The sequence below is a fragment of the Mongoliitalea lutea genome, assembly GCF_014652135.1.
GTDB lineage: Bacteria > Bacteroidota > Bacteroidia > Cytophagales > Cyclobacteriaceae > Mongoliitalea > Mongoliitalea lutea.
Genome location: NZ_BMYF01000008.1, coordinates 115,343 through 173,013 on the forward strand (window position 1 = coordinate 115,343; position 57,671 = coordinate 173,013).

At 39.8% G+C, this 57,671-nt stretch carries 55 protein-coding genes (2 of these 55 running past the window's edge); 21 read left to right on the plus strand and 34 right to left on the minus strand.

Going from position 1 to position 57,671, the window contains the following annotated elements; all coding sequences use genetic code 11:
- Both IE080_RS08100 and IE080_RS08105 read left to right on the plus strand, forming a co-directional pair.
- Positions 1-458 carry the 3' portion of a LytR/AlgR family response regulator transcription factor gene (locus IE080_RS08100; RefSeq protein ID WP_189580444.1) on the plus strand. It extends 250 nt beyond the left edge of the window, so 458 of the gene's 708 nt are visible here — the last part of the coding sequence; the start codon falls outside the window, past its left edge; the stop codon is at positions 456-458.
- 1 nt (position 459) lies between these two features.
- Positions 460-858: a response regulator gene (locus IE080_RS08105; RefSeq protein WP_189580447.1), complete on the plus strand. Its 399-nt coding sequence runs from the start codon at positions 460-462 to the stop codon at positions 856-858.
- 36 nt (positions 859-894) lie between these two features.
- Here the strand turns inward: IE080_RS08105 and IE080_RS08110 are convergent, their stop codons facing one another.
- The 7 genes from IE080_RS08110 to IE080_RS08140 form a co-directional block, all read right to left on the minus strand.
- Positions 895-1,125, minus strand: a complete 231-nt coding sequence (locus IE080_RS08110; RefSeq protein ID WP_189580450.1) for a response regulator — start codon at positions 1,123-1,125, stop codon at positions 895-897.
- A 95-nt stretch (positions 1,126-1,220) separates the two neighbouring features.
- On the minus strand, positions 1,221-2,612 hold the full coding sequence (locus IE080_RS08115; RefSeq protein WP_189580453.1) for a PAS domain-containing sensor histidine kinase: 1,392 nt from the start codon (positions 2,610-2,612) through the stop codon (positions 1,221-1,223).
- Positions 2,551-2,868, minus strand: a complete 318-nt coding sequence (locus IE080_RS08120; protein ID WP_189580455.1) for a PAS domain-containing protein — start codon at positions 2,866-2,868, stop codon at positions 2,551-2,553. The genes IE080_RS08115 and IE080_RS08120 overlap by 62 nt, the downstream gene beginning before the upstream one ends.
- The gene (locus IE080_RS08125; RefSeq protein ID WP_189580457.1) at positions 2,865-5,225 is read right to left on the minus strand and encodes a CheR family methyltransferase; all 2,361 of its coding nucleotides are present in this window, start codon (positions 5,223-5,225) and stop codon (positions 2,865-2,867) included. Before IE080_RS08125 ends, IE080_RS08120 begins: the two co-directional genes overlap by 4 nt.
- Positions 5,226-5,454: 229 nt before the next feature.
- Complete coding sequence (locus tag IE080_RS08130) at positions 5,455-5,790, minus strand: thioredoxin family protein (protein ID WP_189580460.1); 336 nt, start codon at positions 5,788-5,790, stop codon at positions 5,455-5,457.
- A complete protein-coding gene (locus tag IE080_RS08135) occupies positions 5,781-7,151 on the minus strand; it encodes a hypothetical protein (RefSeq protein WP_189580463.1) in 1,371 nt (456 codons plus the stop codon). Before IE080_RS08135 ends, IE080_RS08130 begins: the two co-directional genes overlap by 10 nt.
- Complete coding sequence (locus tag IE080_RS08140; protein WP_189580466.1) at positions 7,148-8,215, minus strand: c-type cytochrome; 1,068 nt, start codon at positions 8,213-8,215, stop codon at positions 7,148-7,150. Before IE080_RS08140 ends, IE080_RS08135 begins: the two co-directional genes overlap by 4 nt.
- A 256-nt stretch (positions 8,216-8,471) precedes the next feature.
- Here IE080_RS08140 and IE080_RS08145 point away from each other — a divergent pair, with 256 nt between their 5' ends.
- Complete coding sequence (locus tag IE080_RS08145) at positions 8,472-9,002, plus strand: hypothetical protein (RefSeq protein WP_189580469.1); 531 nt, start codon at positions 8,472-8,474, stop codon at positions 9,000-9,002.
- On the opposite strand, the gene IE080_RS08150 is transcribed toward IE080_RS08145, so the two are convergent.
- On the minus strand, positions 8,945-9,664 hold the full coding sequence (locus IE080_RS08150; protein ID WP_189580472.1) for an acyl-[acyl-carrier-protein] thioesterase: 720 nt from the start codon (positions 9,662-9,664) through the stop codon (positions 8,945-8,947). The genes IE080_RS08145 and IE080_RS08150 overlap by 58 nt on opposite strands.
- Before the next feature lie 110 nt (positions 9,665-9,774).
- Here IE080_RS08150 and IE080_RS08155 point away from each other — a divergent pair, with 110 nt between their 5' ends.
- Together IE080_RS08155 and IE080_RS08160 are read left to right on the plus strand one after the other, a co-directional pair.
- Complete coding sequence (locus IE080_RS08155; protein ID WP_189580684.1) at positions 9,775-10,503, plus strand: lysophospholipid acyltransferase family protein; 729 nt, start codon at positions 9,775-9,777, stop codon at positions 10,501-10,503.
- 82 nt (positions 10,504-10,585) lie between these two features.
- A complete protein-coding gene (locus IE080_RS08160) occupies positions 10,586-11,008 on the plus strand; it encodes a rhodanese-like domain-containing protein (RefSeq protein WP_189580475.1) in 423 nt (140 codons plus the stop codon).
- 153 nt (positions 11,009-11,161) lie between these two features.
- Here IE080_RS08160 and IE080_RS08165 read toward each other — a convergent pair whose 3' ends face one another.
- From IE080_RS08165 to IE080_RS08180, 4 genes are all read right to left on the minus strand, one after another.
- Positions 11,162-11,893 (minus strand): 3-keto-disaccharide hydrolase, encoded by a 732-nt coding sequence (locus tag IE080_RS08165; protein ID WP_189580478.1) that lies wholly within the window; start codon positions 11,891-11,893, stop codon positions 11,162-11,164.
- A gap of 1 nt (position 11,894) precedes the next feature.
- Positions 11,895-12,311 (minus strand): c-type cytochrome, encoded by a 417-nt coding sequence (locus IE080_RS08170; RefSeq protein ID WP_189580481.1) that lies wholly within the window; start codon positions 12,309-12,311, stop codon positions 11,895-11,897.
- Positions 12,312-12,335: 24 nt separating this feature from the next.
- Positions 12,336-13,388, minus strand: coding sequence for a sugar phosphate isomerase/epimerase family protein (locus IE080_RS08175; RefSeq protein ID WP_189580484.1), 1,053 nt, complete (start codon positions 13,386-13,388; stop codon positions 12,336-12,338).
- Between the two features lie 91 nt (positions 13,389-13,479).
- Positions 13,480-14,649 carry a Gfo/Idh/MocA family protein gene (locus tag IE080_RS08180; protein WP_189580687.1) on the minus strand — a complete coding sequence of 390 codons (1,170 nt, stop codon included), beginning with the start codon at positions 14,647-14,649 and terminating at the stop codon, positions 13,480-13,482.
- Positions 14,650-15,061: 412 nt separating this feature from the next.
- On the opposite strand from IE080_RS08180, the gene IE080_RS08185 reads away from it, so the two are divergent.
- Genes IE080_RS08185 through IE080_RS08200 form a run of 4 tightly spaced genes read left to right on the plus strand, consistent with a single transcriptional unit; the run spans position 15,062 to position 19,472 of the window.
- Positions 15,062-16,294: a nucleoside permease gene (locus IE080_RS08185; RefSeq protein ID WP_189580487.1), complete on the plus strand. Its 1,233-nt coding sequence runs from the start codon at positions 15,062-15,064 to the stop codon at positions 16,292-16,294.
- A 6-nt stretch (positions 16,295-16,300) separates the two neighbouring features.
- Positions 16,301-17,176 (plus strand): hydroxypyruvate isomerase family protein, encoded by an 876-nt coding sequence (locus IE080_RS08190; RefSeq protein WP_189580490.1) that lies wholly within the window; start codon positions 16,301-16,303, stop codon positions 17,174-17,176.
- A 28-nt stretch (positions 17,177-17,204) separates the two neighbouring features.
- Positions 17,205-18,884: a GMC oxidoreductase gene (locus IE080_RS08195; protein ID WP_189580492.1), complete on the plus strand. Its 1,680-nt coding sequence runs from the start codon at positions 17,205-17,207 to the stop codon at positions 18,882-18,884.
- Between the two features lie 18 nt (positions 18,885-18,902).
- Positions 18,903-19,472, plus strand: coding sequence for a gluconate 2-dehydrogenase subunit 3 family protein (locus tag IE080_RS08200; RefSeq protein ID WP_189580495.1), 570 nt, complete (start codon positions 18,903-18,905; stop codon positions 19,470-19,472).
- Between the two features lie 78 nt (positions 19,473-19,550).
- Here the strand turns inward: IE080_RS08200 and IE080_RS08205 are convergent, their stop codons facing one another.
- The 4 genes from IE080_RS08205 to IE080_RS08220 form a co-directional block, all read right to left on the minus strand.
- Positions 19,551-20,204: an MCP four helix bundle domain-containing protein gene (locus IE080_RS08205; RefSeq protein ID WP_189580498.1), complete on the minus strand. Its 654-nt coding sequence runs from the start codon at positions 20,202-20,204 to the stop codon at positions 19,551-19,553.
- Positions 20,205-20,665: 461 nt separating this feature from the next.
- Positions 20,666-21,733 carry a M20/M25/M40 family metallo-hydrolase gene (locus IE080_RS08210; RefSeq protein WP_189580501.1) on the minus strand — a complete coding sequence of 356 codons (1,068 nt, stop codon included), beginning with the start codon at positions 21,731-21,733 and terminating at the stop codon, positions 20,666-20,668.
- Between the two features lie 106 nt (positions 21,734-21,839).
- On the minus strand, positions 21,840-22,193 hold the full coding sequence (locus IE080_RS08215) for a four helix bundle protein (RefSeq protein WP_189580504.1): 354 nt from the start codon (positions 22,191-22,193) through the stop codon (positions 21,840-21,842).
- A gap of 131 nt (positions 22,194-22,324) precedes the next feature.
- Positions 22,325-23,908: an acyl-CoA carboxylase subunit beta gene (locus IE080_RS08220; protein ID WP_189580507.1), complete on the minus strand. Its 1,584-nt coding sequence runs from the start codon at positions 23,906-23,908 to the stop codon at positions 22,325-22,327.
- A 280-nt stretch (positions 23,909-24,188) separates the two neighbouring features.
- On the opposite strand from IE080_RS08220, the gene IE080_RS08225 reads away from it, so the two are divergent.
- The 3 genes from IE080_RS08225 to IE080_RS08235 are packed head-to-tail and all read left to right on the plus strand — an operon-like array spanning position 24,189 to position 27,656.
- Positions 24,189-25,142: a Ppx/GppA phosphatase family protein gene (locus IE080_RS08225; protein ID WP_189580510.1), complete on the plus strand. Its 954-nt coding sequence runs from the start codon at positions 24,189-24,191 to the stop codon at positions 25,140-25,142.
- Positions 25,143-25,156: 14 nt separating this feature from the next.
- Entirely contained in the window at positions 25,157-26,230 is a 1,074-nt protein-coding gene (locus IE080_RS08230; RefSeq protein WP_189580513.1) for an Ldh family oxidoreductase, read from the plus strand.
- A 55-nt stretch (positions 26,231-26,285) separates the two neighbouring features.
- Complete coding sequence (locus tag IE080_RS08235) at positions 26,286-27,656, plus strand: Gfo/Idh/MocA family protein (protein WP_189580515.1); 1,371 nt, start codon at positions 26,286-26,288, stop codon at positions 27,654-27,656.
- A gap of 45 nt (positions 27,657-27,701) precedes the next feature.
- On the opposite strand, the gene cysM is transcribed toward IE080_RS08235, so the two are convergent.
- Genes cysM through IE080_RS08255 form a run of 4 tightly spaced genes read right to left on the minus strand, consistent with a single transcriptional unit; the run spans position 27,702 to position 30,242 of the window.
- The gene (gene cysM, locus IE080_RS08240) at positions 27,702-28,580 is read right to left on the minus strand and encodes a cysteine synthase CysM (protein ID WP_189580518.1); all 879 of its coding nucleotides are present in this window, start codon (positions 28,578-28,580) and stop codon (positions 27,702-27,704) included.
- Positions 28,580-29,407, minus strand: coding sequence for a serine O-acetyltransferase (locus IE080_RS08245; protein ID WP_189580521.1), 828 nt, complete (start codon positions 29,405-29,407; stop codon positions 28,580-28,582). Before IE080_RS08245 ends, cysM begins: the two co-directional genes overlap by 1 nt.
- A gap of 21 nt (positions 29,408-29,428) precedes the next feature.
- Positions 29,429-29,974 carry a hypothetical protein gene (locus IE080_RS08250; protein WP_189580524.1) on the minus strand — a complete coding sequence of 182 codons (546 nt, stop codon included), beginning with the start codon at positions 29,972-29,974 and terminating at the stop codon, positions 29,429-29,431.
- Positions 29,955-30,242, minus strand: coding sequence for an FtsB family cell division protein (locus tag IE080_RS08255; protein ID WP_189580527.1), 288 nt, complete (start codon positions 30,240-30,242; stop codon positions 29,955-29,957). Before IE080_RS08255 ends, IE080_RS08250 begins: the two co-directional genes overlap by 20 nt.
- Positions 30,243-30,478: 236 nt before the next feature.
- Between IE080_RS08255 and IE080_RS08260 the strand changes: the two genes are divergently transcribed.
- Positions 30,479-33,175, plus strand: coding sequence for a TonB-dependent receptor (locus IE080_RS08260; RefSeq protein ID WP_189580530.1), 2,697 nt, complete (start codon positions 30,479-30,481; stop codon positions 33,173-33,175).
- A 304-nt stretch (positions 33,176-33,479) separates the two neighbouring features.
- Here the strand turns inward: IE080_RS08260 and IE080_RS08265 are convergent, their stop codons facing one another.
- From IE080_RS08265 to IE080_RS08275, 3 genes are read right to left on the minus strand one after another with little or no spacing between them, the layout of a single operon-like run.
- Entirely contained in the window at positions 33,480-33,953 is a 474-nt protein-coding gene (locus IE080_RS08265) for a DUF4843 domain-containing protein (RefSeq protein ID WP_189580533.1), read from the minus strand.
- Between the two features lie 13 nt (positions 33,954-33,966).
- Positions 33,967-35,376, minus strand: a complete 1,410-nt coding sequence (locus tag IE080_RS08270) for a RagB/SusD family nutrient uptake outer membrane protein (RefSeq protein WP_189580536.1) — start codon at positions 35,374-35,376, stop codon at positions 33,967-33,969.
- A 9-nt stretch (positions 35,377-35,385) separates the two neighbouring features.
- Positions 35,386-38,568, minus strand: a complete 3,183-nt coding sequence (locus IE080_RS08275; protein WP_189580539.1) for a SusC/RagA family TonB-linked outer membrane protein — start codon at positions 38,566-38,568, stop codon at positions 35,386-35,388.
- A 228-nt stretch (positions 38,569-38,796) separates the two neighbouring features.
- On the opposite strand from IE080_RS08275, the gene IE080_RS08280 reads away from it, so the two are divergent.
- Positions 38,797-41,577, plus strand: coding sequence for a VPS10 domain-containing protein (locus IE080_RS08280; protein ID WP_189580542.1), 2,781 nt, complete (start codon positions 38,797-38,799; stop codon positions 41,575-41,577).
- Positions 41,578-41,760: 183 nt separating this feature from the next.
- Here IE080_RS08280 and IE080_RS08285 read toward each other — a convergent pair whose 3' ends face one another.
- The 9 genes from IE080_RS08285 to IE080_RS08325 form a co-directional block, all read right to left on the minus strand.
- Complete coding sequence (locus IE080_RS08285) at positions 41,761-42,351, minus strand: porin family protein (protein ID WP_189580545.1); 591 nt, start codon at positions 42,349-42,351, stop codon at positions 41,761-41,763.
- A 131-nt stretch (positions 42,352-42,482) separates the two neighbouring features.
- Positions 42,483-43,871: a sodium-dependent transporter gene (locus IE080_RS08290; RefSeq protein ID WP_189580548.1), complete on the minus strand. Its 1,389-nt coding sequence runs from the start codon at positions 43,869-43,871 to the stop codon at positions 42,483-42,485.
- A 39-nt stretch (positions 43,872-43,910) separates the two neighbouring features.
- Positions 43,911-44,849, minus strand: coding sequence for an SDR family oxidoreductase (locus tag IE080_RS08295; RefSeq protein WP_189580551.1), 939 nt, complete (start codon positions 44,847-44,849; stop codon positions 43,911-43,913).
- Positions 44,833-45,663, minus strand: coding sequence for a peptidylprolyl isomerase (locus IE080_RS08300; protein WP_189580554.1), 831 nt, complete (start codon positions 45,661-45,663; stop codon positions 44,833-44,835). Before IE080_RS08300 ends, IE080_RS08295 begins: the two co-directional genes overlap by 17 nt.
- The gene (hemC, locus tag IE080_RS08305; protein ID WP_189580557.1) at positions 45,660-46,598 is read right to left on the minus strand and encodes a hydroxymethylbilane synthase; all 939 of its coding nucleotides are present in this window, start codon (positions 46,596-46,598) and stop codon (positions 45,660-45,662) included. Before hemC ends, IE080_RS08300 begins: the two co-directional genes overlap by 4 nt.
- Positions 46,570-47,502, minus strand: a complete 933-nt coding sequence (rimK, locus tag IE080_RS08310) for a 30S ribosomal protein S6--L-glutamate ligase (protein ID WP_189580560.1) — start codon at positions 47,500-47,502, stop codon at positions 46,570-46,572. The genes hemC and rimK overlap by 29 nt, the downstream gene beginning before the upstream one ends.
- Positions 47,503-47,519: 17 nt before the next feature.
- Entirely contained in the window at positions 47,520-47,975 is a 456-nt protein-coding gene (locus IE080_RS08315) for an ATP-dependent zinc protease family protein (RefSeq protein ID WP_189580563.1), read from the minus strand.
- Complete coding sequence (locus IE080_RS08320) at positions 47,972-49,120, minus strand: DNA polymerase III subunit (protein WP_189580566.1); 1,149 nt, start codon at positions 49,118-49,120, stop codon at positions 47,972-47,974. Before IE080_RS08320 ends, IE080_RS08315 begins: the two co-directional genes overlap by 4 nt.
- Positions 49,121-49,125: 5 nt before the next feature.
- The gene (locus tag IE080_RS08325; protein WP_189580569.1) at positions 49,126-50,325 is read right to left on the minus strand and encodes a GlmU family protein; all 1,200 of its coding nucleotides are present in this window, start codon (positions 50,323-50,325) and stop codon (positions 49,126-49,128) included.
- Between the two features lie 131 nt (positions 50,326-50,456).
- Here IE080_RS08325 and IE080_RS08330 point away from each other — a divergent pair, with 131 nt between their 5' ends.
- A complete protein-coding gene (locus IE080_RS08330) occupies positions 50,457-51,068 on the plus strand; it encodes a Uma2 family endonuclease (protein ID WP_189580571.1) in 612 nt (203 codons plus the stop codon).
- Positions 51,069-51,121: 53 nt separating this feature from the next.
- Here the strand turns inward: IE080_RS08330 and IE080_RS08335 are convergent, their stop codons facing one another.
- Positions 51,122-51,367, minus strand: coding sequence for a type B 50S ribosomal protein L31 (locus IE080_RS08335; RefSeq protein WP_189580574.1), 246 nt, complete (start codon positions 51,365-51,367; stop codon positions 51,122-51,124).
- 115 nt (positions 51,368-51,482) lie between these two features.
- The gene (locus IE080_RS08340) at positions 51,483-52,349 is read right to left on the minus strand and encodes a hypothetical protein (RefSeq protein WP_189580590.1); all 867 of its coding nucleotides are present in this window, start codon (positions 52,347-52,349) and stop codon (positions 51,483-51,485) included.
- A 155-nt stretch (positions 52,350-52,504) separates the two neighbouring features.
- Here IE080_RS08340 and IE080_RS08345 point away from each other — a divergent pair, with 155 nt between their 5' ends.
- From IE080_RS08345 to IE080_RS08365, 6 genes are all read left to right on the plus strand, one after another.
- A complete protein-coding gene (locus IE080_RS08345) occupies positions 52,505-53,113 on the plus strand; it encodes a hypothetical protein (protein WP_189580592.1) in 609 nt (202 codons plus the stop codon).
- Positions 53,114-53,123: 10 nt separating this feature from the next.
- Entirely contained in the window at positions 53,124-53,408 is a 285-nt protein-coding gene (locus IE080_RS08350; protein WP_229800556.1) for a winged helix-turn-helix domain-containing protein, read from the plus strand.
- 192 nt (positions 53,409-53,600) lie between these two features.
- Positions 53,601-54,842 carry a hypothetical protein gene (locus tag IE080_RS08355; protein WP_189580599.1) on the plus strand — a complete coding sequence of 414 codons (1,242 nt, stop codon included), beginning with the start codon at positions 53,601-53,603 and terminating at the stop codon, positions 54,840-54,842.
- Positions 54,843-54,855: 13 nt separating this feature from the next.
- Positions 54,856-55,200 (plus strand): hypothetical protein, encoded by a 345-nt coding sequence (locus IE080_RS19445; RefSeq protein ID WP_229800557.1) that lies wholly within the window; start codon positions 54,856-54,858, stop codon positions 55,198-55,200.
- The gene (locus tag IE080_RS19450; RefSeq protein ID WP_229800558.1) at positions 55,184-55,519 is read left to right on the plus strand and encodes a hypothetical protein; all 336 of its coding nucleotides are present in this window, start codon (positions 55,184-55,186) and stop codon (positions 55,517-55,519) included. Before IE080_RS19445 ends, IE080_RS19450 begins: the two co-directional genes overlap by 17 nt.
- 221 nt (positions 55,520-55,740) lie before the next feature.
- Positions 55,741-57,671: the 5' portion of a S41 family peptidase gene (locus IE080_RS08365; RefSeq protein ID WP_189580602.1), read on the plus strand. 289 nt of this gene lie beyond the right edge of the window; the window shows 1,931 of its 2,220 coding nt (coding positions 1-1,931); its start codon is at positions 55,741-55,743; its stop codon lies off the right edge, out of view.

Here is a 57,671-nt window from a genome sequence, read left to right on the forward strand (position 1 = left end):
CAGATCAGGGAGTTCTTGAGCGTATATCCAAAGGGAAGTATGAAGGTTACCTACTTAAACCTTTTAGTCTCCAAGCATTAAAATCAGCCGTTTTTCTTGCGCTCAACAAGCATGCTATTCTTGAAAAAGACTTGGAAGGAGCATCTAAAAACTCACTAAAAATCAGAGATAAAGGATATGTTGTACCAGTATCACAGGACGACATCCTATTTGTGGAAGCAGATGGCCTTTACAGTAAAATTGTAACCATTCAGAAAACCTATGTACTTCGCGGTATTTTGAAAGAGATCAGTAAAAACCTTGACCCTAAAAAGTTTGTACGTGTACACAAATCATTTACAATCAACATAAACCAGGTCACATCGCTGAATGCCAAAGAGCTTGTCATTGGTGAGCATATTATTCCGATAAGAAGAGGCTTCTACAAATCATTACTGGGACTTATCAAATTAAATTAACATGTTATTACATATTATTGAGAACAATCTGGCCGATATTACGCTCTACAGAGAATTATTGGAGGAAATAGACCCTTCCATCCAATTACTCGTCAGCGAAAATGGGCATCAGGCCTTGGAATCACTCACAAACTCTTCTACAGAATCACTTCCTAATGGGGTCTTGCTAGACCTTAATATGCCAGTAATGAACGGGATTGAGTTTTTAAAAGTCTTCCGAGAATGGAATGCTAACCTTGAAATCCCCGTCATCATACTTACCTCGAGTGAAGCACCCATTGACATAAAAAAATCTTACGAAAACAACTGTACTGCTTTTTTCACCAAACCTTTTGAAGCTGAAGAAACAAAAGAACTTATGGAATTAATCATTGATTTTCTAAAAATCAGATCACGTTAAAAATCTTTAGTTTTAAACGTAATATCTCGGATAATTTCATCTAATCATTACAGGTTTTCCCTCTAAATCAGGCAACCCAATATCCAATAATATGATATCAAAACTTTTATCTCTAGCCAAGATCTCCTGTGCATGCCTTAAGGTCTTCACATGTGTTACCTCTGCCTGAAGAAATTTTTCATCTAAATAATCACTCATCAGTAAATAATCCCATGGATTATCCTCTACGATCAAACAGGATATTTTGGACTTATCTTTAAAAATCATTAATTAGTTCATTTAGTAGTTTTAACAACATGCTAGCTGAGTGATTTTGCCACTTATCAGCAAACAGATGTATCATAAGAAACTATTTCAAGTTACTATTTGGGTAATGAAAAGTAAAAGGTAGATCCTTCACCTTTTGTAGATTCCACCCATATAGTACCTCCCATAAGTTCAATTAATTTTTTCACGATAGCTAAACCTATACCCTGCCCTTCGAATTCATCTTTCTTATGCAAGCGCTGAAATAAACTAAATATTTTTTCAAAATAGACGGAATCTATCCCTATGCCATTGTCTTGCACAGAAAACTCATGTTCTTTCGCTTTTTCCTGATAACCAATATGAAGGATTGGTACCTCTCCTGGCTTCCGATACTTCATTGCATTGTTAATCAAATTTGTAAATATCTGGAATACAGGAATTTTTATAGTTTTTATAACAGGCAGCTTATCGAATGTAATCTTGGCCTCCGTTTCCTCGATTAACTTCTTTTGCAGAAGTAAAACTTCCTCTATAACCTCTTGTAAATCTACCAATTCAGGTTCTTCAAAATTTTTCCCAACCCTTGAAAACCCCAACAAATCCATGATGATTTTTTTCATCCGCTTGGAACCATCCACTGCATAATGAATATATTCCCTTGCCTTATCATCCAATTGATCTTTGTACTTTCTCTCCAATTGGGTTAAAAAGCTGCTCACCATACGCAGGGGTTCCTGCAAATCATGGGATGCCACATAGGCAAATTTCTCCAATTCCTCATTGGAAAGTTGAAGTATCTTTGTTTGTTCCAATAATTGTTGATTCAATTGTTCCAAGGCTTGCTTCTGTAGCCTTTTCTCGGTTATATCCTGAATAAATCCAAATATCCTGTAGGGTTTTCCATCTATCAAATCAACCTTTCCCTGTACGCGAACAAATTTCTCTTTTTTTCGATGGGTGAGAAATGGGGACTCAAAATCAAAAGAAGAGCCTGATGTAGAAGCAATTTCAATCACTTTTTTCACATGTTCACGTGCTTCCCCTTCCGGATAAAAGGTTAGTGCCTCCTCATATAACATGACCTCATGGTCTAGAAACTCATGAATTTCTTTAGCTATCTTCGTTTGGAGTACTTCTTGAGTAACTAAATTTAATTCCCAACCTCCCAAAACTGCCATTTTTTGGATATCATCTAATAATTGCTTCGTCCGCTCTTCTTCGGTCACATCCCTGATTGAGGTAACTAATACTTTCTCCTTATCTGATAGGTGTAAAATCTTAAACTTCGCCGCAATTAAAATATACGTTCCATCTTTTCTTTTTGAACTATACAGTGTTTCTGGAACATACTCTCCATTCATAATTCGAGCATTTAACTCTTGAATGAGGGGAAGTTGGTTTTCAGGAACAAGGATAGAAAATGGCTGCCCTATTAACTCCTTTTTAGTGAAGCCATATATTTGAGCATAAGTATCGTTGAGATCTATAAAAAAACCCTGTCGCATCCGTTACACAGACCCCGGTAGTAACAACATCAAATACAGTTCGGAGCATTTGCTCTGATTTATTTGCTTTGACAGCTGCACTAATTTCCTGAGTATTTTCTAGAATGGCTAAGGTAATGGCTATAACTTCCCCTCCATGGGTTCTTACAGGGTTAAGATTCAATAGGAAGAAGCGGGTGCCTTTTTCAAAACTTTTTATCTCTGTCTCAAACCTTACCGACTCCCCTCTCCATACTTTTTCTAAGGCCCTTTTCAAAGAAATTTTACCTCTAAGATTTTCTCATCTTTTCTTAAGTTATTTCCTGAAATTTCAGTAACCAAGCTATTTGCAGGCTGATTAAAGTTCATGATAACTCCTTCTCTGTCAATTAAAAAAATTGCTTGTAAATCATTATCAAGCAAAGCATTTAATTCTCCTTTATTTCTTTCAAGTAAAAGCTCTTTTTCCCGGAGTATATCGGTAGTAGACTTTAATTCAGCATAAGCTATTTGAATTTCTTCATTCGTTGACTGAAGTTCTTCATTACTCGTCTCTAACTCCTCATTGGTTGATTGCAGTTCCTCATTGGTAGACTGTAACTCTTTATTCAGAGACTGCATCTCTTCATTACTCGTCTCCAACTCTTCAATATAGGTCTGAAGCTGCTCCTTCACTGCCTCGAGTTCGCGTTCTAACGTTAGTAGTTGCTCATTTTCTGGCGAACCTTTTACTGGGGTAAAACTTTTTGTTTTGAAAACAGCTGCATCGATTGCTTCAAATACGAGCATACAATAGCGCTCTTGCGTATCATCTATGTAAAAAGGTGAAGCATGAAGTCTGACAAAATATTCCTTGTCAAATAATACAAACTTTTTAATTTCAGCACTTCGTTTTTTTTGGTTTTTTAATACCTCTGAAATCAAGCAACGCGCGACAATTTGAAGCTCAGGGTTCAGTAATTTTATTAAATTCAGTTGTGCATCTCCTGGTATCAAACTCAGGTAAAGCCTTACATCTCCTCCAATATTCACAATATCAAACGTATCGCTGATGACCACATAAGGATAATCAAACAACGATGCTAGCGTTTCTTTTGCTGCTACATTCAGTGATTTCTTCTCGGTTGAAGGTTTGGCCACCACCGGAGCACTTGTTCTAAATTTTGAGATAGCAAAATGAAGGCGTGGATTTTTGGACTTCAGGGATTCTCTTTTTTGAAAAATCCTATATTTTTCATGTAAGGGTTTAAATAGCTCCTCATTTTTTTGAATATTCTCAGATTTTCCCAAAAACAGTAATCCATCAGGATTTAAGGCATAATGAAAAATTGGAATCACGTGATTCTGCAAGGTTGTGTTAAAATAAATCAATAGATTCCTACAGGATATCAAATCTAATTTCAAAAATGGAGGCTGATTGATCAAATCGTGTTTAGAAAATAAGATCATGGAACGGATATTCTTCACGACTTCATAATCCCCTTTATCAGACTTGACAAAGTACTTCGATACCAATTCTTGAGGCAACTCCTGAATGCTATTTTCAGTAAAAACAGCACTTCTGGCAAATTGAATAGCCATATCATCTATATCCGTTGCAAAAATCTGAATGTTGAGTGGCTTTTGTTTTGCATCCAAGATATCTTGTAATAAAAAGGCCAAACTAAGAGGCTCCTCACCTGTAGAACAACCGGGAACCCAAATACGGATAGTGTCGTTTGGTTTCTTGTGATTCACCAGCTCTTCCAAGTATTCCTTCAAAGTCTCAAAAGCTTCCTGATCTCTAAAGAACTTGGTTACGCCGATGAGGATTTTATTGAACATAATGTCCTGTTCATCTGAATCTTTTTCTAAAATAGGCAAGTAATTTTCAATACGTGAAATCGCTAATTCATTCATCCGCTTGAGAAGTCTCCGTTGGATCGTGGCCTTTTTATAGTTGGAAAAATCTGTACCGGTACGTTTGCTCAAAATCCGGAACAATTGGTCCATGTAATCAATTTGCGTGATTTCATAATCATCTTCCTCCTCATCTTCTAACTCTCCACTAAGATATTTTTTAATGAACTTCCCCATGCTTTTAGGATCGAGAATTTCATCAATCACACCAGTTTGAATGGCTGCTTGAGGCATACCGTCATATTTAGCAGTAGCGGGGGATTGGGCAAGTGCAAGACATGGCCTGTTTTTGAGCAACTTTAAACCTACAGACCCATCTTTACCTGTACCAGATAAAATAACTGCCACGATTTTATTGAAATCAGATTGATACAGGCTGGACAATAACTCATCTACAGATGGTTTTGGACCGATGGCATTGGATGGTTTTGATAATCGTATGCGTTTATTTTCCAAAAAAATATTTCTATCGGGAGGAGTTACATAGATATGGTCGACTTCAAGAAAGGTGCCATCTACAGCTTCCCGAATTGTCATAGAAGTAGACTTAGCCAATAATTGCACCAGCATGCTTTTATGAGAGGGACTCAAATGTTGAGCGATAATCAGACACGTATCATCTACGTAAGGAAAATTGGCCAAGAATTCCTGAATCGCTTCTAGTCCACCGGCAGAAGCACCTATCACTACAATATTTACTATTTTCTTTGGATTATTCAAAGATTCTTGAGCCATATAACCACGTATTATTTATACAAATACTAGTTGCTTCTTTCCATTCAAATTAGGAAAAAAACTATACAATCGCTAGCAAAATGTAAATGAAGTGAATATATGCTAAACAATTAATCTAGTCTTAATAAAATAAAAATGGAGACCGTCAGATAAAAATCCAATTACTTTACAGCAATTGGATTTCAACTACCTTCATTACTGAAGTGATTCTATTGATAATACAAAGATTTTATCCAAACATCAAATTATAATACCGTCCTATTTTTTGTTCTAATTCCCCTAATGCAACCAATCCATTACTTCGCATATACTCTTTCCCATCCAACATCAATAAAATTCCGGGAATAGCTAACATCCGCAACTGACCTGCCAACTCCCTGTTTTTTTCCGCCTCTATACGAATGATTTCCAGCTGGGGGAATTTTTCATAGACCATAGCCTGGAGTTTGGGAAATAGCATGGCACAGACTCCACAGGTATCCTGATAAAAGTAGATTAATGTTGCGGGATGCTGTTGTACCAGCTGCCCAAATTCATCTTGACTGATGGTATGGTTTAACTCCATGGCAAGGTATAATTAGTGATAAAATTGACGTGAAATAAATTAACTTTATTATAGATCCATTGAGGTCTCACTTCTCCTTGCAATAAATTGATTTTACTCATCAAGATCAAGTGAAAATTGAGTCCATTACCCCAATTCTGTGGCGTATAACGTGACCCAATATTCCACTGTGCATAAGACGGGAAAGCAAATTTATTGATAGAGATATTGGAAGGATCAGGTAAGAAATGTAATCCAGCAAAACTGTATACCTGAAGCCCTTGTTCATTGAAATTCCGCTGATAAAATAGTGTCATGGCATTGACTTGGTTAAAGCCCTCATTTCTTTCCCGTGGTATAAAGGTAAAGAAAGGGTCTTTCCCCCACTCTCTAGGACTCAAAAACCTGCCCCTCCCATCAATTCTCGTATAGGAAGCAAAAAACTGCATCTGAGGATTTTTTACTCCCAATCTAGCCGAAAGTACAATATTCAAATCATCTGGATTTTTAAAGCGCTTTAAAGTATCAGCATTTCCTCCATTTCCAACCCCATTTTGAACAATCACTTGCAAGCCACTAACCAAGATATTTTTGCTTCCTTCCAAACGCCAATCTTTCATCACTTGTGAAAAAAGGGTGTTTGAAACATTATCCACAAATGTATTATTCACTTCAATTGCCACATCTTTCGTGGGCTGATGCCTCCAATCCAAAATTGTCACAAATTCACTTTGAGTGTTTCCTCGGTATCCCGAAGGCTTTCCAAACTCTGACTGACCCACGGGATATAAACCAAAGGATTCACCTACCCCAAACCATTGAGAAGTAGAGCGTGGACTGAATCGATGGATATAGTAAGCATAAAATTTATTTTTGGAATCCAATTGATAATTCAGCTGCAATCCTTGGATGAATGTAGGCGATAAGCGCCCATCTTGGGGATTGATAAAGGGAGTGTTGATATCCATCCTACCCAATATGGCTTGGAATTTTTTCGAGTCATAGCGTAGTTGCAACTCCTCCAGTTTACCAAAAAAGGTCTTTTCAGGATTGACTACATCAAATAACCCCACCTCATAGCGGTTAAAATTACCTGTGATAGGATCTCTATCCAATAAATCAGAACTCCATAGATTGGCAAAAACAGTGTACCGAGTTGCTAGAGAAAACCCTTTGTAGCTTTGCGTATTTAATCGTATGAAGGCACTTTGTCCCAAGGCAAAATCACCTTTGAAGTCCTCCCAATAACTGGTAGACATCCAATAATTTCTGAGACCCAGCGTTCCTTGGATAGGACTTGCTGGGCGTGAGGATTCTTCTTGTGCTGGTAGCTGGGTAAGTAATAGAAAGTTAAAAAAAAGTAAAAGGCTTAATTTTTTCATTTTGATGCAATCACTTCCCTAGCGGCTTTGATTGGTTTAAAAGGTCCGAATTTATGTTGCTCTTCACTAAACTCATCAGAGAAAGGTCCGAAGGGATGGTCAATAGGTTTCTTGGATATATCTGGCCAATCTTTAGAAATATCTTTTTTAGGCCTCTCCATACTATTAATGTAAGCAGCAACATCCCATGCCTCTTCATCGCTTAATAAAGGTCGTTCAAATGTTGCTCCTAAAGGCATGTTGGTTTTGACATATCCTGCAAAACGTGACATTCGGAACAAGCCTGCACCGTCATTATAGCTATGTTCGCCCCATAAGGGAGGATAGACGTAAGCCGTCTTATCAGGCTTCATCATTCCTTGACCATCTTCCATGTGACAGGATTGGCACTGTTGCGCATATACTACCTTACCTCTGACAGGGTCTGCTGCCCTATCCAGAAAAGGAACTTCATAAATTCCAGCTCCTTTGGGAGTTTCCCCTTTGGGCACATCTTTACCCAACCATTCCATATAGGCAACCATAGCAATCATTTCTTTGCTATTCACGTCCAATGCTTTCCCATTTAGAGAGCGCTCAAAGCAATCATTGATTCGCTTGGGAATATCTTCAGACTGCCCTGACCTAGCTCTTACTTTCGGATAGGTAGATGCGACAGCTGCGTAATTATTCCCCAAAGGTGCCGTGCCGGCATTCAAATGGCAGTTTTGGCAATTCATCCCATTGGACAATTTCTTCACCTTACCGTTTGGCCCCAAGTACTCTGACGTATTGGCAATCAGTTCTCTACCGTACTTGATCGCATCTGCATTGGGTTCTTCGTCCACCTTAGACCAGTCAGGTGCTTTCCACATCCCTTCCTTGGGTACTACCCCCCTGTAAACCTCTGCTACAGCCTGAACGACTGCTGGCATCTCTTTGCCCGATTGTAACTCAGGCAGTGTTCCTCCAGTAAATAAGAATACTACCAAAGCTAACAAGAGCCCTGTTAAGGCGGTTACTCCCACAAGTAAGCCAACTAATAGCGATAGAATCTTAATGAATGGTTCGAAGATATTTTTCATGGGTTAACTGTTAATCCTATTTACAAAAATGATAAATAAAATAAAAGTTTTGCTGTGACGGATGTCACACGATAGGAAATTTGGTGGCTTAATACTTGAATATAAAACAGATTTGTAGTAGTAAGTATGGAACTAATTCTCTTGTAATTTTGAATGAAAATATAGCAGTGATTAGTTTAATTACTAAATCAAACAGATGGTTTACTATTAGTTTGCATGAAAGTTTTTTATAAGTAAGATTAATGAAAAAAGTGTCATGTTAAAACTCATTTATTGTTCAATCTATTTTAGTTTTATTGCCTTTTTGTTTATCTATTTACCTTACCCTCAGGAAGTAATTGATGCTTCACAATTCGACTTCCAGCAAAATATGTTTGCTAATGAAATGATAAAACCCATTAGAGCTGGATTTCCTTTAAAAATTGATGAACTAAAAATTAACTTATTTTCATTCCAAGAATCTGGGAAGATGTTTCATGTAATTTTCATAAGTTCATTCCCGCAATTTTCACCAATTCTAATTTATGTTGTCGTAGGTGTTTTGATTGGTTCATTGTTAACACTTTTGCTAGGCTATAGAGTCATGTTAGATATGAAAGAATTGAAAGGAAATAAAGAGTTATTGGAATATGATTTATGGAAGGTGAAAAATGAGGCTCTAAAAAAGGAAAGAGTATTGAAAAGAAAGATCATTGATCTTGAATTAAAAATTGAACAAAATTTACACAATCAAGGAGGAGAGAGTATAGCGCTAAAGACGCAAGTACCAACATCTGAAAATCCATAAATCCGATAATGTTTTTCATCTGAAAAAAATCTAATATATACCTTTTGGCCAATGGATGCCTCTGCTTGATAATTAATCAATAATGAGGAAAAGTTTAAGCCTTGCTCTAGCATAAAGTCCTCAATCCATCTGATATAACTCACATTATTGGCATGATTATTCATATCCAAATCTGAGTGCCGTACTTGAAAAACTGTTCCATCGACAGCATCTGTTAATAAATCCACCTTCACAGGGGTTAATCCACTATCGGTTACTACTGCAAACAATTCTGAAGGTAAAACTTTATCAGGCCTTTGTGGACGCTTGCTTTGAATATCCAATAATAACCAAGCGGACATTGCAGTCGCTAAGATGGCTCCTGATTCATTACACACTTCAAATGCTCGGAGAGCAAATAATTTATCTATGCCTCTCCCTGCTGTTTTGACGATGATTTTTTGTCCCCATGAGGGCAAGGAATTTACATGAATCTCAAAGCGGGACATCACCCACATGTATCCTGAGTCAAACAAATTCTGCCCAAAATCACGGCTATCAGCGTGTCTCCATGCCACCTCTTGCATCATATCTGCCAAGCAAGACCAGCGCAATTTCCCTTGAGGATCGATCTGAAATGATAAAACCTCAAAATCCTTCTCAAATTGAAATGATTGATTCATAGTATCTAACAGAAATGAAAAACCCCTGACTCACGCATCAGGGGCTATTTGCAAGCAAAGAGTTAAGAAATTGTTTAAACTTGCGTAAAAATACCAAGACCTACGAAGAAATGAAAGTTATTCAGTGGATTTACACGATTTATGCTGCAATTATCTTTATAGCACTCATGCTTGCTTTGGGCCTTTTTATTTTGATCCCATTGCTGATTCATCCAAAGGGTGGGAAAATTTCCTTCTTTTTTATCCGTGTATGGGCTAAAACTTGGTCCTTTTGCTCGGGCATCCGCTACAAAGTTGAAGGAAGAGAGCATATTCAAGCCAACACACCTTATATATACATCTTCAATCACCGTTCCTTTATTGATGCCCCTGTCATACCCATAGCCATACCCCAAGAAATCCGGGCCATAGGCAAAAAAGAATTGTCCAAAGTTCCTTTCTTTGGTCTGTTTCTATCTCGAGTGGCTGTTTGGGTAGACAGAAAAAGCCCGGAATCCCGAAAAAAATCCGTTCAGAAACTCTTGGAAATTCTACAAAAGGATATCTCCATAGTTGTAGCACCAGAGGGAACAAGAAATAATAGTGATCAAACCCTCCTCCCTTTCCAACGGGGAGCATTCCGCATTTCCGTGGACACAGGGGTTCCAATTTTACCAATGGCAGTCATTGGAGCGGATAAAATTATGAAACGGGGTTCTATTTTATTAAAACCTGGCCTAGTTCGTATTTACTTCTCAGCACCTATTGACCCCAAGCCTTACCAACCCACCAATGACTACAATGGATTGATAGAGAAAAGTTATAATAGACTGGATGCTATGATTTTAACCCATGAATAACAATCTCAATCCAAGCGAGAAGTGACAGCTGTTACATTTATTTGGAACAAAAACATTTATTTTTCGCCATAAATTGATTCCCATGCACAAGCTAATCACAACACTCGCTCTTCTGCTAGCTCTTTTTGCTGTTGCTTCTTGCCAACCCAAAGACACTGTCAATTCCGATTCAGGCACAGTAAAAACCAAAATTCATCGACTCAAAGCGGATGAATTCTATAAAATCAGTACAGAAACTCCTGGGATCTTTTTGGATGTGCGCACACAGGCAGAATTTAACCAAGCCAAACTGCCCAATGCGGTGCTCATGGACATCTATAAAGCTGATTTTGAACAACAAATTCATACGCTCCCCAAGGATGAAGCCATCTATGTCTATTGTACAGTAGGTGCAAGAAGTATGCAAGCAGCTAGATTACTTCAAAAACACGGATTTGAAAAAATTTATAATCTGGAAGGAGGAATCATGGATTGGGCCCGCTACCGCTACCCTATCACTCAATAAAAAGAAACTAGTCCAGAAGTGAAGACTTCAAAAAAGCACAGTCTATAAAGTTTATTAGATCTTTAGTAGTAAATTTTATGCCTTAGAGCCTTCGTGGTATTTTCAACCCAAAAGACCCTAAGGCAAAAAGGAAAAATTCTTTATCAGGAAATATTAAAGCTGCTTTATTCGGATATTTCTAAACCACACTTCATCTCCATGGTCCTGTAGGGAAATTCTTCCTTTCTTGTATTTTCCAAATCCAGGCATATCCTTAAACTTACTATTGGCAATCATTTCTTCCCATTCAGGAGTCCACATGGTAGTGGAAACCACCATGGTACCATTCAAATGCAGTTCTAGATTACCATCTTTCGCAATAATTTCAGCTAGATTCCAATCTCCCACAGGCTTGGCCATCTCTTCACTGGATTCAATCAAATCATATAAATCACCCGCTCTGTGGGTTCTGATTTTAGCATCTGGATGTCCGTCATTATCCAAGACCTGCATCTCAGGACCTGTCATCCAAGGATAGGCATATTCTCCGTTGTCTTGCACAAAGAACATGATACCGGAATTTCCATCTTTTGAAATTTTCCATTCTACTTGAAAATGAAAATTGTCAAACTCATCTACGGTAACAATATCCCCTCCATCAGCAGTTTGCCAGTCTTTTTTGTTGGTTGCATCTAAGTAGATGGCACCATCCTGAACTTTCCAGGCTGCCCCCACTTCATCACCACCAAATTTTTTCCATCCAGTAAAGGTTTCCCCATCAAACAAGCTTATCCACTCATTTTCGGTAACTACCTCAACCTCATCCACAACAGTTTCGGTAGAAGGTCCGCCACAAGCCATCAGGAAAGTAGCGCTCAAAAAAGCAGAAAATAGAATTCTTTTCATATTATCTCTTCAACAATAACACATACTTAACAATCGTCTCCACATCCTCTTTGGCCAAATGTGGGTGTGCTGGCATTTGGATTTCTCCCCAGTTACCTACATTTCCATTGATGACATGGGCCGTCAACATTTCAATGTTTTCAGGTGTAGCGGCATATTTTTCAGCCACATCTGCGTAAGAAGGACCTACGATTTTTCTTTCTACCATATGGCAGGCAGTACAACCGGCTTGCTTCGCTTTCGCAGAACCTTCGATAAAGATCGGGTCATCCTTGTATTTATCTTCCAAACTCACTTTTGCAGGAGCTGCAGGAGTAGAAGAACTCGCTGTCTCTGAAGATGAACCACCACCGCCACAAGCATAACTCAATGCTGCTATGGCAATAATTCCGATTGAAAATGATTTCAGTACTTTCATGGGTTAATTCTATTTGTTTGATAATTAAATTCCTAAGATTCTCTTATTGAATGACTCATCTGCTCCGGTACCCGCAAAATCATCAAAAGCTTTTTCTGTAACTCGAATGATATGGTCTTGGATAAAAGGTGCCCCTTCGGTCGCTCCTTGCTCGGGATGCTTGATGGCACACTCCCACTCCAACACAGCCCAACCATCGTAATCATACTGTGAAAGTTTGCTAAAGATAGCGCCAAAATCGACTTGTCCATCACCTAAGGAGCGGAATCTTCCTGCACGCTCGATCCAGCCTTGGAAACCTCCATACACACCCTGCTTACCCGTAGGATTAAATTCAGCATCTTTCACATGAAACATTTTGATCCGCTCATGATAGAAATCGATGAATTGTACATAATCCAAACATTGCAATACAAAATGTGATGGATCGTACAGAATATTTGCACGAGGATGTTGATTGACTTTATCTAAAAATGTCTCGAAAGTAATACCATCATGCAAATCCTCTCCTGGATGCAATTCATAGCAAACATCCACCCCATGTTGATCAAACTCATTTAAAATCGGCAACCAACGCCTAGCCAATTCATCAAATGCTGTATCTACCAAACCCGCCGGTCGCTGAGGCCATGGATAGACCAAATGCCACATCAAAGCACCTGAAAACGTCGCATGGGCATTCAATCCCAAGTTAGCAGAGGCTTTTGCTGCATACATTAATTGCTGCGTAGCCCATGCGGTCTTTGCTTTTAAATCTCCCGCCATTTCTTTGGGAGCAAAGCCATCAAATAATTCATTGTAAGCAGGATGTACCGCTACCAACTGCCCCTGCAAATGCGTAGAAAGCTCTGTAATTTCCATCCCTGTCTCCTGCACAATTCCTTTGACTTCATCTGCATAAGTCTGACTAGTAGCCGCCAATTCCAGATCAATCAATCGCTTATCCCAAGAAGGGATTTGCACGCCTTTGTAGCCTTTGGATGCCATCCACTCACAAATGCTTTGGAGAGAATTAAATGGAGCTTGATCGTCAGCAAATTGTGCCAGAAAAATTGCAGGACCTTTGATAGTTTTCATGGGTTTAGGTTTAATTTAGGTTAGAATGATTCATTCACATGAAAGGCTAAATTAATAAAATCTGTTTTGAAAGTACCTTTCCAGGAATGAATTAATCCTTCAGCACCTCAAAAGGTGTCCATTTTTGACTACTTTGATTGCTTTTGAGAACAAGGTCAATAAAAGCCATCCCACGGATTCCATCTTCTGCACCTGGAAAATCCAACCACTCTGGCAGTGGCACTACCCCTTTTCGCTTCGCATAAATCGTTCGGGCAAAATTCCTGTAAATATTGGCAAATGCTTCAATATATCCTTCCGGATGTCCCGCAGGCGTACGCGTGTTCGCTTGCGCTAAACTTCCCAAATAAGAAGTCCCAGCTCTGAAAACTTCATCTGGTCTATCCGGCCAGCGGGCTACCAAGGAATTATTTAACTCTTGCTCCCATTCCAAGCCTCCTTTATCTCCATACACGCGGATTTTAAGGTTATTTTCCGCACCTGTATTGATCTGTGAAGCTGTCAAAACGCCATTGGCACTATTGGAGAATTGGAGTAACAAGGCCCCATCATCATCAATGTATCTACCTTCTACTTTGGTATGCAAGGAAGCACAGATTGCTGTGACCTCAAGACCTGTCACATACTCTGCCATATTGAAGGCATGGGTTCCTATGTCTCCAAAGCATCCTGCCTTACCATTTCTAGCAGGATCTGTTCTCCAAGATGCTTGCTTATTTTCATGCTCCAGCAATCGGTACAACCAACCCTGTGGATACTCAACATATACTTTTTTCACCGTTCCAATGGCGCCTTCTGCAATCATTTGCTTCATTTGCTTGATCATGGGGTAGCCTGTATAGGTGTGTGTAAGGCAAAACAAGGAGGAACTCGTTTGGATACATTTATATAAACTTACTGCTTCCTCATAGGTCAAAGTCATCGGCTTGTCCAATACCACATGAAAACCTGCTTCAAGCGCTTTCTTAGCAGGATCGTAATGCACATTATTTGGAGTTACGATACAGACAATATCTATGCGCTGCTCTTCGGGAAGTTCCAATTCTTTAGCAAATAGCTCATCATAATGACTGTACACTCTCGAGGGATCAAGCATGAGTTCCTCCCCCGCTTGCCTAGATTTTTCAGGATTACTACTGAATACTCCCGCGACAAGTTCGATTAGGCCATCCATCAGTGCAGCGTTTCTGTGAATTGCACCAATAAAAGCCCCCGGCCCTCCACCAATCATCCCCATCTTCAATTTTTTCATAGTTTTCATCATGTGTTGTAGTTTTTTTAAAGAGTTTTTACATTTTTTTTCTAAACGAACATTTAAGATTTCTTTACCTCCGTCATTCTAAAATAGATTTTCATCATTTTTTTTCAGCCAAAATCCGATTACTTAAAAAAAGAAGGTTTCAACTTTTTCAATCGTTTGAAATGATTTGTTATTAAGGAATAGACAAGCAACCATGCATTTAAGATAACTTGTATTTCACGCAAGATTGTGTTCAATCTGTATCAATTGCCGAATGATTTTATGAACGGTTGAGCTTCATTCAGTCAAAATCCACAATTTGAAACATCATTGCACAGTATTCTCTAATTCTAGAAAAATAGTATATTTAACGCTCTAATAAAACAAATTACGTTTTACTCATTAGCAATTAAACCAAATTAAACCTTTCTCTATGAATTCACTAACCCGCTCAAAATTATCCTTCATGATGTTTTTGGAGTTTTTTATTTGGGGCTCATGGTTTGTTACCTTAGGAACATTCCTTGGCACCAACTTAGGCTCCAGCGGAACACAAATTGGCGCGGCCTTTTCCACTCAGTCTTTTGGAGCCATCATTGCTCCGTTTATCATTGGACTCATTGCAGATCGATATTTCAATGCTGAGCGAATCTTAGGGATTCTGCATATCATCGGGGGTATTTTGATGTATTTCTGTTATCAATCTACCAGTTTTGAGGCTTTTTACCCGGCGGTTTTTCTTTACATGATATTATTTATGCCAACCCTGGCTTTGGTCAACTCGGTATCTTTTAGACAAATGAAAAATCCTGAAGCTGAGTTTGCCTCTATTCGAGTATGGGGTACGATTGGCTGGATTGCAGCTGGCTTAGCTATCAGTTACCTATTTAAGTGGGATGCTGCGGATAATTTGGCAGCAGGTCAATTGAAATACACCTTCCTGATGGCTTCCATCACATCTATTACCCTAGGCTTTTTCAGCTTTACCTTACCTAAAACTCCACCAAGAGCAGATAAAAATGAAAAAGTGAGAATCGCTGACTTTTTGGGATTGGATGCTTTGGCCTTATTGAAAGACCGAAACTTCGCAGTCTTTTTCGTTTCTTCCATTTTGATTTGTATTCCTTTGGCCTTCTATTACCAAAATGCCAATCCGTTTTTAGCAGAAATCGGCGTCAGTGACCCAACAGGAAAAATGACACTAGGACAGATCTCAGAGGCCTTGTTCTTGTTATTACTACCGGTTTTCTTTAAGCGGTTTGGGTTTAAAGTCACCATCTTGCTGGGGATGATCGCTTGGGTATTGCGCTATGCACTATTTGCGATCGGAGATGCTGACGGAGGCTTATATTTGTTGATTATTGGTATTGCCCTTCATGGGATTTGTTATGATTTCTTCTTTGTATCCGGGCAAATCTATACTGACTCTAAGGCCGGCGCAAAATTCCAATCTGCAGCACAAGGCTTGATTACCTTAGCAACGTATGGTATTGGTATGTTGATAGGTTTTGCTGTGGCAGGTGCGATTACAGACATGTATCTCATAAGCGAAGGAAATCATGCATGGTCTTCTATTTGGATGATTCCATCGGGAATTGCTTTGGTAGTGGTAATCATATTTACCATATTCTTTAAAAACGAAAAAGTTGCCAAAATAGACGCCTAAATAACCATGAACCCAACAAATAGAAGAAATGCGTTGAAAAAGATTGCGCTCTCGGGCGTGGTATTGAGTGGTACAGGCCTGAACCTGGCATGTGCACAAACTTCCGAGAAACAAGCATTGAAAGGCAATCTCAAGCACTCGGTATCCTATTGGACCTACAGTTATCTTGGATTGGAAGGCCTTTGTGAGACAATCAAAAAAATTGGCTTTAATGCCATAGACCTATTAGGCCCCAAGGACTGGCCAACCATCAAAGCCCATGGGGTAGAGTGTTCCATGTGTAATGGGGCAGAAATCAGCTTAACAGAAGGGTTTAATGACCCAAAAAACCATGACCTACTTGTTAAAAATTATTCGGAGATAATCCCTCTTGTTGCGGAAGCAGGTTTTACAAACTTGATTTGTTTTTCGGGTAACCGCAAGGGGATGGATGATGAGACCGGTTTGAAAAATTGTGCGAAAGGTCTAAAAAAAATCATCAGTTTGGCAGAAAAACATGATGTTGTTTTGCATATGGAGCTATTAAATAGTAAAGTTGACCATAAGGATTATATGTGTGACCGCAGCACATGGGGTGTAGAGCTTTGTAAGCAGGTAGGTTCTGAAAATTTTAAACTCCTTTATGATATTTACCATATGCAAATCGATGAGGGAGATTTAATACGCACCATTCGTGAAAACCACCAATATTTTGGTCATTACCATACAGCAGGTAATCCCGGTAGAAATGAAATCGATGATTCACAAGAAATCAATTATGCTGCGGTGATGAAAGCTATTGCAGAAACTGGCTTCAAAGGATATATCGGACAAGAGTTTGTTCCAAAAGCGGAGGACAAGATTGCATCCTTGGAGCAGGCTATTAAAATATGTGACGTGTAATTACAATAAACTCAAACAAATAAAGATTATGGCAGACAATACCTATGACGCTATCGTTGTCGGTTCGGGAATCAGTGGCGGTTGGGCAGCGAAAGAGTTGACAGAAAAAGGCCTAAAAGTACTCCTTTTAGAAAGAGGGCAGAATGTAGAACATATCAAAGACTACAAGACGGCCACACAGGCACCTTGGGAAATTCCTCACCGAGGAAGAAGAACGGTGGAAATGCTTGAAAACCACCCTAATTTGAGAAGGGATTATGTGTTGAATGAGCAAAATTTGGATTGGTGGGCACATGAAAGTGACTCCCCGTATGTAGAAGAGAAGCCATTTACTTGGTTTAGAGGCTATCAGGTTGGTGGGCGCTCATTGATGTGGGGAAGGCAAAGCTACCGATTAGGTGATATTGACTTTGAAGCAAACTTGAAAGAAGGCATAGCTGTGGATTGGCCTGTTCGTTACAAGGATTTGGCTCCATGGTATTCTTATGTGGAAAAGTTCGCTGGGATCTCTGGCAACAAAGACGGGTATTGGGTGCTTCCTGATGGGGAATTTCAACCACCCATGCCACTCAACTGTGTGGAGAAAGATGTGGCAGCCCGCGTCAAAGAAAAGTGGGATGGTAGAAGAATGGTTACCATAGGCCGTGTAGCTAACCTTACGGAGCCTCTTCAAAACCGTGTTAAATGTCAGTTTAGAAATAAATGTTGGTTAGGCTGTCCATTTGGAGGTTACTTCAGTACGCAGTCTTCCACGCTTCCAGCTGCCATGGCTACCGGTAATCTGACATTAAGGCCTTGGTCTATTGTAACGCGTGTATTATATGACAAAGACACTCAGAAAGCTACCGGAGTAGAAGTGTTGGACGCTGAAAATATGCAAACCTATGAATACAATGCGAAAATCGTATTCTTATGTGCATCAGCTTTCAACTCTACTGCCATCTTGATGCGTTCCGCTACCGATATTTGGCCAGGTGGCTTGGGCAGTAGTTCGGGTGAATTGGGACACAATGTGATGGACCACCACTTCAGGCTTGGAGCCAACGGTATCGCTGAAGGCTATGAAGACAAGTATTACTTTGGAAGAAGACCAAATGGAGTGTATATCCCAAGATTTAGAAATGTTGGTGATGATAAAAGAGATTATTTGAGAGGATTTGGCTATCAAGGAGGTGCTTCCCGCTCTGGCTGGAGCAGAAATGTAGCCGAAATGAATTATGGTGCACCTTTAAAAGAGGCTTTGAGCGAACCAGGACCATGGTCTATGGGCATCACAGCATTTGGAGAGATTCTTCCATATCATGAAAACACCATCAAATTAAGCAAGGAAGTGAAAGATAAGTGGGGAATGGAAGCCTTGGTGATGAATGCAGAAATCAAGGAGAATGAGAAAAAAATGCGGGTTGACATGATGAATGATGCCGCCGAAATGCTGGAAGCTGCTGGTCTGAAAAATGTCAAAACATTTGACGCAGGATATACATTCGGTCAGGGAATCCATGAAATGGGTACAGCTCGAATGGGTAGAGACCCAAAAACGTCTGTATTGAACGGCAACAATCAGGTGTGGGATTGTAAAAATGTATTTGTAACGGATGGTGCCTGCATGACCTCTGCGGCAGCACAAAACCCTTCACTTACCTATATGGCCTTAACTGCCCGAGCAGTTGACTTTGCGGTGAGCGAATTGAAAAAAGGAAATCTTTAACCACTGAACCAAGAAATCATGACTATGAATAGAAGAGACGCTTTGAAAAGTGTCGCATTGATGATGGGAGGAGCATTTGTTGGAGCAAATGTGCTGTTGACAGGCTGTGCTCCTGAAGACCAAATTGTTGGACTTAACTTCTCTGAAAGGGACATTGCCTTCTTGGATGAGTTGGGTGAAGCCATTATTCCTACTACCGATACTCCAGGAGCTAAAGCCACTGAAATCGGGGCATTTATGGTGATGATGGTAACCGATACTTACAATGCTGAACAGCAGCAAAGCTTTGTTGATGGCTTGAATCTTCTTCGAAAGGATTTCAAAAATGCCACCGGCAAAGATTTTATGGCTGTAAATGTGGAAGAACGAACTGCCTATCTCAATGAATTGAAAGCTGCCGGTAAAGCGAGCGTGGACGCTCCTGCTGAGTTGATTCCAACAATTCTAGGTATGCTTCAAGACCTGACAGTCTTAGGTTATTTCACCTCGGAAATAGGAGCAACGCAGCAATTACGATTCTATGAAGCCCCAGGAAGATACGATGCATGCATTGATTATACACCTGGAGACCGTGCCTATGCCCTGTAATTGCTAGTTCACTTGCAACTAACCCAAAAAAAAGAGGCTGCGCAAACAGCCTCTTTTGATTTTTGAAGGTGGTTTTTCTTATTGAAGGAATTCTGAATTGATGGTTCGCTTGGTATACAGTAATAGGTAAATAATCCCTGCCAAAATCACCAAAGCAGCTAATTCAAATTGTGCCCAAATTTTGGATTTATTCACCACACGGTCAGCCTCATCCGCCATCCGCTTCCCTTCTTCCATTTGTATTTCGGATAACTTTTCTAAGTCAATCAAGGCCTGTTCGATAGACTCGTTATATTTACTAACTTGGGCGATATTGATCCCGTCTGATTCTGAGAATAAAAGATCGTAATTGTTGATCCGAAGACTCTCCTCTATGATGCGTCTGAAATCCTCTAAGAAAATCGCTTCATTAGCTGTTAATCCTGTTTTTTCAAAATCGTCCACAGTCGTAAGGATTTTCTCCTCTAACACTTCAATGTCTTTAATTACATCTGAGTAATCACTTTCCAACTCACAGTGATTGACAAGCAATTTGATTCGAAATAAATTTTCGGAGATAGAAAAAATGTATCCTTCCACCACTAAGCGGTCTTCGTAAACGGAAATGAACGATTTCCCCAAATCATTGAAACTTCTACGTTCCAACACATTTTTTCCAACAATGATGGTGATAATAAAGGTCAATAAAATAGCGACCCTGATCTTATTCTTTTGTAGTTTGGTTCTACTCATGGCTATTTTGGCTTAACTCAGGAAAAGCGCTTATACTTTTCAATTTCTTACCTAAATAAGGCTGATTTACGCAATAAACCTAGCAAAGTATCCACAAAAATAGTTATGGTAGCCATAATTTAATTTTATGAATTCTCTAATGTTTGGTAAAACTGTGATTAATAAATTAGATGAATAGTTACCAACCAATAGCAGGAAAGTTGTTAGTTGAGTGAATAAATATTGGTTGAATGAAGTCAAAACCAGTTACTGAGATTCCAATTTTCATGGCTGATAGTCAACGACTAGGGACACTAATTCAATTCTCTTTTTTTCCCTGATTTTACACTTGGCACTTCGTTTTAGTTTTTTGGCACAAGCTCTTTCAATTGGGTTTTTGAATCTTGGGTCTATTGTAGGAACTTGGTTCTTGGTATCTAGTACACTATAAGTTTTAACTTTCAGTTCTCACATTGAACTTTTCAAACCACATACCTGAAATCAAAGGCAGGATCAAACTCCAATAGAAACTTATACATCAATTCAATCACCTGTTCAATATCCTGCTTACTAGCTGTTTCAACAGTCGTATGCATATACTTTAATGGAAGGGAAATCAAGGCTGAAGGAACACCTTCATTGGAATACGCAAAAGCATCGGTATCCGTACCTGTGCTTCTCGAAGCTGCTGCCCTTTGGAATGGAATTTCATTGTTAGTAGCTGTAGCAATAATCAAATCCAATAATTTTTTGTGTACAGCAGCCCCATACGTCAACACGGGACCATTGCCCGCTACTTGATCCCCCGAAACAATTTTGCTGTACATGGGAGCAGTGGTATCATGGCATACATCTGTAATGACCGCAACATTTGGCTTGATTCGAGCGGCAATCATCTCTGCCCCTCTTAAGCCGATCTCTTCCTGCACTGCATTGACCACATATAGACCAAAAGGTAGGCTCGCTTTTGACTCCTTGATTTTCCGGACAACCTCTGCAATCATGTATCCCCCAATTCTATTGTCCAAAGCCCTTCCGGAAAGAAACTTCCCATTGAGTTCTTGTAATTCATCTTTAAACGTGATTACACAGCCCACATGAATTCCCATTTCAAGCACCTCATCTTTGGTTCGGGCTCCTACATCAATGAAAATATTATCCAAAGTAGGAGCATCCTCTTTTCCATCCTTACGAACGTGAATGGCAGGCCAGCCAAACACACCGGGAATAATTCCTTTGTCTGTATGAATATTGACCCGCATAGAAGGAGCAATCATGTGGTCTGAGCCACCATTTCTGCGCACATAGATGTATCCCTCAGGAGTGATATAATTCACAAACCAAGAAATCTCATCTGCATGGGCCTCTATCACCACTTTATATGGATGATCAGGATTAATGACACCCACAGCAGTCCCATAGTTATCTGTAAAATACGTATCAACAAAAGGCTTGACATAATCCAGCCAAATTTGCTGTCCAGATGCCTCAAATCCGGTTGGAGAGGCGTTGTTGAGGTAGGTAGTTAGGAATATTTCTGAAGATAGCATAATTTATATTTTGAATGTCAACAGTTGACTGACGACGGTCAACGGTTTTGATACACGTATAAAATGGAGATGATTATTTCTTAAACGATTGGTCGGACTAACTCATTCAAGTTAAAGAGTTTCTAAGAGCCTGTATGCTTTTGATGAGATCATTATACTTGTTGTATAAATTTGTAAAGTCCTCTTTTTTGATGATTTTCCTCATTTCACCAAGATACAAACAAGTCACTACTTCTAAGGCAGAACGTATACTGTAATTCAGGAACCTTTTAAATTCAGCCGAACTTTGACCTGTAGACCCCTCTGCAATATTTAGGACGACAGAATCCGCGGCTTTTTGCATTTGTGTTCCCAAAACGAATTTTTCGTGTGAAGGAAACTCCTGAATCACATTACTTACCTCAAAAGCCAGTTCTAAAGCAGTCCTCCAAACTTTTAGCTTTTCAAACTTGAACCCCATAGTAAAGTGGATTAAATTTTACAAACTGGATAAAGAACATCTAAGAAAACGAATTTATTCTTTTTACGAATAGTCGTTAGTTTTAGTTGTTACGAACAGTTAACCGTTGACCGTTGACAGACCTACCTCACTTACAGAGGGATATTCCCATGCTTCTTTCTTGGCAGCTTATCTACCTTATTTTCAAGCATTTTGTAGGCACGGATGAGTTTTTCGCGGGTTTCGGATGGGAGGATGACTTCGTCTACGAACCCTCTATGGGCTGCACGGTATGGATTGGCAAATTTAGCGGTATATTCGTCGATTTTTTCTTGGAGTTTTTCTTCTGGGTTTTCGGCTTCGGCAATTTCACGTTTGAAAATAATTTCAGCAGCACCTTTGGCCCCCATCACGGCAATTTCCGCAGTTGGCCAAGCAAAGTTTAGGTCTGCACCGATATGTTTGGAATTCATAACATCATAAGCACCACCATAGGCTTTACGGGTAATTACCGTTACTCGAGGCACGGTAGCCTCCGAAAATGCATACAATAATTTAGCTCCATTAACGATAATCCCATTCCATTCTTGATCTGTACCTGGCAAAAAGCCTGGCACATCTACCAATACTAACAAAGGAACGTTGAAAGAATCACAGAAACGAACAAAACGAGCAGCTTTGATGGAAGCATCATTATCCAACACACCTGCCATAGACTGAGGTTGATTACCAACAATCCCAATACTTCTTCCCGCTAATCTGGCAAATCCAACAACAATGTTATCCGCATAGTTTTTATGCACTTCCATAAATGAATCCTCATCTACTATTCCATTGACTACTTCACGGATATCATAGGGATGATTTGGGTTGTCCGGAATAATGGTATCCAATTGAGGTCTTAATTCATTCTCCTTCTTTTCGTACTCATAAACTGGTGCCTCATCTTCACAGTTCTGAGGAATATAGCTCAATAGCTGCTTGATATGATTGATGCAATCCAATTCATTGGTACAGGCAAAATGTGTCACTCCACTCTTCGTACTATGTGTACTGGCACCGCCCAACTCCTCAGCTGTAACAGTTTCTTGGGTAACCGTTTTTACTACGTTTGGACCGGTGACAAACATGTAGGAAGTGTTTTCCACCATCAAAATAAAATCAGTAATCGCAGGAGAATACACCGCACCTCCGGCACAAGGCCCCATGATCGCAGAAATTTGAGGCACTACTCCTGATGCAAGTGTATTTCTGTAAAAAATATCCGCATAACCACCCAAAGAGACTACGCCTTCTTGGATACGGGCACCACCAGAATCATTTAAGCCAATAACAGGCGCACCGTTTTTCATGGCCATATCCATGATTTTACAGATTTTTTCAGCATGGGTCTCAGACAAAGAACCTCCAAATACCGTGAAATCCTGAGAATATACATAGACCAATCGCCCATTGATTTCCCCATAACCAGTGATTACTCCATCACCAAGGTAATGCTCCTTATCCAAACCAAAATCCTTGGCTCTATGCATCACAAACTTGTCAACTTCTTGGAATGTACCTTCATCCATTAAAAAATCTATCCGCTCTCGGGCAGTCAATTTGCCTTTTTTATGCTGAGCTTCAATTCTCTTGGCTCCTCCTCCGAGTAATGCCTCATCATTCTTTTTAGATAAAAGTTCGAATTTCTCTTTGTTGGACGGCAGGCTATAAATTCCTTTGACTTGACTTTTCATAAGTTTAAAGTTTGCTTTCGACGGTTATTTTGGAGTGACTTTAGAAAAAACCTTGCTTATGAAGGCTAGTTACTTTCGATCATCATCCAGTGTGTAAGGTATTATCTTGGTCAAATATAAGTAAGGACTGCGATAGTGAGAAAAATTTGTTGGTCAATGACTATACAATTTACCAAAGTAACAAAAGTATCACTTTGACTTCCAGCAAAATTGACTGAAAATAGGTTAGCAGTTTTTAAGATTATGTTTCTATATTCGCACATCTTAAAAATAGGTGAGTATGAGACCTAGAAAGGCTGCAATTATCGATATGGGGACCAACACATTTCATTTGTTGTTGGTAGAAATTTTAGGAGAGAGATACACGACTTTATACAAAGAAAAAGTTGCTGTAAAAATAGGACAGGGGGGAATTAACCAACGTGTAATTCAAGCCGATGCCGAAAAAAGAGCCTTACATACCCTCCAACACTTCAAAAACCTGATTGATGGTGAGGGAATAACCGAAATATTTGCATTCGCTACATCTGCGGTAAGAAATGCAGAAAATGGTCAAGCCTTCGTCGACAAGGTATTACAAACCATTGGCATAGACATCAATGTCATCGATGGAGTCCAAGAAGCCCAAATGATTTACGAAGGAATCCGACTAAGTGGAGCCTTGAATGAGGAAGTTTCTTTGATGATGGATATTGGTGGAGGATCTGTCGAGTTTATCATTGGTACGCAACAAGCTGTCTTGTGGAAACAAAGTTTTGAAATTGGAGGTCAACGCATGCTGGACCTTTTTCACTACCATGACCCAATTCTGCCCGAGGAAACACAAAACTTATTTGAGTACCTTGAAAGTAACCTTCAAGAATTAATCTCCGCTATTCAAACATACCAACCTACACGCTTCGTGGGTGCTTCGGGAACATTTGATACCTTATCCGATATCTATTACGCATCTTTACACAAGCATAAAACTAGAGAGGAAAGCGTATTTTTACTTCCAAGAACTTCTTTTGACCAAATTTCCAACCAGCTACATACTTTACCCAAGGAAGAGCGACTTAAAATCCCGGGCATGATCCCTATGCGTGTGGATATGATAGTAGTTGCATCCTGTTTGATTGAATTTATTTTAGGATTCCTTTCAGTGGAACTCTTAGTATGTTCTAATTTTGCCCTCAAGGAAGGGGCCATCGCCCAACTGATGGGAAAAGATTCTCTGGCTATGGCAGAGAAATAAGATCAACGATGCTCATGAATTTTACTTACGAACACCTCCGACAGTTTACAATTGATATACTGAAAAAAATTGGCTGCTCGGATAAAGATGCCACGATTGCAGCAGATGTATTGGTATCAGCTGACTTGCGAGGAGTAGATTCCCATGGAGTTGCTAGGCTTTCGGGCTATGTGCGCTTGTGGGAAAAAGGAAGAATCAATGCCACGCCATCCATACGTGTCACTTACGAAACTCCAAGTACGGCAGTTGTGGATGGAGATGGTGGATTAGGATTAGTGGTCGCACCATTTGCTATGCAAGTAGCTATTGAAAAAGCCAAAAATGCTGGTACCGGCTGGGTATCTGTGAAAAATAGCAATCATTATGGAATTGCTGGTTATCATGCGATGATGGCCTTGGAACACGATATGATTGGTATTTCCCTAACCAATGCCAGTCCCTTGGTTTCTCCGACTTTTTCCAAAGAGCGTCTTTTAGGAACAAATCCTATTTCGGTAGCCATTCCTGCTCATGAGCAGCCTCCTTTTGTCGCAGATATGGCAACCACAACTGCCGCTAACGGAAAATTGGAAATATTGCAACGCAAAAACTTAGAAGCTCCTCTTGGTTGGGTTCAAGACCCACAGGGAGTACCTACCACTGATGCTAACGGTGTAAAAAAGGGTGGTGCTTTACTTCCTTTGGGTGGTGATAGAGACCATGGATCGCACAAAGGATATGCACTTGGAGCGATTGTGGATATATTTTCCGCAGTCCTATCCGGTGCCAATTATGGTCCTTGGGTTCCGCCGTTTGTTGCATTTCTAGAACCAGACCCTAACCCAGTTGGGGAAGGTTTGGGGCACTTTTTTGGAGCTATGAGAGTGGATGCTTTCAGACCTGCAGATGAATTTAAAGGCCATATGGACACATGGATCAGTCGCTTCAGGAGCGCTACTCCAGTTGAAGGGCAGGAAAAGGTATTGATACCTGGGGATCCAGAACGCGAATTAGAAGCCATTAGAAGAAAAGAAGGAATCCCACTGCTTCAACCGGTAATTGAAGATTTGACGCAGTTAGGAGAAAAATTGGGTGTAAGCTTTTCCTAAGCTCTCCTTGCCTTCCCCTTTCCTTTTTGTAACTTGAGACTGTTTATCTATACATATGAAAGCAGTCTCAACTCCCGGAAGAAGAAATTTTCTAAAAAAAAGTGCAGCGCTATTAGCACTTACTAGCCTTGGAACACTCTCCACAGGATTTATTGAGAATAAAAACCCGCTTCGGGTAGCTGTCATAGGTACAGGTTGGTATGGGAAAAGTGATCTCTTTCGTTTACTTCAAGTTGCCTCTTGTGAGGTAGTCGCCCTTTGCGATGTAGACCGCAAGCAATTGGAAGAAGCTGCCAGACTTTTGGAACAGAGACATCCACAATCCAATGGACCTCAGCTGTACAAAGACTATCGGGAGCTACTTAAAAACCATGCCTTGGACATCACCATTATTGGTACTCCCGATCATTGGCATGCTTTGCAGACCATTGCAGCCTTGGAGGCAGGTTCCCATGTATATGTGCAAAAGCCCGTTTCGGTAGATGTACTGGAAGGAGAAGCAGTAGTGGCAGCTGCCAAAAAATATGGAAAGGTGGTTCAGGTTGGGCTTCAACGGCGTAGCACTCCACATTTGATCGAAGCCAAGCAAGCAATCATCGATACTGGTAAGTTAGGTAAAATTGCAGCAGCTGACATTTTTTGTTACTACCATATGCGGGAAGATAAAAGCAAGGAAGTACAAGCAATCCCGGACTATATTGATTATAACTTTTGGACCGGTCCTGCCCCCTTGAGACCTTATACAGGCTTGCCTCATGGATTACATTGGCGATCATTTATGGAGTATGGAAATGGAATAACAGGGGATATGGCGGTGCACATGTTGGATGCTGTGCGCTGGATGCTGGACCTAGATTGGCCTCACACGATTTCGGCTCAGGGAGGTATTTATGTACAAAACAAGGGGATATCCAATACGGCAGATACGCAAACCGCTGTTTTTGAGTTTACTGACTTGACAGTATCTTGGCAGCACCGAACTTGGGGAAACCCTGTGGATCCTGAATACCCTTGGGGATTTAAGATTTATGGAGAACATGGAATGTTAGCGGGTTCACCCTTCAAAGCTGAGTTTATTCCCTACCCTAATGGCGAAAGCCAACTATTTGAGTGTCTGTATGAGCGTGAAAAATATCCAGAAGATCTGACCGAAGCAGGCATGGAGGTTCATGCAGCCCCAGCTACCCGAAGGCACTTTCAAGCCATGGTAGATGCCATGCAGCACAATACTGACCCAAATGCAGCTATATACAGCAGCCATATTTCAACAGCTTCCTGTATTTTGGCCAATCTTTCTATGGATCTTGGCAGACCTTTAAGTTATGACCCGACCAATAAAATCATAGCGAATGACCCAGAAGCAACGAAATTATTGAAGCGCGCATATCGTGAACCTTGGGTGCATCCGAGTGGAAAATGGATTTAAGCTATTTTCGAAAAAGAAAACTAATTGGGAAACCAACAATTACCATTATCCAAATAAATCCGAACTCAGGTATCTATCCCCTCTATCGCAAGTGATACAGACAATCACACCATGCTTTAGCTCTTGTGCAAGCTGAAGAGCTGCATGAAGGGCACCTCCACTGCTCATCCCCGCCAAAATCCCCTCTTCTTTTGCCATTCTTCGGGTCATCGTGGTAGCCTGTTCCTGACTGACATCTATCACTCGATCCACACGGGAAGGATCAAATATTTTCGGTAAAAATTCGGGAGACCATCGACGGATCCCCGGTATATTTGATCCGTTTGTAGGTTGGGTTCCTACAATTTGGATTGCTGGGTTTTGCTCTTTTAGATACTTGGAAACACCCATAATCGTTCCCGTAGTACCCATAGCGGATACAAAATGAGTGACTTTACCATCAGTATCTTTCCATATCTCAGGACCTGTGCTGTAATAGTGAGCCATGTAATTATCAGGATTAGCAAATTGATCGAGCATTACATAACCTTCCTCACGGGCCATTTGCTCGGCCAGTTCACGGGAGTATTCAATCGTTTTGGCAGCGGGTGTCAAGATCACCTTAGCACCATAAGCCTCCATAGATAAAATTCGCTCTTTGGTGGAATTATCCGGCATCACGAGTGTCATCTTCAAACCCAAAAAATTAGCCACCATAGCCAATGCTATTCCTGTATTGCCACTTGTAGCTTCTACCAAATTAGCCCCAGGTTGAACGGTACCTCTATCAAGGGCAGACTTCAACATATTGTAAGCAGCTCTATCTTTGACAGAACCTCCAGGGTTTTGGCCCTCTAACTTGCAATAAATCTGAACGCCAGGATTGGTCGGGATCGTGCGAAGCGCTACTAAGGGAGTATTGCCAATAAGTTTTTCAATATACATTAGGTCTTGATGATATAGGTTTCACGATGTTCTCCAGAAGGATCCTGCATATTGGCTTGGTAATACACTTTGGAATGCGGAGGTATGGATTTAGTCAACCATACATTTCCGCCTACAATGGAGTGTTTGCCGATGACCGTATTCCCCCCGAGGATAGTAGCGCCGGCATAGATGACCACATGATCTTCGATGGTTGGATGTCGCTTTTTATCAGCATCAACCTTATCTACACTCAATGCACCTAACGTAACTCCTTGGTAGATTTTTACACATTCACCAATAGTGGTTGTCTCACCGATCACAATACCAGTACCATGGTCAATACAAAATTTAGGTCCTATGGATGCGCCTGGATGAATATCGATTCCAGTTTTACTATGGGCAAATTCTGTGATCATTCTTGGAATAAGTGCAATCCCTAATTTATGTAAACCATGCGCTACCCTGTACGCAGTGATCGCATAGAAACCAGGGTAGCAACGAATTACTTCTGTTACGGATTTAGCTGCTGGATCTCCATCAAACATGGCCTGCACATCTTGCAAAATCAATTCATAAATTGCTTCTAAGTTTGTGAAAAACTGTTCCGCTAATGCTCCTCCGTCAGCTTGATGCAAGTGTTTATTTTTGATCAATAAGCCACCTAACCTACATTTTAACTCCTCTACTTTTTGTTGGATTTGTGCAGGGTCTTTTAAGAGTTCTTCTGTGAAATCAGGAAATAAAAGACCTAACAGATCCTCAAAATACAAATGAATCACCTTAGCCGAAGGGCATTCGGGGCAATTGCGATGAGCTAGCGCCAATTTTTGAACAAAAGAATCCATTACACGGAAATTTGTTTGAGACTAAAACACTAAACCCACACGAATCACATATGGTTCATTGTAAGGCGATCGTCTTACATCGTAATTAAGATTATACAAAAACAAAAAGTTTGCTCCACCTCGATTCCCAAAAGGAACGAAATAGCCCCCACCAACCAAAAACGCATTGACCCACTCTCTTCTAGAGGTATCAGTCACAAAATCATACAAATCAAAATTTAAAGACTCGTACTCTCCATGAAGAAAAATATTTGGTAGCACATTATACCTGGTAAACAACCTACCTCCATATAGTGTATTGGACAGACCCACCCACCGGCTATCATCAAAATATTGATATGTTAATCCTGCGCCTGCAGACAACTTGTCAGTAATCATTACACCTGCAAGAGGTGAAATTTCCACAGCAGTAATAGGACCAAAAGATAATGCAAAATTCCCCCCGTAGTACATCCTATCTCTCAAAGGAGGCCTTTCTTCTGGTTCAATCACCCGCTGCGCATAGGAAACCTGAATAATTAATGAAAATGCAGTCAGCAGCAACAATCTACTCTTCCACCACCACATACAAATCTTCTGTTTTTTTCTTCATGTAATAGCGCTCGCGGGCAAATTTTTCAAGCAATTCATAATTACTCATCAATTCTTCCCGATCGGCTTTGATTTTTTCTTTGCGTTCCAAGTAAAATTCCTTTTGATTTTCTAGCTCTTTCAATTTGGCTCTCAACTTAAACTGAGACACCACATCATTGGAATCAATAAAGACCATCCAAATGATAAAAAATAACGTGAAGAGCACGTAGAAATTTTTGCTATACTTAAATAGTCTTGACATAATATCAAAATTCAATAGATTTTCGCCTTTTACATTTCGAACTTAGTAAAGATTTAGGCTATTTTCAAATACAACTTAACTTTCTTCAAAGATTATTCTTTTTGAAAACGGGATAGGTACATTGTTATTTTTCCAGGAATCAAATATTTATTTATATAAATAATTTTTTAGTTTCTTTTGTTGCAGGTCTAGGAAATTCCAACTAATTTCATCCCAAATCAATAGATAAAAGTTTTATGAGCAAATTCAACTTTAAAACAGTAATTCTTTTCTTTGTTTTAATTTCGACAACTCTCTTTTCATTTCGGATTAATGACCCTTTTATTCAAAAAATCATTGATTATTTCACTGAAGTACAAACTGACTTTCCTGTTGAAAAAGTCCATTTGCATTTGGATTCAGACACCTACACTCTAGGCGATGACATTTGGTTCAGTGTATACCTTACGGCAGGAGTAGGCCAGGTTCCAAGTCCACTAAGCAAAACACTTTATGTAAATCTATTTGATGGAGAAGGAAACTTGGTTTCAGAAAAAATTGTATTGATTGAAAATGGTTTTGGGCATGGAGACTTCAAACTTCCAAATTTTGGATCTGAAGGCATCTACAGAATCAAAGCTTTTACTGCTTGGATGGAAAATTTTGGGGAAGAATACTTTTATCATCAAGAAATACAAGTATTTGATGGAAACAATCGCTCATTTTTCCCAAAAATAATTTTTGAAAACAGATCCAAAGAAAGCCAAGATGTGAAATACACGATTTTACTCGATGCCTTAGATGGACGTGGGGCGCCACTAAAAAATGCTACACTTGGCTTCAAAGTGATAGCTGATTCAGAACTCTTGGTTAATCGGGATATCAGCTTGAATAGTCAAGGCGAAGCTTCACTTTCTTTTACAATTCCTTTCAAACCATATTCTAATCAACGCATTGAATTAGAGTATCTAGAAAACGAAAACTACACCGTCAAAAAAGAATTCAAAATTCCTTATTCTATACATCATGCAGACATTCAGTTCTTGCCTGAAGGAGGAAATCTATTACAAGGATTCAAAAGTAATGTAGCATTTAAGGGAGTCTATCCTGACGGTAGCCCTGTCAACTTTAAGGGTAAAATAGTAGATTTGGATGAACCTATAGAATTCAAACCCTTTTTTGGCGGAATGGGTAAATTTGAAATCACCCCTGACAATCAGCCTAAAAATGTCCTAATTACAGATGAGGAAACAGGTGAATCTTTTCAAATAAAATTACCACAGGCACTAGAGAAAGGAATTGTTCTCAAAGTATTAAATAATGATAATCAAAGTTATATTACTGTTTATGTTGAAGGAAATCTAGGAGAAGAAGAACTAACATTAGTTAGTCATTCTAAAGGATGGATTAACTTTATTTCAAATGGCACCATGCCTTATAATGTCTGGGGAGTACGCATACCCAAGCAAAATATACAGCAAGGAATCAACCACATAACAATTTTAACACAGGATGGAAAACCTTTGGCAGAAAGGCTATTCTTTTATTGGAATAATGAAGAACAATATGAATTATCTGTAAAAAAGAAAAGCGATATCAAACCAAGGTCAGAGGTTATTCTGGAATTAGAAGCATTGCTGAATCAAAATCCGCATGAGGGCAGGTTTTCGATAAGTGTTGTTGACGCCGATCAGCAATCTTCACCTACCAACTCCACAAATACTATCTTTACGAATCTTTTATTAACCTCAGATTTGAAGGGAACGATTTATCAGCCCAATTACTACTTAAAAGACAGAAACGATACAACTCTTTTGGCTCTAGACCTTGTTATGATGACCAATGGATGGCGAAGATTTGATTGGGAGGATGTGTTTTCCAATAAATTCCCTGAAGTAAATAAGTTAATTGAACAAGGGATTAGCATTTCCGGTGAAATTAAACCTTTAAACAACACAAGAAGAGGACTCAAAGGGGGAATTGCAAGTGCGATGATTGGCCAAGGAGATTCATTTATACGGATGCAATTTGGGGAAGATGGTAGATTTCTTTTCCCAAACCTTGTGTTTTTTGAAGATACACCTGTTACTATTTCAGGAAAAGATGATAGGCAGCTAGAATTTGTAGAAGTTATAGTGCATGAAAATAAAAGATTCTTAGATTCAATTCCAAAAAAAGTATCAGATGGTAATTTTATCCCAAATTCCTTATTGGAAACATTTGCTGCACGCCAATTGATGAGTAGACTCCAAGATGATGAAAGATTAATTGACCTGCAAGAATTTGAAGTGCAAGCTCAAACGTTGTATGAAGAAAATCTTGATCAAAGAAGAATATACGGTAGAGGAGATGTAGTCATTGAGCCTGATAAAATTTTGGGAGTTCAAGGGGCTATCAATATTTTTGAAATGATCCAAGGAAGGGTAGCAGGAGTGCAAGTAGTTACAACCGGCCTAAATGCCACAGTTACAATCCGGGGCCCAGGTTCTGTTACAGGAGGGACAGAACCATTATTCTTATTAGACAATACTCCAGTCGATATGCAAACCCTTATGCAAGTAAACCCAAGGGATGTAAAAGCAATTGATATATTCAAAGACCCTGCTAGAGCTGCAATATTTGGATCCCAAGGAGCTAACGGAGCCATTGCAGTTTATACAAGGTCAGGATTTGAAGCCCCAACCGGCAATAGTGTCGGTAGCCTTATGTCAAACATTAAAGGATATGCAACTCCAAGAGAGTTTTATCAACCTAAATACGACAAAATCACACCTGAAACAGCTACTTCAGATCAAAGAAAAACAATTTATTGGAATCCTAATCTTGAACTTAAAGCAGGCCTTAAATCTGAAATTAAATTCTTCAATACCGATCTAGCTCGGCGACACCTTCTAATTATAGAAGGTATGGATGCTAACGGTCGCCTTATACGATTTGAAAAAATTATGGAGTAAAAAGAAGAAGCTATAGTAAGTTTTCTTTAAAAATTATAAGTGTAGACGCTATCAAAAGGATGAATATCAATCCTATAATCTACCAATAAAGCGCTTGATGAAGATTGCAATTAGCCATCATTCATAATCTTTGATTATAGTCAAAATATTTCCAAATACATTCAAGATTAAAAGCACTCAAAAAAAGAGGCCGATCAGTGAAAATCGGCCTCTTGAATTACGACTGCTTTGAAAACTTACTTAACATTTTAAAACAGCCTCATCTCCATTTTTGATTACTATTATTATTTGAAGACAATTGAGTTTAGATACGAATATCCATACCAATTCTTTTCTTGTTATTGCTGGCATTTACAAGATCTGTGGATTGTAGTTCAAACACCAAACGAACAGCTGCTGTATTTGGCAATTCAGGGATATTTATGGTTAGAAATCCAAAGGCTTCATTTGCAGGAATTCTAACATTCAACCCATTTGGAAGCGTATAATGAACTCCCTCAACTGCAGTTGTGCTTTCTGCTACAATTCTCACAGGAATATCTAAGTCCTGCCCATGCAATCCTCCAAATAAATTGATTCTAAAGGATCTATCCCCAGCATTATTGCGGAGCTGGGGTAGTAAAGGAAAATCAAGCCCTGGCGCGTTATTACGAGCTACGGCATCATCAAACTCAACTGTTAGTGTTCTGAAGAAGTGCCTTTCGGAATAATCTTCAAAACAACTGGTTGTCACAAAGGACATGAGAAGTGCAAGAAATAATATATTTAATCTTTTCATAACTTAAATCAGTTTAATAGCCCCTGTTTTGTACAAGACTTGGATTAGTTTCAATTTCACGGTTTGGAATATTTGCCAAAATCCTGAAATCTGAATGTTCAACATTACCAGTAGGTTTAATAATGTCTCGGCCCAGTCTCTTTAAATCGAAGAATCTATGACCTTCAAAAGCAAACTCTCTTCGTTTTTCAAGTAATATTTCATCCAAAATTTGCGGGCCTGTAATCCCTTCCAAAGCTTCCAAACCTGCTCGAACTCTTAACTTGTTTAATTCTGTAAGAGCAAGATCAAACTGACCTAAGTGATAATGTGCTTCTGCTTTATTTGTAATTGCTTCTGAATATCTAATTACAGGTACATTATCCAAATTAGGCACTCCATTTTTACTTGCAAACTTATTGATTTCAAACACTCCTGAATTCACAGCTAACCCCCTTTGAATAAGGTCTCGACGTAAATCTTCATCAGGAAACGCGGCTGCTAATTCATCGGTAAACACGACATTGCCATGACTAGCAGCAACAGCATCATTTAAGAATACTCTTGACATAAACGTTGCTCTCAATGATTCATTTGCACCGATGTTATCCTGAGTGGTAAACACAATTTCAAAGAAAGACTCTGGCTGTACTTGTGTTCTCCACCCACTAACAGGATCTGCTGGAAAATTAGCTACACCACTTGCCATAGCAATTTCTGACATTTCAATCGCACGCGCATAATCGCCTCTGTAAAGCGCTACCCTTGAGAAAAGCGCAGCAACTGCACCTCTTGTTACAAAAAACGGTCTTCTATTCATATTGAAATTTTGCATTAACCCTAATGACTCTTCTAAGTCATTGTAGATAAATGTATAAACTTCATCAACCGTATTTCTTGCAGGATACTCTACTTCTGCAACAGTCAAGGTTCCTTGAGTTACAATCGGAACACCACCCACATTCACTCCAGGAATATCTGCTGTAGGATCATAGGCATATACCCGAGCCAGATCATGATACAAGAGCGCTCTTAGAAATAGAACCTCACCTCTTATTCGATTTCTGAATTCCACAGGAAGCTCTACCTCTTGAAGTGCGCGTAGGATCAAATTGATTTGGTTGATCGTAAAATATGCGGTCCCCCAATTACCCATATGGGAACCTGGTTGATTATTAAACTGACCAACCAAACGGTTACCAGCACCTGTGTTGAAAGCATTATCGGCTAATAGTTCAGGGATAGCTAAGAAATCTCTCCCGTAAAGTGCAACTGATCTAAATCTAGCATAAACTCCATTCGTAGCAGCAGTAATTGCCTCTTGACTGGAAAGTGCAGTAGCAGAATCAATAGACTGTCTTGGTTCTACTTGTAGCCACTCTTCGCAAGAACTTAGAAAGAAAGTAAGTCCTATTAAAACGTATATAAATTTATAATTTTTCATAACCTTCAATTAAAAACCAATTTGAATACCCAATGTGTAAGCTCTCGTCTGAGGAAGTGCCCCTTGTGTGGATGAGAAATCACCTTCACCAATGATCAATTCAGGATCATATCCTGACCAAGCTGTGAACGTCAACAAGTTGGCACCTTGGGCGTAAATCTGAGCAGATCTTAACTTCATACGAGATAACAAAGGTTTAGGAAGATCATAGGTCATTGACAATTGTCTCAATCGAATAAAAGAGGCGTCCTCTAGGAATCTGGAACTAGCCGCATTTTTGTTTCTACCTAATGTTTCTGCACCACCACCAATTGGTCTAGGTACATTCGTAACTTGACCCGGTTCAGTCCATCTAGCTTCATAAATGCTTCTCAAGCTGTTTCTATTGTCCTGACCATTTCTGTACCAGAATGACATTTGACCAGAGTTACTTAATTCTCTTCCAAAATCATAGATAAACAAAGCACTTAAGGAGAATCCTTTGTATGTAAATGTATTAGTTAAGCCACCAAAATAACTGCTCAAGCCATTTCCAAAAACTTGTAAATCACCTGGCAAAATAGGATTGTATGTAATATCTCCATTGGCGTCAAAGAACATTGGTCGACCAGTAGCAGAGTTAACACCGGCATATTCCACAAATACATTTGTTCTCAATGCATGCCCGACACGAACTGACTGATTACCAGGAAGAACTTCATCCCCACCCAAATCCATTACTTCATTATTGATGAATGTAATATTGAAATTAGTAGTCCAAGTAAAGTCTTTTTTGACAATATTTCTTGTTTGGAACTCGATTTCTAATCCTTCATTTTTAAGCAAACCAACATTTTGTGTCACATTACTAAATCCTGAGTTCCAAGGAAGAGGAGTATCCAACAAAAGGTCTTTACTCATTCTTCGGAAAACTTCGACAGCACCACTTACTCGTCCACCAAAGAACCCATAATCGATACCTATATTAGTCGTTACATTACGTTCCCATCTTAAGAAAGTATTTGCAATAGCAGAAGGTCTAATACCAGGCAATTCATTGTAGTTAGCAGCTGCCAATCCCCCGTATAAACCTCTGGAATCAAAGTTTCCGATCGCATCATTTCCAGTTTCACCATAACCAACTCTGAATTTGACCTGATCTATCCAAGATTTATCAGCCAACCAACTTTCTTCATGGATGTTCCAACCACCGGAAATCGCAGGGAACCAGCCGAAAAGATTATCAGCACCAAATCGAGAAGATCCGTCATAACGAAGAACACCACTTAGTAAGAATCTTTTATTGAAGTCATAATTTACTTGTGTAAAAGTACCTAGTCTTCTAAAACCTGTCCAGTTAGCCGTTGCAGAAGTGATTACGGCTGCTGCCTGCATAGTTCTAAACTGAAAAGTAGGGAATCCTTGCCCTGAAACAGAAGAAATCTCACGTACATCGCTTCTGTATTCTGCTCCCAATAATACATTCAAATTATGGCCCCCATCAAACTTCTTGTTGTAAGTCAATGTCTGATTGGTAATGAAATTGACATTTTGTCTATTTTGAATATTTAATGAACCTTGAGCTGCAAAACCAGATCGTGTTCTTGGGTCTGTGTAGTTAGTTTGGTCGATAACCCTGTAATCTAAACCCCAGAAACTTCTAAATCTTAAGTTATCTGATATTTTGTAGTTTGCTTGAAAATTGGTGATGATCGAATTAGTTCTACTGTATAGGTCATTTAAGAACTGTTCCGAAATAGCATTTCTATCCATATTCCCAGGAAAACCTGTTACGGGAGCATTAAATGAACCGTCCTCCAAGTAAACTGGAATCCATGGCAACATCATTGGACCTGAGTAGTGAGGTGCTGCAAATGCACCAGTTGAACCTGCACTACCTGTGATACCATTCTGTCTGATACTAGCCAAATTAGCATCTAAACGGAAATCCAATCGTTGATTCACCTTATGATTCAAGTTGAACCTAGCGGTAGATCGTTGAAAATCCAAAGCGACTACATTACCTTCAGTATAATTATGTGAACCAGATATAAAGAAGGTTGTATTATCATTTCCTCCACTGGCACTTAGCTCAATATTATGAGTTACACCAGTTTTAAATACTTCTCGCTGCCAATCATATGTTGGAAGTGCGGCAATTTCCTCGTCAGTAAACGTTGCTGGGAATCCTAATTGCTGTAATAAAATAGACCGATTTTGAGCGGCACTTCTATTAGGAAATTGATTATTAAATGCCGTTAACCTTACGTCCATGAACTCTTGGCTATTCATCATTGGTATAGTTGGCATTGGCTCTGTTACCCCGGAGAACACATTCAAGTTAAACTGCGTTTTACCTGATTTACCAGATTTGGTAGTTACCAAGATTACACCGTTAGCAGCTTGAGCTCCATAGATAGAGGCCGCTGCTCCATCTTTTAACACTTCGATGGATTCAATATCATTAGGATTGAGGAATGCCAATGGGTTACTTGCAGTATTGGAAGCACCTTCCGCCATATTCAATTGAACACCATCCACAATTATGAGCGGCTGACTACCTGCTGTGATAGATCCAACACCACGAATCTGAATTTGAACAGGACCACCCGGTACACCATTAGCACCCATGATATTTACACCGGAAATCTGACCTTGTAAGGCTCTATCTGCGGATACCACAGGGAAGTTTTGGATAACCTCTCCCTTCAAGGATGACATAGCACCTGTAATTGCTCTTTTTTCTTGAACGCCATAACCAGTAACAACAAATTCCGTCAGATCTGATAGTTGTTGATCCAATCGAATTTGAAGTCTTGATTGATTTCCAACCGTTACTTCTTGAGTTTTAAATCCAAGATAGCTAATTACTAAAACTGCATTCGGTCCAACTTGTAAGGAGAAATTACCATCAATATCTGTAGTGGTTCCTCTCGTAGTCCCTCTAACTAAAATACTAACTCCTGGAAGTGGATCCCCAAGATCGTCGACGACCACCCCTTGAATTAGCCGGTCTTGAACATCTGAAACCGTATTATCTGCTTTATTAGAAACAAATCCACTTTTTGATGAGTGGTTGAAATCGCTGGAGAAATTAAAGGCTTTCGCTTCAAATCCCGTCATTGCTGCAAGTAGAACTAAAGATTTCAAGAAAGTTTTTCTCTTGAAAACTGTTCCAACCTGTCCATTTTTCAATGTGTAGATTTTTGACATAATTGTAATTTTAATTAAACATTAATTATTTTTTTTTAATTTTTTTGTGGGTTAAGTTAAACTTTTCTCATAGCTCTTAATTACTTTAAATACCTCCTTTCATTAATTTTGGGTTCGATGATATATCTTTTTTTTCTTTGTTGATTCAAAGTAATATCAGATTCCTTTAAAACAAAGAAAAAAAATTACATAATTTGAAACCTTCAATACTTCCGAAATAAAAATCTCATGTTAACAGACTTAAAAAAACTTTCTCTTTTGTGCTTATTTGCACTTACAATTTCCCTCTACCCAACCCTCGCTCAAGACATCAAACCTACCACTGCGAAGGAATTGAAGGAGGCTATTGAAAGGCATCAACAGTTGTTAACGGAAACTCCATTCAGAAATTATCCAGCAAAAAATGTTGGACCTACCAATATGAGTGGACGCGTGGTGGACATAGAGGTCAGCAATGATTATAAGACCTTCTACATCGCCGCTGCTTCCGGCGGAGTATGGAAGACAAGTGACAACGGTCAGTCCTTTATACCCATTTTCGACCATCAGGGAGCCATAGGTATTGGAGACATAGCCCTGTCGAAAAGCAATAACAACATCCTCTGGGTAGGTACGGGAGAAAATAACTCAAGCAGATCCACTTATGCAGGTGCTGGTGTATACAAGTCCACGGATGCCGGTCAGACGTGGGAACACATGGGCTTAGGCTTCTCCCAACATATCGGACAAATTCAAATTCACCCAGAAAATCCTGACATCGTTTGGGTTGGTTCCATGGGCTCCCTCTATTCTACCAACGAGGAGCGCGGACTTTATAAAACCACTGACGGAGGAAAAACATGGAAGCGAACCTTGTTTGTCAACAACAATACAGGTGTAATTGATATTAAAGTTGACCCAAGTAATCCAAACCATTTATTAGCTGCTACTTGGGAGCGATTTAGACAATCGCATGATTTTATTGGTAATGGAAAAGGCTCAGGAATCTGGAGATCAGAAGATGGCGGAGAAACCTGGCAAAAATCAGATGCAGGATTCCCAACAGATGAATTTGTAGGAAGAATCGGTTTTGACTTTAGCATGAGTCAGCCGAATATCGTGTACGCACTGCATGATAACCAACGGACCGAAACCAGAGAATCATCTCGAGGGATGGGCAACAGAAATGCAGATGAACTCAGTTTTGATAACTTTCAAAATATGACCGCAGCTGAGGTGCAAAATTTGGACAATGCCAAATTAGACCGTTTTCTCCGAAGCAATCGATTCGCTACCAAATACAATGCGGCTACCGTTAAGCGCTTAGTAGCCCAAGGCAAAATAACCCCTAAGCAAATCGCTACTTATAATGGGGGTGGCGTAGATGCGAATGCCGCTATCTTGAACGCAAGCGTAGTAGGGGCAGAAGTGTACCGTTCCGAAGACAGTGGTAAATCTTGGAAAAAAGTCAATGAAAGTGATTTATCCAGACTTTACAACACCTATGGCTACTACTTTGGAGAAGTTCGTACGAGCACCACGAATCCAGATGAACTGTTTTTATTGGGTGTACCGCTATTAGTTTCGAGAGATGGTGGAAAGAATTTTGCCTTAACCGATACTGTAGGCAATGTACATTCAGACCATCAAGCCATGTGGATCAATCCTCAGGACAGCAAGCACATATTACTCGGTACAGACGGTGGATTATATAGATCTTATGGCGGTGGAGAGCGCTGGGAGCATCTGAATACAGAATTGACCATCAGCCAGTTTTACTCCATCATGGTAGATGAGAACGAACCCTACAACATATACGGAGGAATGCAGGACAACGGTGTTTGGTATGGTAAATCAACAGGAAAACCTTCCGATGTATGGACTTCCTTAATGGGAGGTGACGGAATGGTGGTGGCTGTTGACACTCGAACCAACGATATTGTATATACAGGCTTTCAGTTTGGCAACTACTTCCGTATCAATACGAAGACAGGTGAACGTAAATCTGTTACCCCTGGGTATGATATTGGCAGAGCGCCTAATCGCTGGAACTGGCGAACTCCGGCAGTCCTGAGCAAGCATAATCAAGACATCTTCTACATGGGTTCTCAGTATGTTTATCGTTCTCTTGATAGAGGAGATACTTGGGAAACCATCTCTCCAGACTTGACCAAAAACCAAAAAAGCGGAAATGTTCCATTTGCAACCTTAACAGTAGTAGAAGAATCACCCCTAGAGTTTGGGACACTTTATGCGGGTTCGGATGACGGCAATCTTTGGATTACTCGAGATCATGGCAAAAACTGGACTGATATCAGCAAAGGACTACCTCAAGGTAGGTGGGTCAGCAGCGTAACTCCATCTGCTCATCAGGAAGGGTTGGTCTATCTCACCTTGACAGGCTACCGATTTGATGATTTCCAGACCTATGTATTCAAAAGTACGGACTATGGAAAAACATGGACAAGCATCAAAGGTAACTTACCTATGGAGGCTACCAATGTTATCAAAGAAGATGTGAAAAATTCTGAAATACTATATCTAGGGACAGACCATGGGTTATATGTAAGTATGGATGGCGGAAAAAGTTGGGCATTATTTCAAGGCAACTTGCCGAATGTCCCGATTTACGACATGGTGATTCAGGCCAAGGCCAATGATTTGGTCATTGGTACCCACGGAAGGAGTGTGTATGTAATCAATCTGGATGTTTTGCATCAAATCAAACAAAATAATGGAGCGTTGTCCATTCTCAGAGCAGACAACGTCCGCATCAATCCACGCTGGTCTGCCATGTCAGGAAGAACAAACTCACAAGCCATAATATTCTATCTTCCTTCCGCCGAAACGATTTCCTTGACAGTTCAAAATGAAAAAGGAGAAGTTACTAAGTCTTGGGAAGTAGCCGGTTCAAAAGGCGTAAACATCACTTCTTGGGACATGGAAGCTTCTATTGCAAAGGGTAAGTACTCCCTTCTTATTACTGATAGTAAGGGACAATCTGTTGATAAGGGTTTTGAAATCAATTGATAGCTTTTAGCTGACATCAGTTATTAATGTGGCAATAAATAAAAAACCTAGACTTAAGTAGTCTAGGTTTTTTTATTTTGTCATGCTAGGATGCAAACTATGAAAACATTTCTTATTAAGTTAAGATCACTATACATAATTTAGATATCTTTTTGGATGATTCATCCATCAGCATGCGTAATTCTAGAACAATCTAAAACCAGCAGATACCATTAATTGATTTTGGCGTTGGTCTGTATTGAAACCTGCAACACTTTGAGCGATTCTTCCTAGAGAGTTTTCATATTTGAAGTCAAGAATGAGATTCCCCAAATCCAAACCGATTCCAGCTTGATATCCTAAAGTGGATGATCTATAATCGACATTTTGAGCTACATTTAGGGCGTCATCTAAGGTATAATCCAACAATACTGATGCAATAGGACCCGCTTGGATTCTAAAAACTCTAGCCAGTTTCACTCCAACCATGAAAGGGATATCTAAACGATTGAAATTGGCATCTATGCTAGCATCTATCCCTGTATCAGATTTTTGAATGATGGTTCCTCCGGTATTGGTATATAAAAATTCTGGTTGTACAAATACGGAAGCCCCTCCCATACGTACAAATGCACCTACATGATAACCAAGGGAAGTAGAACCCGATTCAAAGCCATCTCCGTTGACAGCAATTGAACTTTGTGAAACACCAACTTTTGGACCAATAGAAAAGTCTTGCGCCGAGAGTTTAGAAAAGCATAGAACTGCTATTAGTAATAAATATACATTCTTCATTATCCTTGAGATTATACCTTCTGCTAATGTAACCAAAAGTGATAAAAATAACTAAACGAGAGACATATACTTTTTATACTTAACAAAAAACAAAAAAGAGAGGTCTTCCTCTCTTTTTTGTTTTTTGTAAATCAACCCCCTTCTTGTGGGTCTCCAAAGACACCTAAAGTGTCGAGAAGTACTAATGCAATAACAATAGGACAAACCCACTTGATGAAAAAGATCCAAGCAGACCGCCAAGGACCTTTGAATGAAGGTGAACCTAAAGCAAGTTCATTGGCAAAATCAGAAATTTTCTTAGCCCAACCAGTATATAGAGCTAGCATAAAACAAATAAGCACTACTGCGAAAGTTCCAAATAAGAAATCCATAATCCCAAAGAAACCTACTTGTACATTACCACCGAATTTTAATGTCAAGGATTCAAAGAAGTTGCCTTCAATGGATGAAAGTGCTGACGGGACAGACAAAGCCATGGCAGCTATACCAATCAACCAAGCAGCTTTTTTTCTACTCCATTTCTTCTCATCGATGAAATATGCCACAGGAACTTCCAACATTGATATGGAAGAAGTCAAGGCAGCCACTAATAATAAAAGGAAGAATAAGGCTCCAATAAAGTTACCTCCTGGCATCGCGTCAAATACTTTGGGCAATACCTCAAAAACCAAAGCAGGTCCACCTGCGGGATCTTTTCCCGGTAACAACGCAAACAAGGCAGGGAAAACCATCAATCCTCCCAACAAGGCTACCATACTGTCCATCCCTGCAATCCAACCGGAAGACTGTACGATGTTACTACTTTTTGGCAAATAAGAACCAAAGGTAATCATCAAGCCCCAACCTACAGACATGGAGAAAAAAGCCTGACCAAGTGCTGATAAGACAACTTTTCCATCAATCTTAGAAAAATCAGGTTTCAAATAGTATTCAATACCGGCGCTAGCACCTTCCAAGGTTACTGCACGGCCCGCAATGAAGATAATAATGATAAACAAGATAGGCATCAAAAACTTAGCAGCTTTCTCAATACCACCAGAAACACCGCCCAATACAACACCAATTGTCATCAAAATAAATATGAAGCACAATGGAATCACATACATTGGTGTCTGTTGAAAATCTGCAAAATCAACAGGAATATCTATCAATTCAGTGAAAATGTAACCAATAGTCCACCCTGCAATCACGGAATAGTAGCTTAAAACACAAAAACAAACCAGGATACATAATACACCTGCCAATTGCCAAAACTTATTCCCGCCTGTCTCACGAATAGCTCCGATTGGGTTTTTTCCAGAGATTCTTCCTAACGCAATTTCATTGAGCAAAAGCGGAAGTCCTATGAGTAGTACACAAATTGCATATACAAAAACAAAAGCTCCCCCACCGTTCTCACCTGTTAGGTATGGAAATCTCCAAATGTTTCCAAGTCCTACCGCTGAACCGGCAGCCGCCATAATAAAACCCAAGCTGGAACCCCATTGGCCTCTCCCTTGGGTATCTGTATTCATCGCCATACGTTACGAAGTAAGTGTGATTTATAGATTAACTTATTTTTAAGAATCGGCTAATTTAAGTTGTTTTGCCAAAATACCAATTCCACTAGTAAAACTTTTAGGCTCAAAATTTAACTCATTTTGAACTTTTTGAATGATAAATCCTGTTTTTGGCGGCCGCTTCGCCGATTGTGTAAAAGTAGATGCGTTTACCGGTTGAAGTAATCTTTTATCCAAACCAAAATAATCTGCGGTCATTTCAGCCATTTGGAAAGGGGTTAAGACCTCTGCTCCTGATACATGAAAAATTCCTACGGACTTTTTCATGACCATCAATAAACAAGCATCAGCCAAATCTTCTACCAAAGTTGGGGTACGCATTTGGTCGGTGACCACTTGAATAGTTTTTCCTGCCATCAAAGATTCCCTCACCCACAAAATTATATTAGATCTACTCAAGCCCTCTGCCACCCCATACACCAAAACTGTCCGCACAATAGCCCAGGATAGATTACTTTGCTTCAAAAGTTGCTCTCCTTCCCACTTAGTCCTTCCATAGTAATTGACAGGATTGGGTTGATCCTCCTCTATATATGGACCATTTTCTCCATCAAATACAAAATCTGTAGAGAGATACAAAAAATAGCAGCCGAATCGCTCGGCTGCCTGAATTAGATTCTTGGTACCCAAAACATTGACTATGTAGGCTTTTTCCTTGTTTTCTTCGCAAACATCTGCTTGGGTTATAGCAGCAGCATGAATAACAGTAGTAGGCCTATGCTTTTCAAATACACTGTTCACCTGCTCCTCGGAAGAAATATCCATGGATTCCCATTGGTAATACTTGGCATAAGATGCAGGTAATCTGCTCTCACCAAGTCCTGTCGCTATCACCAGTACATGTTCCCGGTGAATCAACAACTGCACCAGCTTGTGTCCCAACAAACCGTTGGCACCGGTAATCAGAATAGTCTCATAGCGCTCAATTCCCAAATTCATACCCAAATTCTTTGGTGATTTTGGATTTTGGCAATTGGGAAACACTCACTTTCATATACACAGGATCCACAGGTTTGTCACGGGGCCCAGTTTCCACTGCTGCAATTTTCTCCATCACATCCAAACCCTGAATAACTTTCCCAAACACTGTGTATTCGTTATCTAAGTGAGGCGTACCCCCAACAGTAGTATAAGCATCAATTTGTTGCTTGGTCATATTCTTCTCCAAATTGATATTATAGAAGGATTCCAAGTCAGACTTGGCAGCTAGCATCATTTCATTGATGGCATCAAATTCTTGTGCTTGATAAAACTGCTGATACTTCTCCATCAATTCTTTATTGCTACCCAGCTGCATGTATTTGAAAAATGTCTCTGACAGCAGCTTCATGTCCACTACTAATTCATTGCACGTATAGACCTTCCCTTGGACTATGTAAAATTGGGAACCGCTGGACCTGCGCTCTGGATTGACATTATTACCCATACGTGCCGCTGCTATCATGCCTTTTTCATGGATTAATCCGGGCTTAATTTCCGCAGGTACGGTATACCAGTCTTCTTGAGGAAGTCCTTCTTTTCCAAATACATCCCCACCTTGGATCATAAAATCTTTGATCACCCGATGAAAATCCGTAGAGTCAAAACGTCCCGCCTGGGCTAAACTGACAAAATTTTCCTTGTGCTTGGGAGTTTCATCAAATAAAACCGCATACATATCTCCATATGAAGTCTCAAATTTGACCAAATACTCTTTTTCTGTTTTGCAGGAAAAACTAACTGCCACTAAAATAATGAAGAATAACTGTCTCATTTATTCAATCCTTTTTTAATATCCTGTAAAATTTCTGCACCACCTGCTTTTAAAATGGAATGCGCCAAACTTTCTCCAAGCTTCATTGCTTCCTCAAAAGTTCCATGGATTTCTTGTACAATTCGCTCTTTCCCATCCAGACTCACAATCCCACCTTTCAACACAAGTGCATCATTCGCTATGGTCGCCAAGCCAAAAACAGGAATACTACACCCTCCCTCCAATACACGTAAATATGCTCTTTCTGCTTCCAAGCGATAACCTGTAGCAGGGTGATGACAAGCTGCAATGATTTGCTGTCTGATAGCAGGGTCTAGTGTAGTAGCTGATTCAATAGCCACAGAGCCCTGTCCTACCGCAGGCGTAAACTCCTCCAAACTCAACTCCTCCACAATCATCTCATCATACCCCATGCGGTGTGCACCTGCATAGGCCAATAATAAAGCATCACAAACGCCAGATTCCATTTTGGCAATTCTCGTCTGTAAATTCCCTCTGACCTCTACCGTTTGAATATGCGGATAAAAATGCTTCAAAGTAGCCACTCTTCTGGTGGAAGAAGTTCCCAGCAACAAGGGTTTGGACGGGTCCTTGTAATCAATATCCTTTCGATGACTCAGGATGATATCGTTGACTTTCTCCCGCTCTGTAAATGCAATCAATTCAAATCCCTCAGGAAGGGAAGACTGCATATCTTTGGCACTGTGCACGGCAATATCGATGGTACCAGAAGCCAACTGATCTTCCAATTCTTCAGTAAAGACTCCTTTGCTCCCAATTTTGGCAATGGATACATCCAAAATTTTATCACCCTTGGTTTCGATGATGACAATCTCACTCTCCAGTCCCTGCTTTTTCAACAAGTCCTGCACATGATAGGCCTGCCAAAGAGCCAACTTACTCCCTCTAGTGCCTATCTTTATCTGCTTGCTCATGTTTGATTCGTTTTTTTCTATCTGTTTTTTGCACCGATGCTTCGATGTATTTGACTATTTCTCCTGCGATATCAATTCCTGTTGCCTTTTCTATACCCTCCAATCCAGGACTGCTATTCACTTCCAAAATCAGTGGACCTCTATCTGATTGCAACATATCCACGCCAGCGATATCCAAGCCCAAAGCTTTAGCTGCGCCCAATGCTGCCAAGCGCTCTTGTTTGCTTAAGCGGATGACAGTAGCCTTACCTCCTCTGTGCAAATTGGAGCGAAACTCTCCTTCTGCTCCTTGACGTTTCATGGCACCGACCACCTTTCCATTGACCACAAATGCACGTATATCCGCACCTTTGGCCTCTTTGATAAACTCCTGAACGATTATTCTCGCTTTCAAGCCATGGAAAGCTTCGATTACAGATTGAGCTGCTTTTTTGGTTTCTGCCAACACCACTCCCAAGCCTTGCGTCCCTTCCAGTAACTTAATAATCAACGGAGTCCCACCAACCTGTTCGATCAAGGTTTTTTCTCCGCCTTTGGAGAAATTTGTAAAAGCAGTTTTGGGCATGCCTAGCCCCTCTCTCGATAATATCTGCAAGCTTCGCAACTTATCCCTACTTCTTACAATCGCTTGGGACTGTACCGCAGCAAAAGCTCCCATCAACTCAAACTGCCTGACCACTGCTGTACCATAAAAAGTTACAGAAGCTCCAATCCTAGGAATGATGGCATCAATCCCTTCCAATTTTTCTCCTTTATAAATAATGGAGGGGCCCTCCTGCTCTATGATCAAGTCACACAATAAATGATCGATAATCATGGATTCGTGGCCTGCTGCACGAATAGCTTCCTGCAGCCTTCGGGTGGAGTATAAATGTTGATTTCGGGAAAGAATGGCAATTTTCATAGTGGGGAGACTGCTCCTTAAGATGTTGGTGAAGTTATATTTTTTCGCGGGGTGCTGAGATGAACCTGAGACACATCCACAAGGAATCTCCCTTGGATGAGCTTTCTACCAATCAATACGGCATTCCGCATTTTGGATCGATCGGTAAGCGTAAACTCTGCTTCAAATTCTTCCCCAAACATACGGACTTTTGTACTCACTTTGTAACGAACCTCTGCTTCTCCAAAAGAATTCTTTACCCGCTTCTGAGTATAGTTCGTAGCACGAAGCTCTTTACCGGAATATTTTCTATCCAAAACCGAAAGCAATTTAAAATAAAGAACTTTGGAACCGTTTTCCTCACGTTCCTCTGCAAAATCACAGTGAATAGAAGAGGTGTAAGCACCCGTATCAATTTTGGCGCTGATATTAGCTATCCCCCAGTCCAAAAAACTGATTTTCTCTTTTCTCCCGATGATTTTTTTATTGCTCATGCTGTTTCTTTGGCTCTCATGATTCTAGCTAACTGAAAAGATAAATCAGCAAACATAATCTTCACATTGGCATTGCGCTCGATGTGGTAGTGCGCTTCATTCATCAACACATACATTTTAGAAAGCTTTGCCTCCGTGAGTACATGTTCCCCTAATTTATGAATAAAATCACGATCATCTTCTGCACTTCTTTTCAAATCATTCACTTCCGTTTTATCCAATAAGACTTCCCGGAGCACGTTGATACCGGTCAACAACATGGATTTTTGACCTTCCTTGTCTGTAGCACCAAAATTTTCCGTGAAGCTGAAGATCGCATTGATATCCAAAGAAAAGCAGGCCCGAAACCAATCCCTGATCAGAACAGTATTTTTATCCTCGACACCATCGACCATTTGGTATGCCTCTCTCATATTGCCATCTGCTAATGGCGCCACCTGAATGGCTGCCTCTGGAGAACATAGATCCATGGCTACTAAGTGGGACTTGATTTCTTCATCGGAAAAGGCCCTCACCATGATTTTCTGTGTTCTTGATAAGATGGTCGTCAACAGTCGATCTGGATAAGAAGTAACCAAAAAGAACATGGTTTTTGGAGGTGGCTCTTCGATTATTTTGAGAAGTGCATTCGCTGCGTTGACATGGAGAAACTCCGGGCACCAAATGATCATGATTTTATACCCCCCTTCAAAGGATTTAAGGGATAAGGTTTGAATTATCTGCTTGGCCGCAGCCTTAGAGATATTCAATTGTTTTTTCTCGATGGAGTTGAAATAAAGCCAATCGGAGATATTTCCATAAGGTTTGGTTTGGACAAAATTTCTAAATGCTGTTATGTAATCAACTTTTTCAGCCTTAGAACTTTTTTCATCATCCTCCGAATTTCCTCCGGGTTGTGGAATGGCAAAATTCGTATCTGGATGGATAAGCTTGGCCATCCGCTGACAGGATGCACAAGTGCCGCAGGAATCATCTTCTTGTGGATTTTGGCAGTGCAAATAGGTGGCCAAAGCCAAGGCCATATCCAAATTAGGCGAGCCCTCCGGCCCATGAAAAAGCAAAGCATGCGCTAAATGATCATTTTTGACAGCTTGCACAATCTTTTGCTTGACCTCAGGCAAACCCGGTATAGACGAAAATAACATATCAATTAGCCTTCTTTATCCCAAATACGGTAATGTTTGGTCAATTCGAAAACTTTCATCAAGATTTCTTTCTCCACAGCATCGAATGCCAACCCCCTGCGTTTCATGACAGCCTCTGCTGTTTCCTCAAACTTACGGAACTGAAAAGTCGTGAATCCGGCAGCACCACCCCAAGCAAAAGAAGGAATGAAGTTTCTCGGGAAGCCATCTCCAAAAATCAATGCACCCACACCTACAACTGTACCCGTATTGAGCATGGTATTGATCCCTGTCTTGGAGTGATCCCCCATCATCAGGCCACAAAACTGTAAACCTGTATTGGTAAAGCCACCTTTGGTATAATCCCAGACTTTCACAGGTGCATAGTTATTCTTCAGATTAGAGGTATTGGTATCCGCTCCCAGGTTACACCATTCTCCTATGACAGAATTTCCTAAGAAGCCTTCATGACCTTTGTTACTAAAACCGAAAATGACCGCATTGGAAATCTCCCCTCCAACCTTGGAAAAAGGCCCCACAGTAGTATCCCCTCGTAATTTGGCCCCCATGTTAACCGTACTTCCTTCGCACAAAGCAAACGGGCCTCTGATAAGTGCCCCCTCTTGAATTTCGGTATTTTTACCAATGTAGATAGGTCCCGCTTCCGCATTCAACACTGCCGCCTTGATCACAGCTCCTTCCTCGATAAATATATTTTCGGCTTGGTAAACAATCGTATGAGCATCCTGCAAGGTAGCAGAAGTACGCCCATTGCTTACACGTGTAAAATCCTTTTTGATTTCTGCTCCATTAAACTGAAAAATATGCCAGTTTTTCTGAATCATGACACAGGCTTGCTCGTAAGGTATCTGGTCCATACTTTTCGATTGATCAACCGAAAAACTATCCTGTGGAGCGGTCTTTGCGGCCAACACCTGCTGTTGAAGCATCAATACCTGACCTTGCTTCAGCGCTTGGATGGCAAGCACTAACGCATCATCCGGACATAAAGACCCATTGATCCATAAGCTTTGCTGACTTGGAACTGGAAATTTGGACTGCAAGTATTCTTGCGTTTGAAAAAAGCACGCCCCCTGCAAGCACTGCTGCCATTTCTCAGAGATTTTTAAGATACCCACCCGGATTTCAGCCACTGGTCGGGTAAAAGTAAACGGCAATAAAGACCCTCTTATAGCTGGGTCATCAAATAACACAAAGTTCTCCATGACACAAAAATAAAAAAGTCTGTGGGAAAACCATTTGCTAATGCCATGATGTCAACTATCCCATGGCTTTCACGTATCTTTTTCTTGGTCAATGGTCTCGAAATAGCTGTTTTTTTCTTAAATTTAGTGGTATGGAGGAGAAAAAAGATTGCAATCAGTTAAAAGAACCCTATACAGAGTATGGACGATACACCTATGCTGATTATTTAAGCTGGGAACTTGATCATATGGTAGAACTCATCAAAGGAAAGGTTTTTAAACAAGCCGCAGCTGCTCCGAGGAGAATTCATCAAGGGCTAGTTCTAAAACTGGGATCTAAATTATTGAATCACCTAGCAAATAAACCATGTAAAGTTTATCCTGCACCCTTTGATGTAAGACTTATTACGAACTCTAGAAAGCCAAATCAAATTTACACCGTTGTCCAACCTGATATTTGCGTTGTCTGCGATCCTGACAAATTAGACGAATTTGGCTGCATTGGTGCACCTGATCTGATTGTGGAAATCTTATCCCCAAGCAACAATAGAAAGGAGCTTCAAAACAAATATGAGGTGTATGAAGAAAGCGGGGTTTTAGAATATTGGATTATTCACCCCTATGAAAAAACACTGCTAGTATATACGCTAGTTGATAGGCAATACACTCCCTCCAGACTCTTGACACTGGGAGACAAGGTAGCCTCCAACTGTATCCAAGGTTTTGTCCTGGATTTGGATGAATTGTTTGAAGGATTGGAATAAAAAAACTCCCAACCATGTAAGGAAGGGAGTTTTGAATGCTTGCGATTGGCAAATTATTTTTTTGCGTATCTTCTGTTGAATTTTTCAACACGACCCGCTGTATCAAGCAACATTTTCTTACCAGTGTAGAAAGGGTGAGAGTTAGAAGAAACCTCAATCTTGTAAACTGGATATTCCTGACCATCTTCCCATACGATTGTTTCACTTGTTTCGATCGTAGACTGAGTCAAGAATTTATATTCACTTGAAGTATCGTAAAATACGACAGGTCTGTAGTTAGGATGAATGTCTTTTTTCATTGTATTGCTATTTTCCTTAATCACTCGTTAGAAATGAGGCACAAAGATATTGCTTTTTTGAAAGCATACCAAAAAAGAATCAAAATTATTTGACTTTCATTAATAAGCTCCACAATCAATCCGTAAAGTTGAATGAATTAAGCGCCACACGCGTGGTATTTCTAGCTTTTCTGTGAAAATTATTCGCTATTCGAAAACTCGTCACGTCAACCAAAAAGAGAGGTAATAAAAGTGAATTCTGAGCAGAAGATTGAAACTGAGGAACCACCACGAAAGATATGAATGCCAATGTTCCAATATTAGATATTGTATCAAAAGTTCTTGCTCTCTTAAAGTACTTATCACTCAGTTTCAAATCCAAATCCAAGGTAGGATTACTATTTCGGATGCTGGCAAATTGAGCATCTGATAGCGGAATTTTGCCATCAAAATACCTCATCTTTGGGCCTAAGAATCCCTGCTGCCCTCGCATAGATAAAAAGGGCTGTGTAGCATATGTCGAACGTAAATTAAAATTATACATATCTGTAGCCTCTTCAATTCTTTGAAATCCATTATTCCTCATAATATTTCCACCAATTGCAAGCCCTATCCCAGCTATAGAGCCAATAAAGTAGTTCCTAAAGGCAGTTTGATTCGCTCCCAAAGCACTGCTTAGCATCCCTATGGAACTAACAAAAATAACTACCGGTGCCGTGTAACTCAAGATACGCCCCCCCTGAAATGTATTCAACCCTTTTGCTAGCTGACCATCCTTCAAATCAGTTTGATTCATCAAGACTCTTACTTCGTTGGCAGACATTCGTTCCCCGTCAACTAAATAAAATAAACCTCCCCAATTATTTTCTTGAAGCACGATGGAAGATAGATCGAGGGATTTCGTATCAGAAAAATAACTTGTCTGCTGTCCCTCCACATCATGGTTGATGATAAAAAAAGCTGCCAAAAACAAACAAATTCTTTGAAATAGACCATTACCCATAATTTCGATAATTAAAACAAAGACCAAAGATTTAAAAAGCACACAACGAAAATAACGAACTTATTAAAATTAAGTTCTTTTAACACCAACTATTTTTCGAAAAAAATTAAATGCTCAAAAATTCTATTTTACTTTGCAATACAAAGTACTTTGAGATGAAAAATCCTAGCCAAGAATTATCAGAAATAAAGTCCATGATGGAGCGAAGCAAGCGTTTCCTATCCCTCAGCGGAATTGCCGGAATCCCCGTTGGACTTACTGCTCTAGCAGGAATTGCTGCTATCAATTTTACAATTCACCAATCATGGAATGTATGGCTTTTGCCTGAAACTCTCAACTTATCAACTACTCAGCTAATATGGCTAGGAATAATTACTGCACTGATGTTTGGAATGGCAGCAATCATTACTTGGATTTTGAGTCATAAAAAAGTTCCTACTCAAAAACTTACATCTCCTGCATCCAAGAAGTTTTTGGAGGCACTCGCTATTCCGATAGCCTGTGGAACTGTTACCTGCCTCCTCTTTGCCAAGAATGAATTGTATGCTTACATCCCTGGGCTAAGCTTGGTGATGTATGGCCTCGGGATGATTCAAGCTGCGCAGCATTCCTTCCAAGAACTCAAACGACTGGGACTGGCGCTGGCAGTTTTGGGACTAGTAGCTTTTCTTGCCCCTACCTATAGCTTGCTTCTTTGGGCTATGGGATTTGGAGGTCTGCATATCTTGTATGGTATCTGGATGCACCGGAAATATGACCGCTAAATCGGAAGTTATGTATGATAAAGCATTTGAAAACATTGTACGGCTACGCATCATGTCAGTGCTGATGGTAAATGAATCTTATGACTTCAATGCATTCAAGGAACTATTGGAGGTAACCGATGGAAATCTGGCCTCACACCTACGATACTTGGAAAAGCAAGCCTATATACGAGTTGAAAAGTCCTTCGTCGGGCGGAAACCTCAGACCAATTACAGCGCAAGCCCAGCTGGTGAAGAAGCTTTTCGTAAGCATTTGAACTATTTGGAGGTGCTCATCAATGAAAATAAAACCTAAATAACCTTAATTTTTCATCTAGGATATGATGTCATGCCCAAGAACCCCTACGCCGATTGCATCCAGCAATTCGAAATAGAAAACCTATCAGGAATTGAATTCTGCAAATGCATTCATGCCTCTGGAAATCCACTTTCTCAATGCCTTGATAATTATTCATTTACCAAAACGCACTAAATACCTTCCCCAACTATGAAAGACCAAATCCTCTCCAACATCGGCGAACCTGCCAACTTGGAAAAACTCTACCGCAGCAATCCAAGCGATTTCAAAGAATCATTCTTCCAACTTCAGGAAGAACTTACAGACAGTCCCATGGCAGCGTTCTGGCATGCCCGCCTCCAAACGGATACTGAATCCATTTCTTGGGGAACGTTATCCGAGCGATGGTTTCTCTTGGTAGGCGCAATTATCCTGGGGATTGGCATGAAACTCCCTTCTTGGTTTTCTATAAAGGAAGACATCTACTTTGGTAGAAATGGTGCTTTTTTGGCCATGGGTGCACTGATTGCATTCTTTGCTTGGAAAAACCGCTTAAAACAAAAAACAGTAATTTGGATTGGTGGTATCTTGGGTTTAACTATCCTCCACATCAATGTTTGGCCTTGGGACACAGAGACAGACACACTCACGTTGGCATCTTTACATCTTCCTTTATTATTCTGGGGATTACTAGGTTGGAGTTTTGTAGGAAATGAACCATGGAACCTTCGTAAGCGAATTGACTTTATTCGTTTCAATGGAGATATGGTCATTGTGTGCACCGTTTTAGCCTTGGCAGGATTAATCACCACGGGCATTACCTTGGGCCTATTTCAATTGATAGGACTTGAGATCACAGCATTTTTCACCAATAATATTATTCTCTTTTTACTTCCATCAATCCCTTTGTTAGCAGCATTGGTTCTCCTTCACAATCCAAGTTTGGTCAGCAAAGTTTCACCCATGGTAGCCAAAATATTCAGTCCATTGGTGCTTGGAATATTAGTAATTTACCTGATTTCCATGGTATTTTCTACCAAAAGCATCTACACAGACCGTGAATTTTTATTACTTTTCAACATCCTATTGATCGGAGTAATGGCATTAATCGTGTTTTCCATTGGAGAAAGTAGTAAAAATTCTTTAGGCAAACTCCAACTCTTCACCTTGTTTGCCCTGGCTTCGGTAACCCTGATCATCAACAGTCTGGCCCTACATGCCATTAGCCTTCGAATTCTTGAATTTGGTTGGACTCCTAATAGAATCGCCGTACTGGGCAGCAATCTCCTCATGTTGACACACTTGCTATTGGTCAATGGAAGTCTGTTTATTGCCTTTTGGGACAGTAACAAAGCTCCAAATGTAGGTTGGACCTTGGTAAGATTTCTCCCATACTACCTTTTTTGGATAGCTTTTGTAATCTTTGGCTTGCCTCTTTTCTTTGGGTTTTGATTAATTTACCAACATGAAAGTCATTCTACGCCTACTTCTTTTTGTATTGACCACCTCCACATACGCTCAGGTCATCCCATCAGAAAACTACACTGATTTTTTACCTCATGGCTATGTCCTGCTAAAGGAAATCAAAGGAGATCTGAACAAAGATGGACTAGAGGATCGAGTATGGATCATCCAAGGTTCCGATGAAGAACTCTTTATCGAAGATGAGTACTGCGGCACACTCAACCGAAATCTAAGAGGTATCCTAATTCTATTCCAGAAAGAGCAAACCTATGAAGTAGTTTTAGAGAACAATGCATGCTTTCCTTCTGAGAGCGAAGATGGGGGAGTATATGTTTGTTGCCCCTGATTTATATTTGACCATTGAAAAAGGGAATTTGTATATCAATTTTAGCCATGGAAGGTATGGATCACAGAAGTTTACTTTTAGATACCAGAACAGGGACTTTGAGCTGATCGGCTATGATCAGAGTGACAACTTTGGACCTGTGGTAGCCAAAGAAATTAGCATCAATTTTATGACAAAAAAGAAACTGGAAAGAGAGAACACCTTTGAAAATGAAGAGGAGGAGGTCTTTAAGGAAACTTGGAAAAACATCAAAGTTGATAGATTGATCAAGTTATCTGAAATTAAGGATTTTAGGCAACTGAATGTAACGGACCTTTAGAAAAAGTTAACCCCAATTATTTTTAATTACAATTCATTTCATCACCTAACATGCTTTTTATTGCAATTCTCCAAGTCTTCTTTTAAACTATCTATCAAGCTGTTAAGAAAGGTTAAATTAAGATTTTGGTTTGTAACTAATCAAAAATGTTGCAATCTTTCTCAAGCTTTCCGGACTCTTACCGAACGGTCTTATTTTCATTAAAATCTACTTTACTTCTCATGAAGACTACAGTATTCCTAGTTTTTTTACTTTCCTTGACTGCTTTTGTTAGCTGTCAAAAAGACAATAGAAGATCAGATTTTAACCTTGGCTTCGAAAAAATTGAAAATGGAATTCCGGTGGGTTGGAGTACTTTTGGGAGTAGTGATTATTCAGTTGGGATTGATTCTTTGATTCATCAAGAAGGAAAGTTTTCTTCATTTATAGAATTCAATGGGGATAGTCCCGACTTCAAAGCATTGGAATTCAAACTTCCCGAAAATTATTCAGGAGAAAAAATTACCCTTACAGGCTTTATCAAAACTGAGAATGTAACTGAAGGATTTGCTGGTCTTTGGATGCGAATTGATCCGGGGATTGCATTCGAAAATATGAATTCTCGTGGGTTAAAAGGAACTAATGACTGGGGAAAATATGAAATCACGCTTGATTTGAACCCTACAAAAACAAAGCAAATTGTTTTTGGTGGTCTATTAGCCGGAAAAGGAAAAATGTGGATTGATCAATTGACACTTTCAATAGACGGAAAAAATGTTGAAGAACTACTTCCGATAGCAAAAAAAGAATATCTAGCCCCTTTGGATAAAGCCTTTGATGAGGGTTCATCTGTAGTGATTTCAGAACTCAACTCAACAACTACTGCCAACCTTGAATTGCTAGGAAAAATTTGGGGATTTTTGAAATATCATCATCCTAAAATTGCTGATGGCGCGGTTAATTGGGATTACGAGTTATTCAGATTTTTACCAAACTATCTTCCTGAAAGCAATCTCGAAAAAAGAGACAAACTACTAGTGAAATGGATAGATTCTTTAGGAAAGATCCGCAAATGCAACAAATGCTTACCCACCAAAAAAGATTCACACATTAAACCTGATCTAAACTGGATAGAAAGCCAAAGTAAATTGCTCCAAGATAAACTCTATCATATTTACAATAATAGGTCTCAAGATAATCATTTCTACATAGAAATGGCCATGGGGGTTGGAAACCCAGTGTTTACCAATGAAAATTCGTATTCCAACATGCTTTATCCAGATGATGGGTTTAGATTATTGGCTTTGTTTAGGTACTGGAATATGATAAACTATTTTTTTCCTTATAAACATCTCATTGACAACAGATGGGACTCTATTTTGAAAAAATACTTACCAGTCTTTATTGAGTCCAAAAATGATTTGGATTACCAACTTGCAGTCCTTCAACTAACCACTGAGATTCAAGACTCACATGCTTCACTCACCGGCGCTCACAAAATTGATGAATGGAAAGGAAAATATTATCCACCATTTCAAGTAAGATTTATTGAAGATAAACTAACCATCACTGACTTTTACAATCCACAGATAAAATCAGCAATGACATCAAAGTTTGAGGTAGGGGATGTCCTCACAAAGATCAACGGCAAAACTATTGAATCGATAATTGAAGAAAGGTTAGGCTTTTATCCTGAATCAAATCTCACTAGAAAATTACTGAAGCTTTCTTCGGACATCTTGCGTTCGAATTCACAAATAATTGAAATTGAGTACATCAATAAAAACAGCTTAACAAAAATAGAGAAGCTACAACTCTTCACTTTGAGTGACTTAAAAATCCCAGAATGGGCAAGAAGTAAAACACCAGAATCGCATAAGTGGCTGGATAAAAGCATTGGATACCTTAACCTTCAAACACTGAAAAACGACGATATTCCCCATATCATGGAAACATTTGAGAAAAGTAAGGGGATAATTATTGATATTCGAAATTATCCAGCAGATTTTGTCCCCTTTACTTTAGCAGGCTTTTTTGTTTCCTCTCCTACTGAGTTTGTCAAATTTACCAATGGAACTATCGACAATCCGGGCGAATTTGTTTTCACCGAGCCATTACTACTTCAGCCTATGGAAAAAACTTATCCAGGAAAAGTGATTGTCTTAATAAATGA

Coding starts and splice junctions, on each gene's coding strand:
- IE080_RS08105 (WP_189580447.1), top strand. CDS start 460: ATGTTATTACATATTATTGAGAACAATCTGGCCGATATTACGCTCTAC.
- IE080_RS08110 (WP_189580450.1), bottom strand. CDS start 1,125: ATGATTTTTAAAGATAAGTCCAAAATATCCTGTTTGATCGTAGAGGAT.
- IE080_RS08115 (WP_189580453.1), bottom strand. CDS start 2,612: ATGCGACAGGGTTTTTTTATAGATCTCAACGATACTTATGCTCAAATA.
- IE080_RS08125 (WP_189580457.1), bottom strand. CDS start 5,225: ATGGCTCAAGAATCTTTGAATAATCCAAAGAAAATAGTAAATATTGTA.
- IE080_RS08130 (WP_189580460.1), bottom strand. CDS start 5,790: ATGGAGTTAAACCATACCATCAGTCAAGATGAATTTGGGCAGCTGGTA.
- IE080_RS08135 (WP_189580463.1), bottom strand. CDS start 7,151: ATGAAAAAATTAAGCCTTTTACTTTTTTTTAACTTTCTATTACTTACC.
- IE080_RS08140 (WP_189580466.1), bottom strand. CDS start 8,215: ATGAAAAATATCTTCGAACCATTCATTAAGATTCTATCGCTATTAGTT.
- IE080_RS08145 (WP_189580469.1), top strand. CDS start 8,472: ATGTTAAAACTCATTTATTGTTCAATCTATTTTAGTTTTATTGCCTTT.
- IE080_RS08150 (WP_189580472.1), bottom strand. CDS start 9,664: ATGAATCAATCATTTCAATTTGAGAAGGATTTTGAGGTTTTATCATTT.
- IE080_RS08155 (WP_189580684.1), top strand. CDS start 9,775: ATGAAAGTTATTCAGTGGATTTACACGATTTATGCTGCAATTATCTTT.
- IE080_RS08160 (WP_189580475.1), top strand. CDS start 10,586: ATGCACAAGCTAATCACAACACTCGCTCTTCTGCTAGCTCTTTTTGCT.
- IE080_RS08165 (WP_189580478.1), bottom strand. CDS start 11,893: ATGAAAAGAATTCTATTTTCTGCTTTTTTGAGCGCTACTTTCCTGATG.
- IE080_RS08170 (WP_189580481.1), bottom strand. CDS start 12,311: ATGAAAGTACTGAAATCATTTTCAATCGGAATTATTGCCATAGCAGCA.
- IE080_RS08175 (WP_189580484.1), bottom strand. CDS start 13,388: ATGAAAACTATCAAAGGTCCTGCAATTTTTCTGGCACAATTTGCTGAC.
- IE080_RS08180 (WP_189580687.1), bottom strand. CDS start 14,649: ATGAAAACTATGAAAAAATTGAAGATGGGGATGATTGGTGGAGGGCCG.
- IE080_RS08185 (WP_189580487.1), top strand. CDS start 15,062: ATGAATTCACTAACCCGCTCAAAATTATCCTTCATGATGTTTTTGGAG.
- IE080_RS08190 (WP_189580490.1), top strand. CDS start 16,301: ATGAACCCAACAAATAGAAGAAATGCGTTGAAAAAGATTGCGCTCTCG.
- IE080_RS08195 (WP_189580492.1), top strand. CDS start 17,205: ATGGCAGACAATACCTATGACGCTATCGTTGTCGGTTCGGGAATCAGT.
- IE080_RS08200 (WP_189580495.1), top strand. CDS start 18,903: ATGACTATGAATAGAAGAGACGCTTTGAAAAGTGTCGCATTGATGATG.
- IE080_RS08205 (WP_189580498.1), bottom strand. CDS start 20,204: ATGAGTAGAACCAAACTACAAAAGAATAAGATCAGGGTCGCTATTTTA.
- IE080_RS08210 (WP_189580501.1), bottom strand. CDS start 21,733: ATGCTATCTTCAGAAATATTCCTAACTACCTACCTCAACAACGCCTCT.
- IE080_RS08215 (WP_189580504.1), bottom strand. CDS start 22,193: ATGGGGTTCAAGTTTGAAAAGCTAAAAGTTTGGAGGACTGCTTTAGAA.
- IE080_RS08220 (WP_189580507.1), bottom strand. CDS start 23,908: ATGAAAAGTCAAGTCAAAGGAATTTATAGCCTGCCGTCCAACAAAGAG.
- IE080_RS08225 (WP_189580510.1), top strand. CDS start 24,189: ATGAGACCTAGAAAGGCTGCAATTATCGATATGGGGACCAACACATTT.
- IE080_RS08230 (WP_189580513.1), top strand. CDS start 25,157: ATGAATTTTACTTACGAACACCTCCGACAGTTTACAATTGATATACTG.
- IE080_RS08235 (WP_189580515.1), top strand. CDS start 26,286: ATGAAAGCAGTCTCAACTCCCGGAAGAAGAAATTTTCTAAAAAAAAGT.
- cysM (WP_189580518.1), bottom strand. CDS start 28,580: ATGTATATTGAAAAACTTATTGGCAATACTCCCTTAGTAGCGCTTCGC.
- IE080_RS08245 (WP_189580521.1), bottom strand. CDS start 29,407: ATGGATTCTTTTGTTCAAAAATTGGCGCTAGCTCATCGCAATTGCCCC.
- IE080_RS08250 (WP_189580524.1), bottom strand. CDS start 29,974: ATGTGGTGGTGGAAGAGTAGATTGTTGCTGCTGACTGCATTTTCATTA.
- IE080_RS08255 (WP_189580527.1), bottom strand. CDS start 30,242: ATGTCAAGACTATTTAAGTATAGCAAAAATTTCTACGTGCTCTTCACG.
- IE080_RS08260 (WP_189580530.1), top strand. CDS start 30,479: ATGAGCAAATTCAACTTTAAAACAGTAATTCTTTTCTTTGTTTTAATT.
- IE080_RS08265 (WP_189580533.1), bottom strand. CDS start 33,953: ATGAAAAGATTAAATATATTATTTCTTGCACTTCTCATGTCCTTTGTG.
- IE080_RS08270 (WP_189580536.1), bottom strand. CDS start 35,376: ATGAAAAATTATAAATTTATATACGTTTTAATAGGACTTACTTTCTTT.
- IE080_RS08275 (WP_189580539.1), bottom strand. CDS start 38,568: ATGTCAAAAATCTACACATTGAAAAATGGACAGGTTGGAACAGTTTTC.
- IE080_RS08280 (WP_189580542.1), top strand. CDS start 38,797: ATGTTAACAGACTTAAAAAAACTTTCTCTTTTGTGCTTATTTGCACTT.
- IE080_RS08285 (WP_189580545.1), bottom strand. CDS start 42,351: ATGAAGAATGTATATTTATTACTAATAGCAGTTCTATGCTTTTCTAAA.
- IE080_RS08290 (WP_189580548.1), bottom strand. CDS start 43,871: ATGGCGATGAATACAGATACCCAAGGGAGAGGCCAATGGGGTTCCAGC.
- IE080_RS08295 (WP_189580551.1), bottom strand. CDS start 44,849: ATGAATTTGGGAATTGAGCGCTATGAGACTATTCTGATTACCGGTGCC.
- IE080_RS08300 (WP_189580554.1), bottom strand. CDS start 45,663: ATGAGACAGTTATTCTTCATTATTTTAGTGGCAGTTAGTTTTTCCTGC.
- hemC (WP_189580557.1), bottom strand. CDS start 46,598: ATGAGCAAGCAGATAAAGATAGGCACTAGAGGGAGTAAGTTGGCTCTT.
- rimK (WP_189580560.1), bottom strand. CDS start 47,502: ATGAAAATTGCCATTCTTTCCCGAAATCAACATTTATACTCCACCCGA.
- IE080_RS08315 (WP_189580563.1), bottom strand. CDS start 47,975: ATGAGCAATAAAAAAATCATCGGGAGAAAAGAGAAAATCAGTTTTTTG.
- IE080_RS08320 (WP_189580566.1), bottom strand. CDS start 49,120: ATGTTATTTTCGTCTATACCGGGTTTGCCTGAGGTCAAGCAAAAGATT.
- IE080_RS08325 (WP_189580569.1), bottom strand. CDS start 50,325: ATGGAGAACTTTGTGTTATTTGATGACCCAGCTATAAGAGGGTCTTTA.
- IE080_RS08330 (WP_189580571.1), top strand. CDS start 50,457: ATGGAGGAGAAAAAAGATTGCAATCAGTTAAAAGAACCCTATACAGAG.
- IE080_RS08335 (WP_189580574.1), bottom strand. CDS start 51,367: ATGAAAAAAGACATTCATCCTAACTACAGACCTGTCGTATTTTACGAT.
- IE080_RS08340 (WP_189580590.1), bottom strand. CDS start 52,349: ATGGGTAATGGTCTATTTCAAAGAATTTGTTTGTTTTTGGCAGCTTTT.
- IE080_RS08345 (WP_189580592.1), top strand. CDS start 52,505: ATGAAAAATCCTAGCCAAGAATTATCAGAAATAAAGTCCATGATGGAG.
- IE080_RS08350 (WP_229800556.1), top strand. CDS start 53,124: ATGTATGATAAAGCATTTGAAAACATTGTACGGCTACGCATCATGTCA.
- IE080_RS08355 (WP_189580599.1), top strand. CDS start 53,601: ATGAAAGACCAAATCCTCTCCAACATCGGCGAACCTGCCAACTTGGAA.
- IE080_RS19445 (WP_229800557.1), top strand. CDS start 54,856: ATGAAAGTCATTCTACGCCTACTTCTTTTTGTATTGACCACCTCCACA.
- IE080_RS19450 (WP_229800558.1), top strand. CDS start 55,184: ATGTTTGTTGCCCCTGATTTATATTTGACCATTGAAAAAGGGAATTTG.